58 protein-coding genes and 1 tRNA gene (2 of these 59 only partly in view) are annotated in these 55,550 nt (G+C 59.7%); 25 read left to right on the top strand and 34 right to left on the bottom strand.

All coding sequences use genetic code 11. The features are described 5' to 3' along the window. The 3 genes from AC0IYN_RS23035 to AC0IYN_RS23025 form a co-directional block, all read right to left on the bottom strand. A protein-coding gene (locus tag AC0IYN_RS23035; RefSeq protein ID WP_457248815.1) for a FecR family protein crosses the window boundary here: on the bottom strand, positions 1-140 show its 5' end (the start). The gene continues 793 nt to the left of window position 1, outside the view; 140 of the gene's 933 nt are visible here — the first part of the coding sequence; it begins with the start codon at positions 138-140; its stop codon lies off the left edge, out of view. Further along, a complete protein-coding gene (locus tag AC0IYN_RS23030; RefSeq protein WP_406599434.1) occupies positions 137-679 on the bottom strand; it encodes a sigma-70 family RNA polymerase sigma factor in 543 nt (180 codons plus the stop codon). The genes AC0IYN_RS23035 and AC0IYN_RS23030 overlap by 4 nt, the downstream gene beginning before the upstream one ends. Before the next feature lie 201 nt (positions 680-880). Next, positions 881-2,998 carry a TonB-dependent receptor family protein gene (locus AC0IYN_RS23025; protein WP_406599435.1) on the bottom strand — a complete coding sequence of 706 codons (2,118 nt, stop codon included), beginning with the start codon at positions 2,996-2,998 and terminating at the stop codon, positions 881-883. 223 nt (positions 2,999-3,221) lie between these two features. Here AC0IYN_RS23025 and AC0IYN_RS23020 point away from each other — a divergent pair, with 223 nt between their 5' ends. Beyond that, positions 3,222-3,380, top strand: coding sequence for a hypothetical protein (locus AC0IYN_RS23020; RefSeq protein WP_406599436.1), 159 nt, complete (start codon positions 3,222-3,224; stop codon positions 3,378-3,380). A 5-nt stretch (positions 3,381-3,385) separates the two neighbouring features. Further along, positions 3,386-4,012: a helix-turn-helix domain-containing protein gene (locus tag AC0IYN_RS23015; RefSeq protein WP_025858168.1), complete on the top strand. Its 627-nt coding sequence runs from the start codon at positions 3,386-3,388 to the stop codon at positions 4,010-4,012. Between the two features lie 50 nt (positions 4,013-4,062). On the opposite strand, the gene AC0IYN_RS23010 is transcribed toward AC0IYN_RS23015, so the two are convergent. The 4 genes from AC0IYN_RS23010 to AC0IYN_RS22995 form a co-directional block, all read right to left on the bottom strand. Further along, positions 4,063-4,560, bottom strand: a complete 498-nt coding sequence (locus tag AC0IYN_RS23010; protein ID WP_471843390.1) for a hypothetical protein — start codon at positions 4,558-4,560, stop codon at positions 4,063-4,065. A 270-nt stretch (positions 4,561-4,830) separates the two neighbouring features. Next, positions 4,831-5,100, bottom strand: a complete 270-nt coding sequence (locus tag AC0IYN_RS23005; protein WP_406599438.1) for a hypothetical protein — start codon at positions 5,098-5,100, stop codon at positions 4,831-4,833. A gap of 177 nt (positions 5,101-5,277) precedes the next feature. Next, on the bottom strand, positions 5,278-5,991 hold the full coding sequence (locus AC0IYN_RS23000) for a hypothetical protein (protein WP_099491802.1): 714 nt from the start codon (positions 5,989-5,991) through the stop codon (positions 5,278-5,280). Positions 5,992-6,505: 514 nt separating this feature from the next. Next, entirely contained in the window at positions 6,506-6,823 is a 318-nt protein-coding gene (locus AC0IYN_RS22995) for a hypothetical protein (RefSeq protein ID WP_457239877.1), read from the bottom strand. Positions 6,824-7,181: 358 nt separating this feature from the next. Between AC0IYN_RS22995 and AC0IYN_RS22990 the strand changes: the two genes are divergently transcribed. Further along, entirely contained in the window at positions 7,182-8,048 is an 867-nt protein-coding gene (locus AC0IYN_RS22990) for a diguanylate cyclase domain-containing protein (RefSeq protein ID WP_471843387.1), read from the top strand. Between the two features lie 56 nt (positions 8,049-8,104). On the opposite strand, the gene AC0IYN_RS22985 is transcribed toward AC0IYN_RS22990, so the two are convergent. From AC0IYN_RS22985 to AC0IYN_RS22970, 4 genes are all read right to left on the bottom strand, one after another. Next, entirely contained in the window at positions 8,105-10,114 is a 2,010-nt protein-coding gene (locus AC0IYN_RS22985; protein WP_471843385.1) for an acyltransferase family protein, read from the bottom strand. 664 nt (positions 10,115-10,778) lie between these two features. Beyond that, entirely contained in the window at positions 10,779-12,731 is a 1,953-nt protein-coding gene (locus AC0IYN_RS22980) for an acyltransferase family protein (RefSeq protein WP_471843383.1), read from the bottom strand. 560 nt (positions 12,732-13,291) lie between these two features. Next, positions 13,292-13,798, bottom strand: coding sequence for a hypothetical protein (locus AC0IYN_RS22975; protein WP_223204459.1), 507 nt, complete (start codon positions 13,796-13,798; stop codon positions 13,292-13,294). 385 nt (positions 13,799-14,183) lie between these two features. Further along, positions 14,184-14,274 (bottom strand) — tRNA-Ser (locus AC0IYN_RS22970). 152 nt (positions 14,275-14,426) lie between these two features. On the opposite strand from AC0IYN_RS22970, the gene AC0IYN_RS22965 reads away from it, so the two are divergent. Beyond that, positions 14,427-15,098: a Bax inhibitor-1/YccA family protein gene (locus AC0IYN_RS22965; RefSeq protein WP_078048997.1), complete on the top strand. Its 672-nt coding sequence runs from the start codon at positions 14,427-14,429 to the stop codon at positions 15,096-15,098. Between the two features lie 76 nt (positions 15,099-15,174). Here AC0IYN_RS22965 and murB read toward each other — a convergent pair whose 3' ends face one another. The 8 genes from murB to AC0IYN_RS22925 all read right to left on the bottom strand — a co-directional run bounded on the left by murB (position 15,175) and on the right by AC0IYN_RS22925 (position 22,005). Then, the gene (gene murB / locus AC0IYN_RS22960) at positions 15,175-16,194 is read right to left on the bottom strand and encodes a UDP-N-acetylmuramate dehydrogenase (protein WP_406599443.1); all 1,020 of its coding nucleotides are present in this window, start codon (positions 16,192-16,194) and stop codon (positions 15,175-15,177) included. Then, the gene (locus AC0IYN_RS22955; RefSeq protein WP_025858159.1) at positions 16,191-16,655 is read right to left on the bottom strand and encodes a low molecular weight protein-tyrosine-phosphatase; all 465 of its coding nucleotides are present in this window, start codon (positions 16,653-16,655) and stop codon (positions 16,191-16,193) included. Before AC0IYN_RS22955 ends, murB begins: the two co-directional genes overlap by 4 nt. Next, positions 16,655-17,419, bottom strand: a complete 765-nt coding sequence (gene kdsB, locus AC0IYN_RS22950; RefSeq protein ID WP_099491806.1) for a 3-deoxy-manno-octulosonate cytidylyltransferase — start codon at positions 17,417-17,419, stop codon at positions 16,655-16,657. Before kdsB ends, AC0IYN_RS22955 begins: the two co-directional genes overlap by 1 nt. Next, positions 17,416-17,601, bottom strand: coding sequence for a Trm112 family protein (locus AC0IYN_RS22945; RefSeq protein WP_003174668.1), 186 nt, complete (start codon positions 17,599-17,601; stop codon positions 17,416-17,418). The genes kdsB and AC0IYN_RS22945 overlap by 4 nt, the downstream gene beginning before the upstream one ends. Before the next feature lie 24 nt (positions 17,602-17,625). Beyond that, a complete protein-coding gene (lpxK, locus tag AC0IYN_RS22940) occupies positions 17,626-18,636 on the bottom strand; it encodes a tetraacyldisaccharide 4'-kinase (RefSeq protein WP_406599445.1) in 1,011 nt (336 codons plus the stop codon). Next, complete coding sequence (locus tag AC0IYN_RS22935) at positions 18,636-19,064, bottom strand: ExbD/TolR family protein (protein WP_457248820.1); 429 nt, start codon at positions 19,062-19,064, stop codon at positions 18,636-18,638. Before AC0IYN_RS22935 ends, lpxK begins: the two co-directional genes overlap by 1 nt. Next, positions 19,061-19,696 (bottom strand): MotA/TolQ/ExbB proton channel family protein, encoded by a 636-nt coding sequence (locus AC0IYN_RS22930; protein ID WP_012724911.1) that lies wholly within the window; start codon positions 19,694-19,696, stop codon positions 19,061-19,063. Before AC0IYN_RS22930 ends, AC0IYN_RS22935 begins: the two co-directional genes overlap by 4 nt. 83 nt (positions 19,697-19,779) lie before the next feature. Continuing rightward, on the bottom strand, positions 19,780-22,005 hold the full coding sequence (locus tag AC0IYN_RS22925) for a DNA internalization-related competence protein ComEC/Rec2 (protein ID WP_471843377.1): 2,226 nt from the start codon (positions 22,003-22,005) through the stop codon (positions 19,780-19,782). A gap of 135 nt (positions 22,006-22,140) precedes the next feature. Here AC0IYN_RS22925 and AC0IYN_RS22920 point away from each other — a divergent pair, with 135 nt between their 5' ends. Continuing rightward, on the top strand, positions 22,141-22,656 hold the full coding sequence (locus AC0IYN_RS22920; protein WP_012724913.1) for a DUF2062 domain-containing protein: 516 nt from the start codon (positions 22,141-22,143) through the stop codon (positions 22,654-22,656). On the opposite strand, the gene AC0IYN_RS22915 is transcribed toward AC0IYN_RS22920, so the two are convergent. Together AC0IYN_RS22915 and AC0IYN_RS22910 are read right to left on the bottom strand one after the other, a co-directional pair. Then, positions 22,653-24,023: a histidine kinase sensor domain-containing protein gene (locus AC0IYN_RS22915; RefSeq protein WP_406599448.1), complete on the bottom strand. Its 1,371-nt coding sequence runs from the start codon at positions 24,021-24,023 to the stop codon at positions 22,653-22,655. The two genes, AC0IYN_RS22920 and AC0IYN_RS22915, sit on opposite strands and share 4 nt — an antisense overlap. Further along, a complete protein-coding gene (locus AC0IYN_RS22910) occupies positions 24,010-24,738 on the bottom strand; it encodes a response regulator transcription factor (protein ID WP_471843375.1) in 729 nt (242 codons plus the stop codon). The genes AC0IYN_RS22915 and AC0IYN_RS22910 overlap by 14 nt, the downstream gene beginning before the upstream one ends. A gap of 206 nt (positions 24,739-24,944) precedes the next feature. Between AC0IYN_RS22910 and AC0IYN_RS22905 the strand changes: the two genes are divergently transcribed. The 4 genes from AC0IYN_RS22905 to AC0IYN_RS22890 all read left to right on the top strand — a co-directional run bounded on the left by AC0IYN_RS22905 (position 24,945) and on the right by AC0IYN_RS22890 (position 29,708). Further along, positions 24,945-27,698 carry a response regulator gene (locus AC0IYN_RS22905; RefSeq protein WP_406599450.1) on the top strand — a complete coding sequence of 918 codons (2,754 nt, stop codon included), beginning with the start codon at positions 24,945-24,947 and terminating at the stop codon, positions 27,696-27,698. Between the two features lie 107 nt (positions 27,699-27,805). Next, on the top strand, positions 27,806-28,795 hold the full coding sequence (locus tag AC0IYN_RS22900) for a 2-hydroxyacid dehydrogenase (protein ID WP_471843373.1): 990 nt from the start codon (positions 27,806-27,808) through the stop codon (positions 28,793-28,795). Positions 28,796-28,866: 71 nt separating this feature from the next. Then, positions 28,867-29,307 (top strand): hypothetical protein, encoded by a 441-nt coding sequence (locus AC0IYN_RS22895; RefSeq protein WP_406599452.1) that lies wholly within the window; start codon positions 28,867-28,869, stop codon positions 29,305-29,307. Then, a complete protein-coding gene (locus tag AC0IYN_RS22890) occupies positions 29,304-29,708 on the top strand; it encodes an META domain-containing protein (RefSeq protein WP_457248824.1) in 405 nt (134 codons plus the stop codon). The genes AC0IYN_RS22895 and AC0IYN_RS22890 overlap by 4 nt, the downstream gene beginning before the upstream one ends. A gap of 99 nt (positions 29,709-29,807) precedes the next feature. On the opposite strand, the gene AC0IYN_RS22885 is transcribed toward AC0IYN_RS22890, so the two are convergent. Then, positions 29,808-30,269 (bottom strand): TlpA disulfide reductase family protein, encoded by a 462-nt coding sequence (locus AC0IYN_RS22885; protein WP_078049009.1) that lies wholly within the window; start codon positions 30,267-30,269, stop codon positions 29,808-29,810. Between the two features lie 115 nt (positions 30,270-30,384). On the opposite strand from AC0IYN_RS22885, the gene arsC reads away from it, so the two are divergent. The 3 genes from arsC to AC0IYN_RS22870 are packed head-to-tail and all read left to right on the top strand — an operon-like array spanning position 30,385 to position 31,749. Further along, the gene (gene arsC, locus AC0IYN_RS22880; protein ID WP_406599454.1) at positions 30,385-30,738 is read left to right on the top strand and encodes an arsenate reductase (glutaredoxin); all 354 of its coding nucleotides are present in this window, start codon (positions 30,385-30,387) and stop codon (positions 30,736-30,738) included. Further along, positions 30,735-31,349, top strand: a complete 615-nt coding sequence (gene wrbA, locus AC0IYN_RS22875; protein WP_471843370.1) for an NAD(P)H:quinone oxidoreductase — start codon at positions 30,735-30,737, stop codon at positions 31,347-31,349. The genes arsC and wrbA overlap by 4 nt, the downstream gene beginning before the upstream one ends. After that, positions 31,333-31,749 (top strand): DUF2069 domain-containing protein, encoded by a 417-nt coding sequence (locus AC0IYN_RS22870; protein WP_471843368.1) that lies wholly within the window; start codon positions 31,333-31,335, stop codon positions 31,747-31,749. Before wrbA ends, AC0IYN_RS22870 begins: the two co-directional genes overlap by 17 nt. A 94-nt stretch (positions 31,750-31,843) precedes the next feature. On the opposite strand, the gene AC0IYN_RS22865 is transcribed toward AC0IYN_RS22870, so the two are convergent. Continuing rightward, positions 31,844-32,515, bottom strand: coding sequence for a DNA-3-methyladenine glycosylase I (locus AC0IYN_RS22865; RefSeq protein WP_471843366.1), 672 nt, complete (start codon positions 32,513-32,515; stop codon positions 31,844-31,846). Between the two features lie 67 nt (positions 32,516-32,582). Further along, positions 32,583-33,407 carry a tRNA 2-thiocytidine(32) synthetase TtcA gene (gene ttcA, locus AC0IYN_RS22860; protein ID WP_014718888.1) on the bottom strand — a complete coding sequence of 275 codons (825 nt, stop codon included), beginning with the start codon at positions 33,405-33,407 and terminating at the stop codon, positions 32,583-32,585. A gap of 262 nt (positions 33,408-33,669) precedes the next feature. Between ttcA and AC0IYN_RS22855 the strand changes: the two genes are divergently transcribed. Next, the gene (locus AC0IYN_RS22855) at positions 33,670-34,272 is read left to right on the top strand and encodes a Yip1 family protein (RefSeq protein WP_078049014.1); all 603 of its coding nucleotides are present in this window, start codon (positions 33,670-33,672) and stop codon (positions 34,270-34,272) included. A 128-nt stretch (positions 34,273-34,400) separates the two neighbouring features. After that, positions 34,401-34,895 carry a SprT family zinc-dependent metalloprotease gene (locus AC0IYN_RS22850; protein ID WP_034106983.1) on the top strand — a complete coding sequence of 165 codons (495 nt, stop codon included), beginning with the start codon at positions 34,401-34,403 and terminating at the stop codon, positions 34,893-34,895. Positions 34,896-34,959: 64 nt separating this feature from the next. On the opposite strand, the gene AC0IYN_RS22845 is transcribed toward AC0IYN_RS22850, so the two are convergent. Next, entirely contained in the window at positions 34,960-36,123 is a 1,164-nt protein-coding gene (locus AC0IYN_RS22845; protein WP_471843363.1) for a CaiB/BaiF CoA transferase family protein, read from the bottom strand. A gap of 157 nt (positions 36,124-36,280) precedes the next feature. On the opposite strand from AC0IYN_RS22845, the gene tusD reads away from it, so the two are divergent. The 6 genes from tusD to AC0IYN_RS22815 all read left to right on the top strand — a co-directional run bounded on the left by tusD (position 36,281) and on the right by AC0IYN_RS22815 (position 39,717). After that, positions 36,281-36,673 (top strand): sulfurtransferase complex subunit TusD, encoded by a 393-nt coding sequence (gene tusD, locus AC0IYN_RS22840; protein ID WP_033896872.1) that lies wholly within the window; start codon positions 36,281-36,283, stop codon positions 36,671-36,673. A gap of 1 nt (position 36,674) precedes the next feature. After that, positions 36,675-37,025 carry a sulfurtransferase complex subunit TusC gene (tusC, locus tag AC0IYN_RS22835; RefSeq protein ID WP_016977548.1) on the top strand — a complete coding sequence of 117 codons (351 nt, stop codon included), beginning with the start codon at positions 36,675-36,677 and terminating at the stop codon, positions 37,023-37,025. Then, a complete protein-coding gene (tusB, locus tag AC0IYN_RS22830; RefSeq protein WP_028616783.1) occupies positions 37,025-37,303 on the top strand; it encodes a sulfurtransferase complex subunit TusB in 279 nt (92 codons plus the stop codon). The genes tusC and tusB overlap by 1 nt, the downstream gene beginning before the upstream one ends. After that, positions 37,300-37,635 (top strand): TusE/DsrC/DsvC family sulfur relay protein, encoded by a 336-nt coding sequence (locus AC0IYN_RS22825; RefSeq protein WP_406597486.1) that lies wholly within the window; start codon positions 37,300-37,302, stop codon positions 37,633-37,635. The genes tusB and AC0IYN_RS22825 overlap by 4 nt, the downstream gene beginning before the upstream one ends. Further along, the gene (locus tag AC0IYN_RS22820) at positions 37,632-38,633 is read left to right on the top strand and encodes a glycosyl transferase family protein (RefSeq protein WP_406597487.1); all 1,002 of its coding nucleotides are present in this window, start codon (positions 37,632-37,634) and stop codon (positions 38,631-38,633) included. The genes AC0IYN_RS22825 and AC0IYN_RS22820 overlap by 4 nt, the downstream gene beginning before the upstream one ends. An 88-nt stretch (positions 38,634-38,721) precedes the next feature. Then, positions 38,722-39,717 (top strand): glutathione S-transferase family protein, encoded by a 996-nt coding sequence (locus AC0IYN_RS22815; RefSeq protein ID WP_406597488.1) that lies wholly within the window; start codon positions 38,722-38,724, stop codon positions 39,715-39,717. A gap of 83 nt (positions 39,718-39,800) precedes the next feature. Here AC0IYN_RS22815 and cysG read toward each other — a convergent pair whose 3' ends face one another. Genes cysG through AC0IYN_RS22785 form a run of 6 tightly spaced genes read right to left on the bottom strand, consistent with a single transcriptional unit; the run spans position 39,801 to position 47,299 of the window. Then, positions 39,801-41,195 (bottom strand): siroheme synthase CysG, encoded by a 1,395-nt coding sequence (cysG, locus tag AC0IYN_RS22810; protein WP_028616787.1) that lies wholly within the window; start codon positions 41,193-41,195, stop codon positions 39,801-39,803. Beyond that, positions 41,196-42,476 carry a serine--tRNA ligase gene (gene serS, locus AC0IYN_RS22805; protein WP_269131109.1) on the bottom strand — a complete coding sequence of 427 codons (1,281 nt, stop codon included), beginning with the start codon at positions 42,474-42,476 and terminating at the stop codon, positions 41,196-41,198. It lies immediately after the preceding gene. A 16-nt stretch (positions 42,477-42,492) separates the two neighbouring features. Next, positions 42,493-42,867 carry a fluoride efflux transporter CrcB gene (crcB, locus tag AC0IYN_RS22800; protein ID WP_048728518.1) on the bottom strand — a complete coding sequence of 125 codons (375 nt, stop codon included), beginning with the start codon at positions 42,865-42,867 and terminating at the stop codon, positions 42,493-42,495. After that, a complete protein-coding gene (locus AC0IYN_RS22795) occupies positions 42,867-44,189 on the bottom strand; it encodes a replication-associated recombination protein A (protein ID WP_078049025.1) in 1,323 nt (440 codons plus the stop codon). The genes crcB and AC0IYN_RS22795 overlap by 1 nt, the downstream gene beginning before the upstream one ends. A gap of 23 nt (positions 44,190-44,212) precedes the next feature. Beyond that, entirely contained in the window at positions 44,213-44,836 is a 624-nt protein-coding gene (lolA, locus tag AC0IYN_RS22790) for an outer membrane lipoprotein periplasmic chaperone LolA (RefSeq protein ID WP_406597489.1), read from the bottom strand. A gap of 54 nt (positions 44,837-44,890) precedes the next feature. After that, positions 44,891-47,299, bottom strand: coding sequence for a DNA translocase FtsK (locus AC0IYN_RS22785; RefSeq protein ID WP_406597490.1), 2,409 nt, complete (start codon positions 47,297-47,299; stop codon positions 44,891-44,893). 497 nt (positions 47,300-47,796) lie between these two features. On the opposite strand from AC0IYN_RS22785, the gene aat reads away from it, so the two are divergent. The 3 genes from aat (at position 47,797) to infA (ending at position 49,559) form a co-directional block, all read left to right on the top strand. Beyond that, positions 47,797-48,477 carry a leucyl/phenylalanyl-tRNA--protein transferase gene (gene aat, locus AC0IYN_RS22780; RefSeq protein WP_078049027.1) on the top strand — a complete coding sequence of 227 codons (681 nt, stop codon included), beginning with the start codon at positions 47,797-47,799 and terminating at the stop codon, positions 48,475-48,477. A gap of 55 nt (positions 48,478-48,532) precedes the next feature. Next, entirely contained in the window at positions 48,533-49,240 is a 708-nt protein-coding gene (locus AC0IYN_RS22775; protein ID WP_406597492.1) for an arginyltransferase, read from the top strand. Positions 49,241-49,340: 100 nt separating this feature from the next. After that, a complete protein-coding gene (gene infA, locus AC0IYN_RS22770) occupies positions 49,341-49,559 on the top strand; it encodes a translation initiation factor IF-1 (protein WP_002553999.1) in 219 nt (72 codons plus the stop codon). 172 nt (positions 49,560-49,731) lie between these two features. Here the strand turns inward: infA and clpA are convergent, their stop codons facing one another. Continuing rightward, positions 49,732-52,002, bottom strand: coding sequence for an ATP-dependent Clp protease ATP-binding subunit ClpA (gene clpA, locus AC0IYN_RS22765; RefSeq protein WP_025858957.1), 2,271 nt, complete (start codon positions 52,000-52,002; stop codon positions 49,732-49,734). Between the two features lie 29 nt (positions 52,003-52,031). Further along, positions 52,032-52,400, bottom strand: a complete 369-nt coding sequence (clpS, locus tag AC0IYN_RS22760) for an ATP-dependent Clp protease adapter ClpS (RefSeq protein ID WP_005789091.1) — start codon at positions 52,398-52,400, stop codon at positions 52,032-52,034. Positions 52,401-52,625: 225 nt separating this feature from the next. Between clpS and cspD the strand changes: the two genes are divergently transcribed. Further along, positions 52,626-52,901, top strand: coding sequence for a cold shock domain-containing protein CspD (gene cspD, locus AC0IYN_RS22755; RefSeq protein ID WP_457239992.1), 276 nt, complete (start codon positions 52,626-52,628; stop codon positions 52,899-52,901). An 81-nt stretch (positions 52,902-52,982) separates the two neighbouring features. Here the strand turns inward: cspD and icd are convergent, their stop codons facing one another. Further along, the gene (gene icd, locus AC0IYN_RS22750) at positions 52,983-54,239 is read right to left on the bottom strand and encodes an NADP-dependent isocitrate dehydrogenase (RefSeq protein ID WP_122729012.1); all 1,257 of its coding nucleotides are present in this window, start codon (positions 54,237-54,239) and stop codon (positions 52,983-52,985) included. Positions 54,240-54,732: 493 nt separating this feature from the next. On the opposite strand from icd, the gene AC0IYN_RS22745 reads away from it, so the two are divergent. Further along, positions 54,733-55,550, top strand: partial view of an NADP-dependent isocitrate dehydrogenase gene (locus AC0IYN_RS22745; protein WP_471843354.1) — the 5' end (the start) only. It continues 1,408 nt past the right edge of the window; the window shows 818 of its 2,226 coding nt (coding positions 1-818); the start codon lies at positions 54,733-54,735; the stop codon falls past the right edge of the window.

Raw genomic sequence — 55,550 nt, 5'->3', positions numbered from 1 at the left:
ATGCGCTCGATAGCCACTTCGTGGCGCGGGTCGGCCTGGCGCCAGGCGTTGAAAGCCTGGCGATCGGCGTCGGTGACAGCTTCGTCGTGCAGGCGCGTGAGCCACTGCGCGGCCTGCTGGATAATCTGTTCGGAACTCATGCCAGCGGGTCAGCCGGGTGCAAGCTGTGGTAGCAATGCACCAGGGCGCTGGAGATGTAGTTTTTGACGGTACTGGAAGACACGTCCAGGCGCGTGGCGATTTCGCTGTAGGTCAGGCCATCGAGACGACTCAGCAGGAACGCTTCGCGGGCCTTGGCCGGCAGGCCGGCGAGCATCTCGGCAATGCGTTCGAGCGCTTGCAGCGCCACGTGAATCGCGGCAGGGTCGGGCATACCGGCGTCTTCGCACTGGATCGCCAGGGCTTCCATGTAGGCTTTTTCGATACGGCGACGGCGGGCGCCGTCGATCAACAGCCGCCCTGCCGTGGTGGCCAGGAAAGCACGGGGTTCCTTGATCGCCTGTGGCTCGGCCAGCATCAGCACGCGGATGAACGCGTCATGGGCCAGGTCGGCGGCATGCTGGGAACACCCGAGCTTCTTGCGCAGCCAGCCGTGCAACCAGCCGTGGTGCTCGCTGTACATCGCCGTGAGGGTCTGCTGCCGGACGGAGTCGCCCAGCGCGGCCGGAATGTCATGCATGCGCAAAAAGATCTCAAATGGGAATAATTGCCAATTGCGCAAACAATGCCAGTAAAACGGTGTAGGAGCAAGTGCCGCTCCTATGTCGGATGCTGCCCACTGTAGGAGCCCGGCTTGCCGGCGATGGCGCCCTTGAGATCGCTATCGCCGGCAAGCCGGGCTCCTGCAGTGGAACGGAGGTGTTTTAAAAATTACGTGCCGTTAGCGCCAACTCCATGACACGCCGGTGTAGAGGCCACGGCCGTCCGCTGGTGTGGAGCGCGCCATGTCTACGCCCTTGTCGTCATACCCCGGCGTGACGGTATTGGCGTAGCGCCGGTTGGTCAGGTTGCGCAGGTCGACCCAAGCTTGCCAGTCCTGCTTGGGTGCGTCGTAGCCGAAGGTAGCGCCGAGAATGGTGTAGGACGCGGCGTAATAGGAATTGGCATAGTCCACCGCCACTCTTGATGAATGCTCGGTGTTGAAGCTGGTGTAGAAACCGGTCGGATGGCTGTAGCGCACTTGCGCCTGATAGTAATGCTTAGGAATGCCCGGCAAGGTGTTGTCGCCGAAGCGGTCATCGTCACGGTAGTGGAAGTCACTGAAGGTGTAGGCCTGGCGTAGGGCAACCTGGCCGTTGCGGCCGCCGTCCCACAACGGGCTGAGCAGGCTCAGCTCAACGCCTTGGTGCACAGTGGGGCTGGCATTGGACTCGGCGACGATGGCATTGCTGGTGGAGGTCTGTGCCTGGGTTTCCACGGTGAGCAGTTCGTGGCGCACTTCGGAGCGGTACAGCGCCAGGTCCCACTGGCCGAGCCAGGCTTCGCCACGGCCACCGATCTCCAGGGTGGTGGCGGTCTGGTTTTTCAGGCTCACGCCTTCGCGCTGCAAACCGGTGGCCGCTCCACTGCCTGCGGGGAAGTATTTGTTCGAACCCCAGATCATCGACCACGCATGCGGCGGCTCCACCGAGCGGCTCAGGTTGCCGTACACCTGCAATTGCGGGGTGAAGTCGTAACGCAGGCCGACGCGCGGGGCGTAGTCCCAGTCATGCTGGCTGAGCGGCGCCTGGCCCTCGGGATAAGTGACCTGGGTTTCGCGACGGGTATAGATCGCCGCCAGGCCGGTGGTCAGCCACAGGTCAGGCACCAGTTCCAGGTCGTTGCCGATATGCAGCACGGTGTCGGAGCCCAGGTAGCTGTAGTCACGGGTCTTGGTGCCGGGGGTGTAGCCGGCAGTGTTACCGGCAGGCGTGCGCACATACTCCGAAGCGCCGTTGTTGGGCATCGCCTGGGTGGTGCGCAGGCCGAGTGTGGTCTTGCTGTCGTGGCCGAACAGCGTGTCCTGGCGGATGTAGTTGAGGGTGCCACTGATGTCGGTGTAGGCGACTTTCAGACGGTTGGTGCCTTCGCGCAGGTCCATCGGGTAATCATGGTAGGCCAGGCCGACTTCGACCCGGGCATTGTCATCCAGCTGCAGGGTGGTCTTGTTGGCGATCCAGGTGGAACCCGGCTGCAGGCGCTTGGAGTCGCGGGCGGCGTTGAGGCTGTTGGCCGCGCGTGGGTCGTGGCTGATCTGGGCGCGGGTGAGCTTGCCGGGGGTGTCGTTGGTGGTTTCGCGGTAGCGAAAATAGAAGCGGGTTTCCAGGTCCGGATTGAAACGGTAGCCGAAGTTGGCGGCCATGCCCTGGCCGGTGCCGGCGCTCTGGCGCTGGTAGCCGTCGGACTCGGAGTCGGTGAGGCTGATGTAGTAGTCGGCGTCCCCCAGCACCTGGCCCGAACTGATCTCGCGCTGGGCATAGCCTTTGCTGCCCGCTTCGTAGCGCAATTGCAGCTTGGGAGCGTCGTAACCGGTGCGTGTCACGTAGTTGACTGCGCCACCCAGGGCCAACGCGCCCTGGTCAAAACCATTGGCGCCCCGCAGCACTTCGACCCGGCTTTGCCACAACGGGTCTTTGAGTTCATAGGGCGTACCGCCGGGGCCGGTGAGTGGCAGGCCGTCGAACATTTCGTACAGGCCGGAGGCATGGGAACCGGGGCTGCGATTCAGCCCCGAGCCGCGAATCGAGAGTTTTACCCCTTCATTATTCGCCGCCTTGGCGTACACCCCGGCCTGGTACTTGAACACGTCTTCGTTGGTGCTCACCCTGCCCTGCTGCACGTTGTCCATGTCGATGTAATTGGTTCCGCCGGGCACGCTCTTGAGCTGCGCCTGGGCCACTTCACCGGCGCTGACTTCGCTGCTGGTGACTTCGACCGGGGCCAATTGCAGGTCTTCGGCGTGCACCAGCGAGCTTAACGTCAGGGCGGCAAGAAGGAACGGAGGTTGGCGCAGCAGCATGGGGCGGGTCCTTGGAATTCGGGGGGCACGTGGTGGGAAGACAGGGACGCCCGCCAGGTCACTCCTTATTAACGGACCAGACCTTTCCCACAACAGCGTCGGACGTTGATTCTTTTCTAAGTCCGAAATCGAATTAACACATGCAAACTCAGTATTTAAAGAAATAACCCCCAAGCATTACTGTGGAGCCACTGAGTCAACCACGTACCACGAGACCGCCCCCATGCAGACATCCGCCACGATCATCGACTTCACGCTCCACCGTAAACGCCGCCAGGCGCGTGCAGCGGCCGAGTTGATGTGGGCGATGTACGCAGCGCGTGCCGGGCTGGCGGTGTTTACTGCCCAGGCTGCTCCGTCCAGCGATACTCGCCGGGCGTAAGGCTGATGAATTTCCTGCACGTGCTTCCCGAACCGCCTGAACCCCTGCCCAAACCCAGCACTGACGACGACGTGATCAGCCTGTGCGTCGCCCACAACCTGCAACGCCTGCGCAGCAAACGCCACTTGTCCCTGGATGGGTTGGCACGTGCCTGTGGCGTGAGCCGGGCAATGCTGGCGCAGATCGAATCCGGGCGCAGCGTGCCGTCGATCAAGGTGCTGTGCAAGATTGCCAAGGGCTTGAAGGTGTCCGTAGCGGCGTTCCTGGAGGACCGCGCCTTCGAGGGGGTGGAAGTGCTGCCGGCGCAACAGAGCAAGCGCCTGGTGAGTGCCGATGGCGCGTTTATCAGCCGGGCATTGTTCCCCTACGATACCGCGCGCCAGTCCGAGTTCTACGAGATCCGCCTGCGCGCGCTGGGCGAGGAAGTGTCCGAAGGCCATGGCCCAGGTATCCAGGAAAACCTGGTGGTGGCCCAAGGCGTGCTGGAAGTCAGCGTCAACGACGAGCGCTATTTGCTTTCAACCGGCGACTCGATCCTGTTCTATGCCGACCAGCCCCACCGCTACCGCAACCCGGCAGACAGCGAGGCCGTAGCGTTCCTGGTGATTACCTACCCCGAACGCCTGGATTGAAACGCAAAACGCCCCGAATAATCGGGGCGTTTTTTTGAGTACGGGACCTATCAGCAGGTGCAGCACATCATCGGCATGCCGTTGCAGCTCATCATCATCGGCATGGCGCAGTCGTTCATCATTTTGTTCATGAGCATGCAGCAGTTTTCCATCATGGCCATGCTCATGCCTGGCATCGGCATCATTTTGCACATCATGCTGTCGCCCATCAGGGTGCATTCCATCACGCACTTCATCATCGGCATTGGCATGCCCATCATCGGCATCATGTTCATGCCGGTCATCATGGCCATGGCGTCGGCCGACATGCACATCATCGACATGTTGGCGCACTGCATCATCATCGGCATGCCGCAGTTCATCATCATCGCCATCATTTCGGCGCTGGTCTTGAACTGAGCCATGTCCATACCGGCAGCCGGCTTCATGGTGCACATCATGGCGTCCGCAGCCATTTCGCACTGCATGGTGGCCATCATCATCGGCATGCCCATCATCGGCATCATGGGCATGGAGGTGTTCATCGGCATCTGCATGGCATTCATCATCTTCGAAACTCCGTAATCGACAGGAAATGAGTAAGTTCTGGGGCCGATTCTAGAGACGCCAGAGGGCGGCGCAAGACGGCAGCAGAGCAGCAGGAATGGATGTTCGGGGGGAAGCTTAGCTAAAGAAAACAGCTGTGCTGGATGTGATGATGAGGATTTCGTCGCTATGGCATTCATCCTGATTGTTGAACGATTTAAATCGACGCTATGGATATTCGATCCTGGAATCTCGACCAACCTTATGGAAATAAACGATCTAACAGGGCGCAACTAGTGCTCAGGTTTCCTTAACGTGTGCATCAACTCTTCCGCTTCCGACCCAGGCGGGAGCCGAAAACCATACATTTCATCAGCGTCCAGTATCCCACCCAGCGCCTCGAGCAACTGCGCCTCGGTCGGTGACTCGCGCAGCAGCTTGTGTGCCGGCAGTAACACGTCGGCGGAAACGCCCTGGACACTCGCCGCATCGATCACGGCAAAGAGGATAAAGCGCAAACGTATTTCGCGATCAGTAGGCCAAACCGTTTTTTGCTTACCCATGCTGGAGGCCTCTCTCTTTCGGAAAAATCCGAGGCTATTGAGGACCGCAGGGTGTTTCAAGCACGGGGAGACAAGATAGGCCGCTTCCTACAAAGGAAAGGGAAACACCGTACCCATCATTAGGGAGAAACAAGCGTTCAGGGGAATGACTGACGGTGTTACGTGCCAGTACACGGGTCACTGCACCGGCAGGAAATTCATCAGCAACAAGCTCTGCGCATAGTTCAGTCCAATGCGGCGGTAGCGCTCGTCGAGCATCTGGGTCAGCAGGTCGAGGCGCGCGACAATCTTGCCGAACTCCACCGCAAAACTCAGGTTGCTGCCCTCCTCCGATATCTCATTGGAAAACAGCAGCAGCACGCCATTCGCATCCTGGCGTTTGCTCAACAACCAGGTGGCTTTCTCGATATTGCGCGCGGCATTGCTGACGAACTGCGGGTTGATCGAGTCGGTGATGTAGAACTCGGTGCGCCCGCCGTGGGCGGTGACGATCATGCTGCCGATGGCGTAGATAAACGCGCCAACCCGATCGCCCTTGAATTCCGGGCTCAAGGAATAGCTCAGCGCCACCAAATCACGCCGCTCCCCAAGGGCGGGTAGCGCGCGCCGTTGCTCGATGGCCTGGCGAATCTCCCGCGCCGCCGTGACCGCATCCGGATAACCCGACTGGCGCCATTGGCTGGGATTGCGCAGGTAGAGTTTGTTCATCAGCAAATACAGGCTTTGCAGGTTGTCACGCATGCCCAGCGTCGCCATGCGATCCACACTGGTCTGGAAGAACTCATCGGGCTTGCCATTGCTGAACTGCTTGGCGATATCGCGCCCCTGCTGCTGGCTGCAACCGCTGGCACAGAGCATTAACACGGCCGCCAGCAACAAGGGCTGGCGCATCCGTCGAAGGTTGAAACAAGGAAACGTGCGATCCATCGGCACCCGATCTGGCTCATCTGCCCACGCGGGGATCGGCGGGGCTGGGACAAGGATAGAGCGGAGAAATCCAGAAAAGTGCAATGGCGGTGGGGAGATAGTTGTCAGCAGAGGCCGCCGGGGCGGTGAAAAGGCGCATCCGCGACGAATATTTTCCAGGGTCTATACTGTTTGTAACAGTTGCGTGTGTTGTCGGCGATCCAGGGTGGCATTTCAACCTTTGAAGGGGCTGACGCGGTTGTCTCCATCACCGACGGCATACCCACCAGCAGCTGTACTTGAGGGAGACGGCAATGAAACATCCAATTCGAGCACAAATGGTTGTTCAGGTGATTTGCCTGCTTTCGGTGGCGCAGCTTTTTTGCTGAGCTGAGTATCACTGCCTTAACACTCGACCGCAGGCGCGGTAGTGGAAGGTATTGCCCGTGATAAACCGGCAACCTGGCCCGACATAACAATGCCGGGCCAGAACGTGCAGCTACAGCAAGACCGTGGCGAGCATGCCCAACGCGCCCAGGCAAAAGCCGATCAACGCGCCTCGCCCGGGGACTTCATGGAACAATGCCCAAATCAATACAGGCTCCAGCAGCAATAACGATGTGATGGACACCACCGTGACCACCCAAATGTCACCGACCGCCAGATACCCCAGCCAGTAAGCCCCCAACAGACAAAGCCCGGCAAAGCACATCACCACCACCGGCATGATGAACCCTTGCCACGAACCATCGCCTGCCTGAGCCAGCCTGGCGGTAACTACCTCACTGTAGATCGCACAAAACTCACCGATTACCATCAACCCTAGAGCAGAAACTCCGAGTAGTTCTTTGGACATATCAAAAACCCCTTCGTATTCAACGCACTGTTTTTCAACTCCCAGCGGGCAATGCTGCTGCCGAGGGTTTCGTTGCAGAGATACGAAGCAGCCTTGAACAGGCCTGAATTACCGAAGTGCTTTTGCATGCTCATGTCCTTTTTGGGGGTGAGGCTTGGCGACCAGGCAGGTCGCTCGTTGCGATCATACGTTTCGTCAGCGGCCTTGCACAACCAAGGCCCGGCTGGCGTACACGCCATAAAAAATAGGCCGCCCCCTCGCCGCCGTCCCTCATGATCAGGCTATGATCGGCCCATACAAACCGGACGCCTGATGCCCCATGCCCGTCGACTTGCAAGCCCTTTATCCCAAACTGATCCACTTGATGCTGGATACGGTCTTCGTCGTCGACAGCGATAACGTAATTGTCTTCGTAAGCGATGCCTGTGAGGCACTGCTCGGCTACCGTGCCGAAGAGCTGACGGGCACGCTGATCACGCACTACATGCACCCGCAAGACCTGGCGCGCACCCGGGCCTCCATTGTCCGGGTGATGAATGGCCAACCCCACGTCGACTTTCGCAATCGCTACATCCGCAAGGATGGCAGCGTCGTGCACATCCTATGGGCGGCCTTCTGGTCCGAAGAGGTCGGTGCGCGAATCGGCGTCGCGCGGGACGTCACCGCGCTCACCCAGGCCGAGGAGGAACTGCGCTTCCTCGCCCACCATGACCCGCTGACGGCCCTCACCAACCGATCACTGTTCAACGATCGGTTGGACCAGGCCCTGCAAGCCGCACGCACCCACGGCCACACCCTCGCGTTACTGTTTCTGGACGTCAATGACTTCAAGGGCATCAACGACGTGCACGGCCATGCCATGGGTGATCGCGTGCTCTGCGTGATTGCACGACGACTGGAGCGTTGCGTGCGCGACACTGACCTGGTGGCCCGGATGGGCGGTGATGAGTTCACGGTACTGATCACCGATATCCAATTGCCGGACGCGGTTGCCGGCAAGGTGGCGCAGATACTCACGGCCATGGCCGAGCCGCTGGGCGCTGAATTTGGCGGGGTGAAGATGCCGTCCTGCAGTGTTGGCGTGGCGTTTTACCCGGGGGATGGGGAGGATGCGGATACGCTGTTGAGTCATGCGGATGGCGAGATGTATCGGGTGAAACGGTTGCGGGTTGCTAGCGAGCGATGAGACGCGCATAAAACGGCCACTTTCGCCAAGCGGCCACTTTATACAAAAAAGCAGTATCACTCTTTATTTTTAAATACCGTTGAAAACATTGGAGCCAACAATGCAGCACCTCGCAGATTCAAATGATCATCATCGTAATAGATGGGCAATCCCCCATTTGAACCATGACATGCACGCTCGTCGCACAGGTATGGCAGAGGGTCTAGCACCTTGACGCCACATGCGGCCACCGCTGCATCCTGCGCCTCCCAAACAAACGCATTACGCTTTTTGTATTCCTCCATGGAAACGGAAATATCTCTCTCTACCCCGAACAGTAACGCTCGGCCGGTGAATTTCGGCACATTGATACGTTGCTCTGGTATGGGCCTGACTAAATACACTTCCCGGTCTGCTTTGAATGCACACGCCGTGTTTATAATTCCAGCACGCATTTTTTCCAGATGCTCTGGCAGCCCATGGGAATCTGGCGATTCAAAATACATGGGCGCTAGCAGTCGCTTAAGGACGTCATCGGACTCGTTAGGTCCAAACGCATACAGTGAAGTCCTATTCACAATGATCAGGGGTACGTTTTTCGGTAATACTCTCTGTTGCTCTAACGCCCAAGCGACAAACTTACCACACTCGTCAAGCCCATCCGTCGTTTTACTCGACAGTACCGTAGGGCACGCATCCAGCGTCCATTGCAAGACATGATCGTTTTTACTCGGCAGCGCAAACTCCACCGCTTTTACCAGCGCCCCAGCATGGCTATCACCTATCGTGATAGCTGCCAAATGTTCGCCTCCAAAAGTGCAACCCGTGATGGAGGCCGCGTCGTATATTTTAGAATGATCGAAATGCTTACACAGCTCATGTCGGGCATCCACATTATTCGCTTGCTCGAACGCGGCATTCGCTCGAGGCGGAATCCTGCCTTGAACATTCGCACCGACAAAGCTGACAAAAAGACCTACACCCGCAAAAACGGCAGAAAGAATCACAAAGACGATCAACGCGACCAGGGACGAAAAACGGTTGAATAGGAACAGCTTGCTTTTCTCAATCATTGAATAGGACAGGCTGCCCAAAACGAATGTGCCTAATAAGCCTAAACCGATGGCGACTGCGGAACTCTGATATTCGGTATAGACCAGCGCTACTACGATGGGCCAGTGCCACAAATAGATAGAATAAGAGCGACTCCCCAACCATTGAGCGATTGCAGTCGATGTAAATATCGAACGTTCCCTGGAAGCAATCAAAATCATCATTGTTCCAAGCACAGGAATCAATGCGAGCGAACCGGGCCACACATCAGTGACGTCCAGCATCGCCACCGAAACGACTATCAGGCTAAACCCAATTAGCTCAATACATTGACGCATCCTCTGAGGGAGGTCGCATTTTTCCGCCGTTAGATAAACCAAGCCGCCTGCTGCCATCTCCCACCCTCTCGTGGGCAATAGATAAAACGCGGCTGACGGGTAGGAGATGGAAAAAATCACTGAAATACAGAGTGACATAACAAACAATGTAGCCAGACCGAACGTCATCAATGCTTTACTGGGCCTGAGCTTCCAGAGCACAGCCATGAATATTGGAAGTAAAATATAAAATTGCCACTCTACCGAAAGAGACCAGGTATGAAGCAACCATTTGTCGTAAGACTCAGCATCAAAATACCGGGCTTCACTCAAAAACTGAAAATTAGAATAAAAACCCAACGCACTCGCGACATGCTTGCCCAATACACCATAATCAACAGCGGGCAAATAAAACCATCCTGCAACCAGAAGCGCTATACACACCGCTAACAAGGCAGGAATTATTCTGCGCGCCCGGGCCAAATAAAAGTTGATAAATGAAAACTGAGAGCCTCCCGGAGCGCTCAACGCTCTGTATATAATCCCTGTCATCAAAAATCCCGAAATGACAAAAAATACATCAACGCCGATGAATCCACCTCTAAATCCGGAAACGGAAAAATGGTAGAGCACAACGGTAAGGACCGCCCAAGCGCGAAGCCCATTGATATCCTGTCTAAATGCTTGCTGCTTTTTTGGTAACATTCCAAGGCTCACGATTTAATATCAACTCAATACTTCTTTCACACTTGAGAAAGATCGACAACACAGAACAACGATGACTTAAAGCACTGGTTACCGAGACACGACGTGCACCCGCCAAAACAATTTTCATCTTTAGCAACGCCTAAAAATGACTTTAACTGTCTGCCCGTCACCTCAATAACTCACCCTTGCCGCGACCAAAATAGAGAATGCAATTACATGGCGGTCGAAAAGCTGCGAAGAATGAACCACCACCTGTACGCCTGTCAATTTGATACCAGAAAAATTGCGTGATTTACCGTATTTTTAGTAGCTGCACTGCACAGCCTTTCTCGACCCCTGCTTTTTTGGAAACCACGAAGCTGTCAACCTATTTCTTGGGCATCGGTCATTGCACTTATGGATCCCGGTCCTTCTTCCTTCGGGGCTACGTCGCTCACTTTTCTGCATGAAGCACAGCGTGCCCCTTGCAGGATTATTCGTGAGAAGTAGTTTCTGAAGGCATGATGCGTGATTCAATGAGTGAGCGCCTTGACTTAGGTGCGAACACTTCTTTCGCGTAACCCTGGCGGGCTGGCAAGGTATTCACTCCTTGGCTACCGGCATCGATTGGGCACCAAGGATTGATCGCACTGAGCACCTATAAACGTACGTGCCCGCCTATCCTCACTGATTGCTACCTAAGGTTGCTCATCTCTGAGAGAAGGCTATCGATGTAAAGCTTACTGCCATGTTTTGAAAGATGGTCAAAATCATTTAGCAGTAACTTTCCATCTTTAAATAGCGAGCATTTTCCGCTTGGGCAGAAGTAAGGTTCAGGGTCAAAAACCACAAGATCAGGATGGTTTCTCTTGAGCATTCCAATAAACTTAATGTACTCATCGTGCGGCTTCAAGTCAGAGCGCTCCAAGTCGCTGCAGAACGTCGGAGGCTTATTGAACGGTGCCCTCAGTAGCAGCGGCGTTGGGGCACAGCGTTCTGAACTTTCGCGAAGCGTATAGTTATCCATTGCGATGATGATATTTTTTCCTTGGCTGCGCAGTTCATTGATGGTGCGTTCATAACCGTCGTAGTATTTTTTTCTAGCATCAGCGTCTGAATAGGTAATGAAACCATGATAGGCGGACAGTATTACATATTTTACACTGCTGTTACTTTTAACCTTCTCTAGCCCGGCTTTCAATACACTATCGCAGCCCGGCCTCAACTCAGCATTCAATGCAGGGGGGCAGGAGCTACTACCAATGGCGAGAGGGCGGTCGAAATCGGCTTTTTGGCTGTTGGCAAGTCCATAAAAAAGCACGCGCGCGTGACTGTCACCCAAAATAGCTACGTTGGGACGCTCATAATAGACACAGTTCGAGCCTTTCAAGGACCTGACCAGTGCTTGGCAAGACACGTATTGACCTTTTCCATAAGTGTCATCACGTACGGTTAGATCATTCTCAGATACATCGTAGCGAAAGGAAAACCCATCCGCTCTATAGGTGACGTAGCCGAGAAGGCCGAGCGCGAGCATTGCGACGAGTAGGCCGATAGTTACCCCGTCGCCCTTGCGGTGCCGCATATGCTTCTCAACGAGTTCCACCGTCAGCCATGCCAGCCCTACTGATCCAAAGACTGCAATAAGCCGAACCCATCCAGGTGCTACGCCATCGGCGAGAATCCTAACGAACGTTAAAACTGGCCAATGCCAGAGATACAATGGAAAGCTCATCAACCCGATAAATATCAGGTATCGATTTGAGAGCACTTTCCGGTTAAACCAGGCGTAGGGCCCAGCGTAGATTATAAGCGCCGAACCTACGGTCGGAAGTAGCGCCTTCCATCCGGGAAAATCTTCACCTTTACTGATAGCGACGAGACTAATGACAATCAGGACTGCGCCAGTGGCTGCTTGCACGTTGCACAATACCTTCGGCGGTGGCGTCACAGACTTATTAGGATAAAGCATCAAGTAAGCGACCGCCGAGCCAATTAGCAATTCCCAACATCGCGTCTGCGGTGAGAAAAAAGTTGCAACGGAATCGCTTTTGATCCCGATTACATTTAGCGTGAATGAGACAGCTGAAATAAATAGAACGACTGAAAGAAGATTCAACCGCCTTCTGGCTGCGACCCATATGAGCACCGGCCATACAATATAGAACTGCTCTTCAATACCGAGCGACCAGAGATGCAGAAGCACTTTTGTTTCCGCGGCCGAGTCGAAATATCCACTTTCACTCCAAAGTAAAAAATTTGACACGAATCCTGCGCCGCCTGCGATATGTGCGCCAAGCTCCTTAAATTCGTGATTCTTCAAAGTAAACCAACCCAATGCATAACAGCACATTAGAACCAACAGCAGCGCAGGAAATATGCGTTTCACGCGCCGCCTGTAGAACTCGGAGACACTAAAGCTATGATTGTCTATATTTGAAAAAATAATGGTTGATATTAGAAATCCTGAAATAACAAAGAAAATATCGACTCCGATAAACCCACCCCTGAGCAGATTGGGGAAGGCATGAAATATCACGACAGACAAAACGGCAACGGCTCGGAGTCCATCTATGTCGGGTCGATATTTTGGGTGCTGAAGGTTGGACGATAGCGAAGAGTTGATCGTCTCGGCGAATGCTGTCACTGAAATTTTTGCTCCCTCTAAAACTCTGTCTGCGCAGAGATATCGTATGCTGACGCTTGCTTCGGCTACGCGCCGTCAAAGCGACATCATCGTTAAAAATTGCTCATTTTTGTCGGAGGAGGCAGCGCGTCACTGCGGGTCTCAACCTACGCAAGGCACTGCCTCGCGTTTCAACACCCAAGGTAAAGCCAGCGTTGACATGGTTATTAGGTGTACGTCGAGACATCGCGTCGCACATCCGTCGGTTGGCCGGATATTTCGCAAACCGTAGGCATAAATGTACGTACGCCCGCAGTTTTCGCCACGCGTCGATTCAACCCCAGAAACACCAAAGCCGCGCAGTTCTGGCTGTGTGAAAACGCAGTCCGCGCCGGCTTAAAGTAAAGGCCCCGACTAGTCGGGGCCTTTACTTTCGAGGTCTTGTGTAAATCAAGCGAGCTTTCCAGCCGAACGAGTGAAAACTATTTGCTGAATACCGCGTGAAACGAGCATTTCACCAGACATAGATTCCATGTTCAGCGCTTCGTTGACGCTTAAAGACGCACCCTGACGCGGAATGCTTACTTGGCCTGGCGAAGCACCAGTTCCGACAGACGAGTCTTGACGCGGAAGCAGAACTCACGAATTTGGAATTGATAGGCGGGCATAACCATGTAGTTCAGATCGGGACCCAACGAGTCTTTGACTTCCATGTATTTGGCAGTCTTGACAGCAATGGTTTGATATTCCGCTTCGTATTTAGCGTAAGACGCTTTGTTGTAGAGCCTCAAGACATCCAGCTCTTTACGGCATTGCTCAGCGCGATTCTGGTTCAGGCCCGTTTCTGATTCCGCCGGAGCGGCTTTGGGATAGGTAGCGATTGGGACGTCAGCACTGGCGTTAGCAGGTACGGCCTCATAGCCCTCAGGCGATTTTGCGGGTGTCGAAGGTGCGACTTCAGAGGGTGCTTGCTGGACGACGGCAGGAGGGGGAGCCACTTTAGGTTTTTCTGGAGTTTTAGTAACGCATCCCGAGAGAGCAAGGCCTACCACTACAACGACGCCACACATTTTATCCATCGGTTTCACCAAGAGGTCTTTATGGTTGGCTGAGTCGTTAGGTTCTGGGTAAAAGTCATGACACCGTCAATGATCAAGTGTGAATTTTCTACCAGCCTCAAGGCGCTCAGCCTCTCTTCCTTGAGTTCGCAGATGGACGATAATAGTAAAAAAACAAGAAGATGACGAGAAAAAGCTCGTCAGAAAAGTCACAAAATTGATGAGGTAATGACCGTGGGATCGCGCTGCGCATGCGCCCTGATTGTGTTGCGCTTGCGCCAGGACAAGGCATCAAGATAGGAAAGTTCTGGAACACCTCCACAAGCGTTATGGCCCCCCAATGGAAAGCCGTCGAACCCCACCCAAACCCCAGAAACACAAAAGCCCCGCATTCGCGGGGCTTTCGTTTGAATCTTGGCGGGAAACCAGGGATTCGAACCCTGGAGACGCTATTAACGTCCGCCGGTTTTCAAGACCGGTGCATTCAACCACTCTGCCAATTTCCCTTGTGCATCACAGGATTATAGTAGCCTATCCCGTCTCAGCGGGCGCCATAATACCCGAATGAAACACACTGTCAAACTCTCGGCATCGCTTGTTACAGAGCGTCTGTTATGATCTTTGCGACTGAACGTTTCAAAACCGAAGGAGTGTCGCCATGCGCGAACAGAATTACGCAGTGAATGGTAACGCGCAGGCTGAGCAGCTTGAAGTCAGCCGCGTGTTGCGCAACACCTATGGCTTGCTCGCCCTTACCCTCGCATTCAGCGGCGTGATGGCGTTCGTGGCCCAACAGATGCGCGTCGGCTACCCGAATATCTTTGTCGTGCTGATCGGCTTCTATGGCCTGTTCTTCCTGACCAACAAGTTGCGTGACTCGGCCTGGGGCCTAGTGTCGGCGTTTGCCTTGACCGGTTTCATGGGCTTTATCCTCGGCCCGATCCTCAACCGTTACCTCGGCATGGCCGGTGGTGCGGAAGTGGTCAGCTCGGCGTTTGCCATGACGGCCCTGGTGTTTGGTGGTCTGTCGGCCTACGTGCTGATCACCCGCAAGGACATGAGCTTCCTGGGTGGCTTCATCACCGCCGGCTTCTTCGTGCTGCTGGCAGCCGTGGTTGCAGGCATGTTCTTCCAGATCAGCGGGCTGCAACTGGCGATCAGCGCAGGTTTTGTGCTGTTCTCCTCGGTGTGTATCCTGTTCCAGACCAGCGCGATCATTCACGGTGGTGAGCGTAACTACATCATGGCGACCGTCAGCCTGTATGTGTCGATCTACAACCTGTTCGTCAGCCTGCTGCAGATCTTCGGCATCATGAGCCGCGACGACTGATCGCTGGTGCAATAAAAAATGCCCCGTATCGAAAGATACGGGGCATTTTTGTTTCTAATGCTCTGAGAGCAGCCGGTCAGTACTGGTTGGGTTCCATTTCCAGATCCACCTTGAAGCGTTGTGCAATGTCTTGCTGGATACGCCGGGCCAGGTTGGCAATGTCGTGCCCCGTGGCACCGCCATAGTTAACCAGCACCAACGCCTGCAGCTTGTGCACGCCGGCATCCCCGTCACGGAAGCCCTTCCAGCCGGCCTTGTCGATCAGCCAGCCGGCCGCAAGCTTCATCTGCCCATCGGCTTGCGGGTAGGCCACCAGGTCTGGGTACAGCGCTTGTAGTTCAGCCGCCAGCACCTGGGACACCAATGGGTTCTTGAAGAAGCTCCCAGCATTGCCCAGTTCTGCCGGGTCAGGCAGTTTTTCCCGGCGTATGCTGCAGATGGCACGGCTGACGTCGCTTGGCGTCGCGTCGGTGATCCCCTGCCCGGCAAGGCGCTGCTGCACCGGGCCGTAGTCGAGCTTGAGGTGGCTGGCGCGGCTCAAGGCAAAACGCACCCGCAGGATCAGCCAGCGTCCGGTCTCGTGCTTGAACAGGCTGTCGCGGTAGGCGAAGTTGCATTCTTCCAGGCTGAAGTCACGCAGTTCGCCAGTGTGGCGATCCAGGGCAGTGAGGCCGGCAAATACGTCCTTGATCTCCACCCCGTAGGCGCCGATGTTCTGCATCGGGGCTGCGCCAACGGTGCCAGGGATGAGGCTGAGGTTTTCCAGGCCGCAGAAGCCCTGCTCCAGTGTCCACAGCACGAAGGGGTGCCAGGCTTCGCCCGCCTCAGCCTCGACCACCACCTGCGTGCCGTCATCGTGCAGTACGCGGATACCTCGGGTAGCCATGCGCAGCACCAGCGCCGGGATGTCCTGGGTCAGTAGCAAGTTGCTGCCGCCGCCAATCACCAACAGCGGCACCGCGTGGGCGCTCGAATAGGCCAGGGCCTCACGGACGTCGTCGTCACTATGGGCCTCGGCGAACAGCTGGGCACGGACATCAATGCCAAAGCTGTTGAATGGCTTGAGCGATACCTGCGCAAGCACTTGCAAGGTCATAACCGCCCCTTCAATTCGATCACCAATAAATCACAGGCACGCTCGATCAGGTCCAGGACCCGTTCAAAGCCTTGTTCACCTTCGTAATACGGGTCTGGCACTTCGTCCACTTCAGCGTCGTAACGGCGCAGGAACAGGTCCAGCTCCGCCTTGCCCTGGCTTGGCTGCATGGCCTTGAGGTTGCGCAGGTTGCTGTGGTCCATAGCCAGGATCAGGTCATAGCGGGCAAAATCAGCACGGGACACCTGCTGGGCACGCTGGGCCGACAGATCGTAACCGCGCACCAGCGCCGCGCGTTGGCTGCGTTGGTCTGGCGGGTTGCCGATATGCCATTCACCTGTACCGGCGGACGCTACGTCGACCTGGCCCGCCAGCCCGGCTTCGCGCAATTTATGGCGCAGTACGCCTTCGGCGGTGGGCGAGCGACAGATATTGCCCAAGCAGACAAACAGGACCTCCATCAGGCCCCCAGCAGGCGACGGACGCGCTCAAGGTCTTCCAGGGTATCGACACCCGCCGGCGGGGCTTCCAGCGCATCGCCCACATGGATGCGCACGCCATGCCACAGCGCCCGCAGTTGCTCCAATGATTCGGTATTTTCCAGCCAGCACGGGCCCCAGCTGACGAAGTCGTGCAGGAAGCCCGCGCGGTAGGCGTAGATGCCGATATGGCGACGGTAAGGCACGCCTTCTGGCAACACGTCAGGTTGCTTGGCAAAGGCGTCGCGGGCCCATGGCAAGGTCGAGCGGCTGAACGTCAATGCCAGGCCGTTGATGTCGCTGACCACCTTCACCACGTTCGGGTTGAACAGGGTCTCGATGTCTTCGATCGGCTCGGCCAGGGTGGCCATGCGCGCTTCGCCATGGGCAGCCAGGTTGGCGGCGACTTGGTCGATCACGCTCGGCGGGATCAGCGGCTCGTCCCCTTGCACGTTGACCACGATGGCGTCGGGCGCCAAGCCCAGCTGGGTGGCGACTTCGGCCAGTCGGTCGGTGCCGGAATTGTGGTCTTCGCGCGTCAGCACGGCCTCAGCGCCGAAACCTTTGCATGCTTCGATGATGCGCGGGTCGTCGGTGGCCACCACCACGCGCTCGGCGCTGCTTTTGCAGGCCTGTTCCCACACCCGCTGGATCATTGGCTTGTCGCCGATCAGCTGCAGCGGCTTGCCCGGCAGGCGGGTCGATGCATAGCGGGAGGGGATGACTACGGTAAAGGCTGTGGTCATTTATCCAGGCGCTCATCGGTGGTCAGGGTGCGGGCTTCGCTTTCGAGCATCACCGGGATGCCATCACGGATCGGGTAGGCCAGGCCTGCGCCTTTGCTGATCAGCTCGGTCTTGTCGGCGCTGAGCTTGAGCGGGCCTTTGCAGATCGGGCAAGCGAGGATATCGAGCAGTTTGGTGTCCATGAGTGTTTCCTGGAAAAAAGCGGTTTAAGGCAAGAGACGGGCAGGCAGCAGGCGCATCAACTGCGTGTCGAACCAGGCGACGAACGCCGGCGACGGCAGCGCATCCACCGTAAGGTACCACCAGTCAGGCTGGGCAAAGGCGCGGCACTTCACCGCGTCCTTCTCGGTCATGACCAGCGGTAATGACGGCGTAAAATTCAAGACCTCGGCGCTGTAGGGCGCGTGGTCGGCAAACGCATGGGGTATCGGCTGCCAGTGTAGCGTTTCAAGGGTATTGAAGAAACGTTGCGGGTTACCGATGCCGGCAACCGCATGCACCTGCTGGCCCGGCGCAAAGTGGTTCACCGGCTGGCGCTCGCCGGTCTGCAGATTGACCAGCGCAGTGGGCTGCAAACGAAAGGCAAAGCCGTCCTCGCGGTCGCTGGTGGCGCCGTTATACAGCAGCGCATCGACACTCTGCAGGCGCTCCACCGGTTCACGCAACGGCCCCGCTGGCAGGCAACGGCGGTTGCCCAGGCCACGGGCCGCGTCGATCAGCACCAGTTCGAGGTCACGGGCCAGACGGTAATGTTGCAGACCGTCGTCGGAGAGGATCAGGTCCAGGGTGTCACTGGCCAGCAACGCCTTGACCGCGCGGCTGCGATCGGGGTCGATCATCAGCGGTACGCCGCAGCGCTGCACGATCAATAAAGGCTCGTCGCCTGCGACGTCGGCGCTGTGGCTGGCTTCGACCCGCCACGGCAACTGCGGGGGCTTGGCACCATAACCACGACTGACCACCCCCACGCGCAGCCCGCTGCGCCGGCAGTGTTCGATCAACCAGAGAATCAACGGCGTCTTGCCAGTGCCGCCCACGGTGATGTTACCGACGACTACCACCGGCACCGGCGATTGATAGATGTCGCCCTCACCGGCCAGGAAGCGTGCGCGCTTGCGCTGCACCACCCGGCGATACAGGGACTCCAGCGGCCGCAACAGCGTGAGTGCCGGATGGCCCTCGTACCAGGCCTTGAGCAAACGATCGGACATGGCCATCAGGGTTGGCTCGCCGCCTCGACGGTGGTCATGCGCAGATGGCTGAAGCCGAGCTTACCGGCGGCATCCATCGCGGTGATCACGGCCTGGTGCTGGGTCTTGCCATCGGCACTGATGGACAGCGGCAGCTTGGTGTCGCCGCCGGACTCTTTCTGCAAGGCATCCATCAGGCTGGCGAGGTCGTTTTTCTCGAGCAACTGGTTATTCACCGAAAACACCCCCTCGGCGCTGATGGCGATGTCCAGTTGCTTGACTTGCTGGTCTTCGGCCGGCGAACCGCTCACGGCTTCCGGCAGGTCGACGCGCAGCTCGGTTTGCCGGGTGAAGGTGGTGGTGACGACAAAAAACAGCAGCAGGATAAACACCACGTCGATCAGCGACGCGAGGTTGATATCGACATTTTCCCGTTGCTTGCGGCGAAATTTCACGCTTTGCCCCCAACCAGGTCGACGTCACGGTCGCCTTGTACCACTTCCACCAGCTTGATGGCTTCCTGTTCCATCCCGACCACCAGCTCATCAATGCGACGTTGCAGGAAACGGTGAAAGAACACCGAAGGAATACCCACCATCAGGCCCGCCGCCGTGGTGATCAACGCCTTGGAAATACCACCAGCCAGCACGGCCGCGTTGGTGGTCATGCCGGAGCCCATGAACGAGCTGAAAATATCGATCATGCCCAGCACGGTACCCAGCAAGCCAAGCAATGGCGCCATGGCGGCGATGGTGCCGAGGGCATTGATGTAGCGCTCCAGTTCATGGATGACGCGGGCGGCGGCCTCTTCGATGCACTCTTTCATGATCTCGCGACCATGCTTGGAGTTGGCCAGGCCCGCAGCAAGGATTTCACCCAATGGGGAGTTGGCGCGCAGTTCCTTGAGCTTGTCCTTGTCCAACTGCTTGTTCTTGATCCAGCTCCAGACCTGCCCCAACAGATGCTCGGGGGTAACGCGACTGGCACGCAGGGTCCACAGGCGTTCGGCGACGATGCCGAGTGCGGCGATAGAACTCATGATGATCGGCAACATCATCCAGCCGCCGGATTTGACCAATTCCCACACAGTGAATGTCCCCTCGAAAAAGTGCGCCACTTTACCATATAGGTTCGCAGGCCACAGACCCCATCGGCCGCAGCCATCCGCGCCTAAGGTAGCCGCTCGCGCCAGAACCTGCGTTGACTGCGCGCAACAACCGGTGGCGCGAAAGCGCCCAATTGCAGGCGCACCGCCCCTTGCTCGGCGCTGTCATACACCTGGCTGCCCAGCCGCTGGTAACGCGTCATCACCTGAGAATGAGGATGGCCGAACGCATTGCTACGCCCCCGCGAAATAAGCACGGAACGCGGCGCGAGGCGCTCCAGAAACGCCCAGGACGACGAACTGCGGCTGCCATGGTGCGGCGCTTGCAACCAATCGGTGGGCACCGCCAGGGGTGAGGCGAGCATGGCCTGTTCGGCGGCGCGGTCGATGTCGCCGGTCAGCAATAGACGCTCGCCGTTGGCCTGCACCTGCAATACACAAGACTTCGGGTTGCCGGCGATAGCATCAGGCCACTGCCAGAGTTCGAAGGTCACACCGTCCCAGGTCCAGCGCTCGCCACTGACACACGGCTGAGTGCCGAGAAAGGCCGGCAGCCCGTCGGTTTCTCCACCCACCACACGCTTGATCGGCAGGCCCTTGGCAATCGCTGCCGCACCGCCGGCATGATCAGCGTCGGCATGGCTGAGCAGCATCAGGTCCAAGGCCCCTACCCCCAGCTTTCGCAGCGATGGCAGCACCACCCGCGCGCCCAGGTCAAAGGTTCCAGAGCGCGGGCCAGCGTCATACAGCAAGGTATGGTGACGGGTGCGCAAGATCAGCGACTGCCCCTGCCCGACGTCCAATTGCACCACGTCAACCTGCCCATGAGGCACCCATTCACGTGGGGGGAACACGGCCAGCAACAGCATCGGCCAGCCCAGCACACGAAACGGCACGCCCTTGGGCAGCAGGAGCAGCACAGCTCCGAGCAGACTCACCAGCCAATAGCCCAACGGCACATCGCCCGGGATCCACGCTGGGACCTGCCCAGCCAACCACCCCAACCCCTTGAATAACCCATCCAGTGCACCGCCCGCCAGCCACAGCAAGCCTTCACCCACAAATGGCAGCGGCAGCAACGCCGTCCCGAGCAACGCCAGCGGCAGTACCACTAGGCTGATCCACGGCACCGCCACCAGGTTGGCGAACGGTGCACTCAGGCTGATGGGCAGCCCCAACACCAGCAGCACCGGGAACAACCCAATAGCAATCAGCCATTGCGGCCGGGTCCACGCCTGCCACACGCTCCAGGGGCCCAGACGCCCACCGAACGCCAGGATCAACACCGCCACCGCCGCAAACGACAGCCAGAAACCGGGTTGCAGGCTGGCCAACGGCTCCAGGACCAGCACCCCATTGAGTGCCAGCAGCAAAGGCCACCAAAGTCCCAGATGCCGGAAGCGCAACCGCCACATCAACACCAACCCCACCATCACGCAGGCGCGCTGCACCGGCACGCCAAAGCCTGCCAGCAAGCCGTAACCCAGCGCGGCGCCGAACGCCAGGCCACACGCCCAGGGCAGCCAAGGCCAGCTGCGGGGCCAGCAGCCGTAGCGCGCCAACCCGGCGATCAAGGCGTAGATCAAGCCCGCCAGCAAACCGATGTGTTGGCCGGAGATGACCAGCAGGTGCACAGTGCCCGTGTCCTGCAAGACCTGCCAATCGGCGGCCGCCAATCCAGAGCCATCACCCAGTACCAGCGCAATCAGGCCCGCCTCCCGGCCTTGGGCATCCACCGCCATCAGGCGCTGGCGCACACTGTCGCGCCAGGCACTGCGTGCGGGTGCCAGGCGCTCGCCATCCTTTACCGTGCCGGTGGCGCCGATACGCTGGGCCAGCAGCCAGGCCTCCTGATCAAAGCCATGGAAATTCAAGAGCCCGGCCGGTCGCTTGAGGGTGACCGCCAGGCGCCAGCGCTCACCACTGCGCACCGACGGCCCGCCACGCCACGAGACGCGAATGCGTGTGGGCAAGCGGGCGTTACGCGACCGACTGTCGGTCAGCACGAAACGCACGCCCTCTCCCGTCTGTTGCGGCAACCCGGTCACCCACCCTTCCACCCAGCGTGTCTGGCCGTCCAATGCTGGCCGTAGGCGATCATCCAGTGCCCACTGTGCGCTGATGCAGGCCCAGCTCAGCCCCAGCAGGAAAAACGCCAAGGGGTAACTGCGAAACGGCAACAGCATCAACGCCAGCACCAGCAAGGCGATCAGCCAGCCGCTAGCGGGCAACGCGGGTAAAAAACGCAGCGCCAGCAACCCCAGCGCAAATGCGAACATCCCTGTCCTCATGGATCATCCTTTTCAAGTGATCCACTCAGTCTTAGCCGAGCGGCGGCCACGGCCTATGATGTTTTGTCACAAAGTCTGAATTTTCTGTTTATAGAATGCGGGCATACTTGCCCCTCGAATTGACCTGGACCCCATATGCCCCGGCGCTTATTCAAACGGTACATGCCCGACCCCAGCAGTATCCGGGAACACAAGTCATTACAGTTTCTCGGCACGTTGCTGCATGACCCGAACCTCTGGCACCTCAACCGGCACTCGGTCGCACGCGCGATGGCCGTGGGTTTGTTCGCGGCGTTTATTCCGATCCCCTTGCAGATGCTGCTGGCGGCGGTCCTGGCGATCACGGTGCGCGGCAATATGCCGATCGCAGTCAGCCTGGTGTGGCTGACCAACCCGATTACCATGCCGGTGGTGTTTATCTGCACCTACATGACCGGCGCCTGGCTGATGAATGTGCCGCCCCGCAGCCTGCCCGACGATTTGACCTGGGAATGGATCAGCGGCCAATTGAGCACATTGTGGCAGCCGTTCCTGCTGGGTTCAGTGGTGCTGGGGCTGGTGCTGGGCGCCCTCGCCTATTGCCTGACCATGGGTTATTGGCGCTGGTGGGTGGCCCACCAATGGAAAAAACGCAAACAGCGACGCGCTTAACAGGCCCGCAAGCGCACATGCACTCGCAGCCCTTGCCCGGTATTTTCCGCCCACAGGCTACCGTCCTGGCGCTGCACGGCATTGCGCGCGATGCTCAAGCCCAGGCCGAAGCCACCATCGCCGGGGCGTGAACCGTCCAGGCGGGTAAAGGGCGCAAAGATCCGTTCCAGGTCGCCTTCATCTATTCCGCCGCCCTGGTCCTCAAGCCACAGGTGCCAGTAATCCCCCTCACGACGCCCATCCAGGCTGACCATGCCGCCCACCGGCGAATGGCGGATGGCATTGCGCAGGATGTTTTCCAGCGCCTGGGCCAACGCATTCAGGTTGCCGCGCACCCAGCACTCCGCGCCCAACAGGCATGGCAGGCGCGACGGCGGCCAGTCGCTCTCGAAACAGGCGTTTTCGCGCAGCATGTCCCACAGCGCCTGAACCTGGAGATCTTCCCGGGGCAGCGGCGCCCGCTCAGTGTCCAGCCAGGCCAGTTGCAGGCTGTCTTCCACCAGGCGCTGCATGGCGTCGATCTCACGGCTGAGCCGCTCGCGCAGTTGCGCCAGGTCTTGCTCGCTGTCACAGGCCACCCGCAAGCGGCTCAAGGGCGTGCGCAGTTCATGGGACATGTCCCGCAACAACTGCTGTTGCAATACCACGGTGCCCTGCAGACGCTCGGACATGTGATCGAATGCGCGGCCCAGCTCGCCCAGTTCATCCTGGCGGCTGGTGGCATCGTGGGACAGGCGTGTATTCAACTGATCGGCACGCCAGGCATTGGCCTGCTCGCGCAGTTGATTGAGGGGCATGATCAGCAATCGATACAGCCCCACGCAGAGCAGCAGGGTAAACAGGCCAGGGATCACGCCGTTGGTCACCACCCGCCAGAACAGTTGGTAACGCCCCGGCATGAAGCGCTGGGGCAATTCAATCACCAGCGAACCCGCGCTGGGGTCGACGGGAAACGGGATTTTCAGCCACGGCAGGCCTTTGACATGCCGGCTCACCGGCCAGTCCAGGCCCCGCAGAAAGGTCAGGCGCTGGCTTTCCTTATCGGTCAGCGGGTAGCTGCTCAGCGACTGCAGGTCATTGCCGATCACGCCTATCCAGGTGCTTTCACGCTTGCCCATCGCCTGCAACCAGGCGTCCACGCCAGCATGGCCGCCGCGATTCCACGCCTGCTCAGCACCGACCGCGTACCCACTCAAGGTGATCCGCGCCTCGTCGGACAAATAGGCGTTCTTCTGCTCCATGTACCGGCCCCATGACCAACTGAGCCAGATCATCAGCAAACAAAAGGCGATCAGCAGGCAGGCCAGTTTCCAGAACAACGAGTGCTTGCCCGGCAGCCGTTTCAAGGGGCGTTCAAAGGCTGTCATCGAGACCGCTCAGCACATAGCCCTTGCCCCACACCGTGCGCACTTCGCGCTCGGTGTAGCCGATGGCCTTGAGCTTGCGGCGGATCTGGCTGATATGCATGTCGAGGCTGCGGTCGTGGGGGGCATAACCGCGTTGCAGCACGTGCTGGTAAAGGAAGGCCTTGCTAAGGACTTCTTCGCTGTTGCGGTGCAGGGTTTCGAGCAGGCGGTATTCGCTGCGGGTCAGGCCGGCCCAGTGCTCCTGGTAGAAGACATCGCACAGTTCATCGTCAAATCGCAGGGTGCGGGCGTCGTCGCGCACCGCTGCCAGGGTCGGCAGCGGGCGGCGGTCGAGGGCCACCCGGCGCAGGATCGCCTCAATGCGCACACGCAACTCGACCATGCTGAACGGCTTGGGCAGGTAGTCATCGGCGCCCAGGCGAAAACCACTGAAGCGATCGGCTTCGGCGCCCAGCGCGGACATCAGGATCACCGGGATCGAATGGCTCTGGCGCAAATGGGTGAGGATCGACAGGCCGTCCATCCCCGGCAGCAAGATATCCATCAACACCACATCGAACACCTGGTCGCGCGCCATCTGCAGGCCTTGCTGGCCGTTCTGGCACCAAGTGACATGGAAACCACAGCGGCCCAGGTGCTCATGGACATAGGCGCCCAGCACGGGGTCATCTTCGATGGTCAGGATACTGGGTAGGCCGATTGCTGCGGGATTCATTAGTATTTGCAAGTCATTCTCAATCGCTGATTATTCAAGATTACCCCGCCGCAGGCAATCGCCACCGGGCGCCAAATGGCTTGATGATTGCCGTATGTCATTAATTTGCAAGATTACTCCCCGCGCAAATGGCTACACTGCGCAGGTGGCGCGGGCCGGATGCCCGCGCAATTCCGTAGATATCAATGTGGTAGCAGGAGAGTGGCGTGCTGACAAGAATGGGGATAAAAGGCCGCGTACTGTTGCTGACCTTATTACCGACCAGCCTGATGGCCTCGCTGTTGGGGGGCTATTTCACCTGGATGCAGCTCTCCGAACTGCAGTCGCAATTGCTGCAACGCGGCGAAATGATCGCCGAACAACTGGCGCCCCTGGTGGCGCCTGCCTTGAGTGCGCGCAACACCGACCTGCTGGAGCGCATTGCCACGCAGTCCCTGGAGCAGCCGGACGTGCGCGCCGTGTCCTTCCTCAGCCCGGACCGCGCGCCCCTCGCCCATGCCGGCCCGACCATGCTCAACCAGCCGCCCATCGGCAACAGCTCGCACCTGCTGCAGCGCACCGGCAATGACGCCACCCGCTACTTGCTGCCGGTGTTTGGACGCCATCGCAACCTCGCCGGCGACCTGATCCCGGACGAAGCCGATCGCCTGCTGGGTTGGGTCGAGGTGGAACTGTCCCACAACGGCATGTTGCTGCGTGGCTACCGCAGCCTGTTCGCCAGCCTGCTGCTGATTGCCATCGGCCTGATCTGCACCGCGGCCCTGGCCCTGCGCATCAGCCGTACGATCAATTCGCCGATCGGCCAGATCAAGCAAGCCGTGGCCCAGCTCAAGGACGGCAACCTGGAAACCCGCTTGCCACCGCTGGGCAGCCAGGAACTGGATCAGCTCGCCTCGGGCATCAACCGCATGGCCGAAACCCTGCAGAACGCCCAGGAAGAATTGCAGCACAGCATCGACCAGGCCACGGAAGACGTGCGCCAGAACCTGGAAACCATCGAGATCCAGAACATCGAGCTCGACCTGGCGCGCAAGGAGGCCCTGGAGGCAAGCCGCATCAAGTCGGAGTTCCTGGCCAACATGAGCCACGAGATCCGCACGCCGCTCAACGGCATCCTGGGCTTCACCCATTTGCTCCAAAAGAGCGAGCTGACCCCACGCCAGCTCGACTACTTGGGCACCATCGAGAAGTCCGCCGACAACCTGCTGGGCATCATCAACGAGATCCTCGACTTCTCGAAAATCGAAGCCGGCAAGCTGGTCCTCGACAGTATCCCGTTCAACCTGCGGGACTTGCTGCAAGACACGTTGACCATCCTCGCGCCCGCTGCCCATGCCAAGCAGCTCGAACTGGTGAGCCTGGTCTACCGCGACACGCCCCTGGCGCTGGTGGGCGACCCGCTGCGCCTCAAGCAGATCCTCACCAACCTGATCAGCAACGCGATCAAGTTCACCCGCGAAGGCACCATCGTGGCCCGTGCGATGATCGAGGACGAACAGGAAGACAGCGTGCAATTGCGCATCAGCGTGCAGGACACCGGCATCGGCCTGTCCAGCCAGGACGTGCGCGCGCTGTTCCAGGCCTTCAGCCAGGCCGACAACTCACTGTCGCGCCAACCTGGCGGTACCGGGTTAGGGCTGGTGATTTCCAAGCGCCTGATCGAGCAAATGGGCGGTGAAATCGGCGTCGACAGTACACCGGGCGAAGGCTCGGAGTTCTGGATCAGCCTGAACCTGCCCAAGACCCGCGACGACGTCGAAGACCTGCCGTCCGCGCCTTTGCTGGGCCATCGCGTGGCCGTGCTGGAAAACCACGAATTGGCGCGCCAGGCCCTGCAACATCAATTGGAAGACTGCGGCCTCGAAGTCACGCCGTTCAACAGCCTGGAGAGCCTGACCAACGGCATCACCAGCGCGCACCAGACCGACCAGGCCATCGACCTCGCGGTGCTCGGCGTGACCGCCAATGACATCCCGCCCGAGCGCCTCAACCAACACCTGTGGGACCTCGAACACCTGGGCTGCAAGGTGCTGGTGCTGTGCCCCACCACCGAGCAGATGCTGTTCAACCAGTCGGTGCCCAACCCCAACAGCCAGTTGCAGGCCAAGCCGGCGTGCACGCGCAAACTGCGCCGTGCGCTGTCCGACCTGATCAGCCCGCGCCCGGCGCGCAGCGAACCGGGCGAGCCGTTGTCCAGCCGTGCGCCACGCGTGCTGTGCGTGGACGATAACCCGGCCAACCTGTTGCTGGTCCAGACCCTGCTGGAAGACATGGGCGCACGAGTGCGCGCGGTGGAAAGCGGGTATGCGGCCATCGACGCGGTGAAACAGGACACCTTCGACCTGGTATTGATGGACGTGCAGATGCCTGGCATGGACGGCCGCCAGAGCACCGAGGCGATCCGCCAGTGGGAAAGCGAACGCAGCGGCACGCCACTGCCGGTGGTCGCGCTGACCGCCCACGCCATGGCCAATGAAAAACGCGCCTTACTGCAAAGCGGCATGGACGACTACCTGACCAAACCCATCAGCGAGCGGCAACTGGCCCAGGTGGTGCTGAAATGGACCGGCCTGGCCCTGCGCAATCAAGGCCCGGAACGTGCCAGCGACGGCCTCGGCCCCGGCGTGCAATTTCCGGTGCTCGATCACGAAGAAGGACTGCGCCTGGCCGCCGGCAAGGCTGACCTGGCGGCGGATATGCTGGCGATGCTACTGGCATCGCTTGAGGCCGATCGCCTGGCAATCACCCTCGCCCGTGACGCCAATGACAACAACGCGCTGATCGAACGTGTGCACCGCCTGCACGGCGCAACCCGTTACTGTGGCGTGCCACAACTGCGGGCGGCCTGCCACCGCGCCGAAACCCTGCTCAAGCAGGACGACGCCAAGGCCCAGCACGCGCTGGATGAACTGGACATGGCCATTGCCCGGCTTGCCAGTGAAGCGCGGGTAAACGCCTGACTGTGCACAGAAACAGGCTTGTGTGGTGAACGAGCTTGCCTCGCGCGGCACAAGCCCGCTCACCACAGAAGCCTGATTCTTCATTTGTAATTGCAGGGAGCATTTCCATGCGTGTCATTCTTTTCAGCAGCCAGACCTACGACCGCGACAGCTTTCTCGGCGAGCCGCTGCCGCCAGGCCTGGAGCTGCAGTTCCAGCCCGCCCGCCTCAACCTCGACACCGTGGCCCTGGCCGAACATCACGAGGTGGTCTGCGCCTTTATCAATGACGACCTCAGCGCCCCGGTGCTGGAACAGTTGGCCAAGGGCGGCACGCGGCTGATTGCCTTGCGTTCGGCGGGCTACAACCATGTGGACCTGCCTGCCGCCACGCGCCTGGGCCTGACCATCGTGCGCGTGCCGGCGTATTCGCCCCATGCGGTGGCCGAACACGCGGTCGCGCTGATCCTTGCCCTCAACCGTCGCCTGCACCGCGCCTATAACCGCACCCGCGATGGCGATTTCAGCCTGCATGGCCTCACCGGTTTCGACCTGGTGGGCAAGACGGTCGGCGTAGTCGGCACCGGCCAGATCGGCGCGACCTTCGCCAAGATCATGGCCGGCTTCGGTTGCCAGTTGCTCGCCTACGACCCCTTCCCCAACCCGCAGGTCCAGGCCCTCGGCGCGCGCTATGTGAGCCTGCCTGAATTGCTCGCCCAGGCGCAGATCATCAGCCTGCACTGCCCGCTCACCGCCGACAGCAAACACCTGATCAACGCCCGCTCCCTGGCGCAGATGCAGCCTGGCGCGATGCTGATCAACACCGGTCGCGGGGGGCTGGTCGACACCCCGGCGCTGATCGAGGCGCTCAAGGACGGCCAGCTCGGCTACCTCGGGCTGGATGTGTATGAGGAAGAAGCACAGCTGTTCTTCGAAGACCGCTCCGACCTGCCGCTGCAGGACGACGTGCTCGCGCGCCTGCTGACGTTCCCCAATGTGATCATCACCGCCCACCAGGCGTTTCTGACCCGTGAAGCCCTGGCGGCCATCGCCGGCACCACCTTGGCCAACATCGCGGCTTGGGCCAACGGCCAGGTGCAGAACCTTGTCGAAGGATGATCAGTGGTCACATACCAGGCTCATGATGAGCCAGCACCCGTGATAGGATGCCGCGCCTATTTGGAGGATCCATGGCCGAACACGATTTCCGCTTCAGTTTGCTGAGCCCGCAACACACCCTGATCGAATGCCGCGCCCTGGTGCCGGGCCGTTACCAGGTCACTGGCAACGGTGGTTCAATCAAGCACGGCGACGTTTTGATCGTCTCCCTGCGCGGCAGTAAAACCCTGTCGATGCGCCTCACCGTCGAAGGTGATGCGCGCTACTCCATCCGCCCGGCGGGCCAGTGGGTCGCCATGGCCCAGGGGCCGAAATTCGGCGAGTTGGAGATTCATACCTGGAAGGTCAACTGCGACAGCTGCGAGGCGGTGTTGGAGTTCGAGTTTGCGGTGGAAACCAAGCTGAGCAAAGAGCCGCTGCAACCAGCCGCCAATGCTCGCATTGCCGAGTTGGGCTGGGCCAGCGAGGGCGACAAGCACCGCTGCCCTAAATGCCAGAAGGCCGCGCAATGAGGGGCCTGCTTCTGCTCGCCGCCTTCGGGGCGGCCTTGGCGGGCTGCGCCGGGGACTCGGCCAAGCTCAAGCAGGATCACAGCTACGTGGTGGAATGGATCGGTGAACGGCCGCTGATGGATTACGCGCACCTGACCGTCACCCTCGGCGCCGATGGCCGCGCCTACGGCAATGGCGGTTGCAACCATTGGTTCGCACCGTACACCGTCGAGGGCGACAAGCTCAGCTTCGGCAAGATCGGCAGCACCCGCAAACTCTGCGCCGAGGCCTTGATGGAGCAGGAACACCGCTTCTTCCAGGCCCTGCAAGGGGTACAGCGCTGGGACATCTCGCCGATCGAACAGACGCGCTTCTGGCCGGCCGAGGGCCTGCCGATTCGCCTATGGCTCGAAGAAGGCTAACCCGATTTCTGTAGGAGCCGGCTTGCCGGCGATCGCATCACCTCGGGTTTACAGACACACCGAGTCGCCTGCATCGCCGGCAAGCCGGCCCCTACAGAGTCAGCCGCGCAAGGCCTTGAGTTTTGCCAATACGCCTTCCGCCGTTTGCTCACCCATCAACTGCTCGCGCACCTTGCCCTTGTCATCAATGATGTAGGTCACTGGCAACGCTTCACTGCGCGGGATATCGAAAATCTCTTCCGGGTTCTGCGCCAGCACCGTGAACTTAATGCCCAGCTTGTCGCTGGCAGCCTTCAGTTCTTCACCCTGCACATTGTCAAAGTTGACCCCGAACACACCGACGTTCTGCGCCTTCAACTGTTCGGCCAAAGCATTGAGCTCGGGGATTTCCGTGCGGCACGGGCCGCACCACTCAGCCCAGTAATTGACCACCAGCCACTGCTTGTCCAAGCGTTCGGAAGCCACTTTCTGGCCATATTGGTCAACGCCGTAATCGTTACCGCAGCCGCTGAGCAGCAGGGTTGTGATGATCGCCAATGCACCGATCAGTCGCCTTGTCATGGGGTAATCCTTCGCAAAAATGAACGTTGGCTGCGACCTATCGCCTCTTACGGTTTAAGGACAGGTCGCTGCGCGGGTAGAATACCCGCCACCTTACGCAAGATGCGACCCGCACATGACCGATCTGACGCTTTATCACAACCCGCGCTGCTCGAAATCCCGCGGTGCGCTGGAACTGCTCGAAGCCCGCGGCCTCACGCCCACCGTGGTGCGCTACCTGGAATCCCCACTGGACGCCGCGCAATTGAAGGCGTTGCTGGGCAAACTGGGCATCAGCGCACGCCAATTGCTGCGCAGCGGTGAAGACGAATACAAAACCCTCAACCTTGCTGACGCCAGTCTCAGCGAAGCCCAGTTGATCGCTGCCATCGCCACGCACCCGAAGCTGATGGAACGCCCGATCCTGGAAACTGCCGACAAAGCCATCATTGGCCGTCCGCCGGAAAACGTATTGGAGATCCTGCCGTGACGTCGCCCTATGTGCTGGTGCTGTATTACAGCCGCAACGGCTCGGTGAGCGAAATGGCCCGGCAGATCGCCCGGGGCATCGAGCAAGGGGGTATGGAAGCGCGACTGCGCACCGTGCCGGCGATCTCCACCGAGTGCGAAGCCATGGCGCCGAGCATTCCGGACGAAGGCGCGCTGTATGCCAGCCTGGATGACCTGAAGCACTGCTCGGGGCTGGCCCTCGGCAGCCCGACCCGTTTCGGCAACATGGCAGCGCCGCTCAAGTATTTCATCGACGGCACCAGCAACCTATGGCTCACCGGCGCCCTCGTCGGCAAGCCGGCCGGGGTGTTCACCTCCACCGCCAGCCTGCATGGCGGCCAGGAAACCACGCTGATGTCGATGCTGTTGCCGTTGCTGCACCACGGCATGCTGATCACCGGCCTGCCCTACAGCGAACAGGCGTTGCTCGACACCCAGGGCGGCGGCACGCCGTATGGCGCCAGCCACCATGCCGGGCCTGACGGCAAGCGCCTGCTCGATCAACATGAAATCGCCCTGTGCCGCGCCCTCGGCCTGCGCCTGGCCACCACCGCCACGCTGCTGGAGAACGGCCGTGGCCAGAAAGCCTAAGGTCCTGCCGCCCCAGGCGTGGCTGGAGCCACGGGTCAGAATTGCCCGCGCGCTGAGCCTGCTGGCGTTTTTCGCCTTGGTGGGGTTGCTGTGCGTGTACTACCTGTTCGTTGCTGATCTGCATGGCGCACGGCCGTGGGTGATCCTGCTGATCGAACTGGTGCCCTTGCTGGTGCTGGCGCCAGGCATGCTGCTGGGCAGCGCGCGCGGGCATTCGTGGATGTGCTTTATGGTGAACCTGTATTTCATCAAGGGCGCGCTGGCGGCGTACGACCCGAACCGGCAGTGGTTCGGGGTGCTGGAGATGTTGGCGAGTTTGGCGGTGTTTTGTACGGCGTTGTTGTATGTGCGGTGGCGGCATCAGCTAAACCGCCGGTTGGCGGAGCCTGTGGCGGCCTGAAGACCGCCATCGCAGGCAAGCCAGCTCCCACATTTGATCGGCGGCACGGTCAAAATGTGGGAGCTGGCTTGCCTGCGATAAGGCCGCCTCGGTCTCAATGATTCACGGTGTAAGCCAGCATCATCGACAACTGGCACATCGGCCGCCCACTCTCGGCATGCCACTGGTTGAACGCCCCCTGCACCGTCGCCAGGTCACGCAGGCTGGTCGGCACCTTGTCGACGATCTTCTGCGCGTTCAGCGCGGCCACCACGTCATAACTTGGCACAAAGGTGTCCTTGCCGACCATGCGCAAGAAGCGTGGCGCGGACAGCCCGCCAAGTTGATGACCGTGCTTGCTCAGGTATTTCCATAGCCCGACGATATCGGTCACCGGCCAATCGGCGACGAACGCACCAAAGCTGCCCTTTTCCTGCTCGATGTCGAGGATCATCTGCGCATTGCGCGGCACGCTCTTGAGCTTGCCCAGGTGACGGATGATGCTGGTGTCCTGCATCAAGCGCTCCAGGTGCTCAGCGCCCATCAGCACGACTTTTTCCGGGTCGAAGCCGAAAAACACCTTTTCGAACGCCGGCCACTTGGCGTCCACCACACTGTGCTTCAAGCCGGCACGGAACACGCGCAATGCCAGGGTCGACAGGTAGCGATCATCGCTGATCTTGCGCAACTGCGCCGGGGTCTTGGGTACAGGCAGATGGGCTTCCAGCTCGGCCGCCGAACCGAAGCGGTTCAGACAATATTCGTGCAGCCACTTGTAATCGCGCATGCCCTCTCCTGGGAATTGAATTGAAAACGGCGCTCGCGAGCGCCGTGTGTCAGAGCGTTGAATCGGCTCAGAGGTTCACAACATTGACGAAGCGCGAGGCCGCGGTTTCATCAATCTTCAAGCTGGTGAAGTCGAATAGGTTGCGGTCGGCCAGCTGCGACGGGATCACGTTCTGCAGGCTGCGGAAGATACTTTCGGTGCGGCCTGGGGTCTTGCGCTCCCAGTCCACCAGCATTTCCTTGACCACCTGGCGCTGCAGGTTTTCCTGGGAGCCGCACAGGTTGCAGGGGATGATCGGGAATTGCTTGAAGTCGGAGTAGGCCTGGATGTCCTTCTCGTTGCAATACGCCAGCGGGCGGATCACCACGTTACGCCCGTCATCGGCGCGCAGCTTGGGCGGCATGGCCTTGAGCGAGCCGTTGAAAAACATATTGAGGAAGAAGGTCTCAACGATATCGTCGCGGTGGTGACCCAGGGCCATCTTGGTCGCGCCGATTTCATCCGCGAAGGTGTACAGCGTCCCACGGCGCAGGCGCGAGCACAGCGAGCAGGTGGTCTTGCCTTCCGGAATCAGCTCCTTGACCACCGAATAGGTGTCTTTTTCGACGATGTGGTACTCGACACCCAACTCTTTGAGGTAGGCCGGCAGCACGTGCTCGGGGAAACCCGGTTGTTTCTGGTCCATGTTGACGGCCACGATCTCGAACTTGATCGGTGCGACCTTTTGCAGGTGCAGCAGCACGTCGAGCATGGTGTAGCTGTCTTTGCCGCCGGAGAGGCAGACCATGACCTTGTCGCCGTCCTCGATCATATTGAAATCGGCGACCGCTTCACCGGCCAGGCGACGCAGGCGTTTTTGCAGTTTGTTCTGGTTGACCGTAAGAGTGCCCATGGCGCTTGGATCCGCTAGAGGTGTGTGACGAAAAGCCGGGTATTTTACGCAAAAAAACCATTAAAAGGGCTAGCGGTAAAAGACCCCAGCGCGATTAAGCCCAATGTTTACAGCGCAATTTGCTCTAAAGGCCCTACAGTTATTCCGGTCATCACTTCCTATACTGCGACTAGAGGTCGCACATCTATCCAGACCTTTGAGGCCATTTGGCCCGTGGGCGCTCCGATGGGGGGCGATGGTAATAACGACAGGAGTGACTGGCATGATCCATCACGTCGTGGGGCTTTTTACCCATCCCGACCAGGAATGGCGGGAAATCCGTGGCGATAAAGAAGAAAGCATCGGCCACATGTACCTCACCCATACCTTGATTCTTGCGGCGATCCCCGCCGTTTCCGCCTTTATCGGCACCACCCAGGTCGGCTGGGTCATTGGCAACCGCGCGCCGGTGATGCTGACCCAGGAAAGCGCCTTGTGGATGACCATCATGTCCTACGCCGCCATGCTCGGCGGTGTGGCAGTGATGGGTGCGTTCATTCATTGGATGGCCCGCACCTACGATGCCAACCCCAGCATGGCGCGCTGCGTTGCGTTTGCCACCTACACCGCCACACCGCTGTTCATCGGCGGGCTGGCCGCGCTGTACCCACATATGTGGCTGGGCATGGTCGTGGGCACGGCGGCCATCTGTTACACGGTGTACCTGCTGTATGTGGGGCTGCCGACCTTTATGGGCATCGATCCGGATGAGGGCTTCCTGTTTTCCAGCTCGGTCCTGGCCGTGGGCTTGGTGGTGCTGGTGGCGATCATGGCGTTTACCGTGATTGTCTGGGGCCTGGGCGTGGGCCCGATCTACACCAACTGAGCGGATAAAATCGTGGGCAAGGCCACCGCAAGGTGGCTTTGTGCGTTATGCATGACCATTCGGCGCCTGACAGATTCGGAAACACCCAGCTTTGCGGCATACTGGACGTCTCTGGAGATATGTACAGCATGCCCGAGCAACTCAATACCCGCGTCGAAGATTGTTTCCTACAAGCCGAATCCTTTTTCAAACGAAGCTTCAAACGCCCCCAGGTCAGTCTCAAGCTGCGGGGCCAGAAGGCCGGTGTCGCGCATTTGCACGAGAACCTGCTGCGTTTCAACCCACAGTTGTACCGTGAAAACAGCCAACACTTCCTCAAGCAGACCGTGGCCCATGAAGTGGCGCATCTGATTGCCCACCAGTTGTTCGGCGAGCGCATCCAGCCCCATGGCGAGGAATGGCAATTGATCATGCGCGGGGTCTACGAACTGCCGCCGGACCGTTGCCATACCTATGAAGTGAAGCGTCGCCAGGTGACTCGCTATATCTACCGATGCCCGTGTGCGGACAGTGACTTTCCGTTCTCGCCCCAGCGCCATGGCATGGTGGCTCAGGGGCGGCGGTATTTGTGCAGGCGGTGCCGGCAGACCTTGGTGTTTACCGGCGAAACCCGCGTGGAGTGACCTTGTAGGAGCTGGCTTGCCGGCGATGGCGCCCTCAAGATCGCCATCGCCGGCAAGCCGGCTCCTACAGAATTGTGCCGTTTTTTCGCCAGGCGACTATCCGCTGAGCACTGAATCCCAACTCCGCCAGCACTTCGTCACTGTGCGCCCCCACCTCGGCACCGATATGTCGGGGCGGCGGCAAACCCTCGGAAAACTTCAAAGGACAGGCCAGTTGCGCCTGAGTCGACCCATCGCCCCGTGGCACCTGGCTGACCAATTGCCGCGCCTTGAGCTGTGGATGTTCCACCGCCTCACTCAGGCTCAACACCGGTTCCACGCACGCATCCACCCCCGCGAACAACGCGCACAGCTCATCAAAGCTGCGCTTTTCAAATTCAACTTGCAGCGCCACCTTCAGCTTGGGTGACAAACCCAGCGCCGCCAACTCCGGCCGCCCCAGCGCCTCGCAGAGCTGCTGCATAAACCCGGGCTCCAGGCTGCCCACCGACATCCAGCGGCCATCCCGCGAGCGGTAGTAATCGTAAAAGCTGCCACCATTGAGCACATGACTTTCCCGCCCCGGCTCCACCCCGCACGCTAGGTAACCCGCGCCGGCCATGGCGTTCAGGCTGAACGAGCAGTCGGTCATGCTCACATCCAGGTATTGACCAACACCGCTCCGCTGCCGCGCGATGACCGCCGCGAGCAACCCCACCACCGCATGCAGCGAACCACCGCCCACATCCGCCACTTGCACGCCCAATGGCAGCGGCCCGCTGTCCTGGCGCCCGGTGTAGCTGGCCACGCCGGCTAACGCCAGGTAGTTGATATCGTGCCCGGCGCGGTTTTTATAGGGCCCTGTCTGGCCATAACCGGTGATCGACACATAAATCAGCCGGGGATTGATCGACTTTAATGCCTCATACCCCAGTCCCAACCGCTCCATTACCCCAGGCCGGAATTGTTCGAGCACAATGTCGTAGTCTTTCACCAGCGCCCGCACGATCTCCAGCGCCTCGGCCTGCTTGAGGTCCAGCGCCAGGCTGCGTTTATTGCGGTTGAGGTAGGCGTGGCTGGCCGATGTACCCTGATCATGGGGCGGCAGCACCCGCAGCAGGTCCAGGCGCGTGGGCGACTCGATACGCAGCACCTCGGCGCCCATGTCCGCCAGCATCAGGGAGGCAAACGGGCCGGGCAGCAGGGTGGAAAAATCCAGCACTTTGAGGGACGCCAAGGGACCTGACATGGGCACTCCATTTCCGTTTCGACTGCCCACAGACTAGGCAGCCCTGCGCTTGCCGGCAATCGCCGAAACAGTCAGCAAAGGTGACCGTTTTGATCACGGCGGGCTTTTTCGTGGCGGCGGCTTTATCATTGGCCCACGTTTGCTTGCAGAGTGTTCCATGAAGTTTGCGATTGCCCTGTTTTCCGCCGCCCACGCGCCCTCCTCGCGCCGCGCCCTGCTGTTCGCCCAGGCGGCGCTGGCCGGCGGGCATGAGATTGTGCGGCTGTTTTTCTATCAGGACGGCGTGCACAGCGCGTCCAACAACATCGTTGCGCCCCAGGATGAGCAAGACATCGCCCGCCAATGGCGTGAGTTTGTCAGCCAGCACCAGCTTGATGGCGTGGTGTGCATTGCCGCTGCGTTACGCCGTGGCGTTCTCAACCAGGAGGAAGCCACGCGGTATCAGCGTACAGCGGTGAATCTGGATGCGCCCTGGGCGCTGTCTGGCCTGGGACAATTACATGATGCGATCCAGGATGCCGACCGCCTGATCTGTTTTGGAGGGCCGTGAGATGTCTAAATCCTTATTGGTGATCAGCCGTCAGGCACCGTGGTCCGGGCCGAGCGCACGGGAAGCGCTGGACATCGTGCTGGCCGGTGGCGCGTTCGATCTGCCCATCGGCTTGCTGTTCATGGATGACGGCGTGTTCCAGCTCGCTGCGCACCAGAACGCCAAGGCCGTGCAACAAAAGGACCTCAGTGCCAACCTGCAGGCACTAGGGCTGTTCGGCATCGACGATGTATTTGTCTGCCGCCACAGCATGGCCGTGCGTGGCTTGACGCCGCCCACCGAGGCGCAACCGTTGAGCAACGATGCTATTTCCCAATTGATTGACCGTTACGACCAGGTGATTACCCTCTGATGTCGACTTTACACGTGGTGTCGCACTCCCCGTTTTCCGATAGTCGCCTCGACAGCTGCCTGCGTATCTGCGGCGCCGAGGACGCGATCCTGCTGTGCGGCGACGGCGCCTATGGGCTCCACGCCCCCGCCCTGCACACCAAGGGCGTGAAGGTGTTTGTGCTGGCCGAAGACATGCAGGCGCGCAATCTGCCGCTGCCAGACTGGGCCGACAGTGTGGACTACCCAGGTTTCGTGCAACTGTCGATCGACTACGACAAGGTCAACACCTGGCTATGAACACCCTGACCGTAGGCACACGTACCCTGGAGCTGGACAAGGACGGTTATTTGGCCGACCTGAACGACTGGTCCGCAGAGGTCGCCCATGCCCTGGCTGCCGCCGAGGCGCTGGAGCTCACCCCGGCCCACTGGGAAATCCTCGAACTGCTGCGCCAGTTCTATGCCGAATTCCAGTTGTCCCCGGCTACGCGTCCGCTGATCAAGTACACCGCCTTGAAGCTCGGCCCGGAAAAGGGCAACAGCCTGCACCTCAACAAATTGTTCAACGGCACTCCCGCCAAACTCGCCGCCAAGCTGGCGGGCCTGCCCAGGCCGACGAATTGCTTATGACCGACTTTGCCCCGCTGACCCTTGAAACCCCTGCCGAACATCCGTTTGCGCAGTTCGTGCGCATCCTGGGCAAAGGCAAGCGCGGCGCACGCAACCTCACCCGCGAGGAAGCCCGCGAAGCCATGGGCATGCTGCTCGACGAAAAAGTCGAAGACACCCAGCTCGGCGCCTTCCTGATGCTGCTGCGCCACAAGGAAGAAAGCCCGGACGAACTCGCCGGCTTCACCGAAGCCGTGCGCGAACGCCTGGATGCCCCGGCGCTGAACGTGGATGTCGACTGGCCGACCTATGCCGGCAAGAAGCGTCATCTACCGTGGTATCTGCTGGCGGCCAAATGCCTGGCGCAGAACGGTGTGCGCATCCTTATGCACGGTGGCGGCGCGCATACAGCCGGACGGCTGTACACCGAGCAATTGCTCGAAGGCTTGCAGATCCCACTGTGTCGCAACTGGCAGCAGGTCGAGGCGGCTTATGCACAAGGCAACCTGGCGTTTATCCCGCTGGGCGACTGGGCGCCGCAGTTGCAGCGCATGATTGACCTGCGCAATACGCTGGGCCTGCGCTCGCCGATCCATTCCCTGGCGCGTTTGCTCAATCCCTTGAATGCGCGCCTGGGCCTGCAGAGTATTTTCCATCCGGGTTACCAGGGCGTGCACCGCGATGCCAGCGGCTTGCTCGGCGACAACGTGATCGTGGTGAAGGGCGACGGCGGCGAGATCGAGATCAACCCCGACTCGGCCAGCCATCTGTACGGCACCACGGGCGGCGAAAGCTGGGACGAAGAGTGGCCCGCCCTTTCCGCCCAGCGCCACGTCAAGCCAGCCACGCTCGAACCTGAGCATCTGAAAGCGTTGTGGCGCGGCGATGTCGAAGACAGCTATCCGCAACTGGCCTTGATCGCGACCATGGCCCTGGCCTTGCGTGGCCTTGGCCATTCACGGGAACAGGCGTTCGTCCTGGCCCAGCAATACTGGGATGCGCGAGACAAATCAATTTAATCGATAATTAACCCCCGGTCTTTGCGCTTTTAAATCGAACTCAGCCCTTTAGACTGGCCTCCAACGCTTATTAGCCAAGGAGCCAGTCATGGGTTTGCTGATCGAAGGACACTGGAAAGACCAGTGGTACGAAAGTAGCGCAGACGGCGCATTCCAACGGGAACAGGCGCAACGCCGCCACTGGGTGACCGCCGACGGCGCGCCAGGCCCGAGTGGCGAAGGCGGATTCAAGGCCGAGGCCGGTCGCTACCACCTCTATGTCTCTCTCGCCTGCCCGTGGGCCCATCGCACCCTGATTCTGCGCAAGCTCAAAGGACTGGAAAGCCTGATCGATGTGTCCGTGGTCAGTTGGCTGATGCTGGAAAATGGCTGGACCTTCGACAAGGCTCACGGCTCCACCGGCGACAAGCTGGATGATTTCGACTTCATGCACCAGCGCTACACGGCTGACACGGCCGACTACACTGGGCGCGTCACCGTGCCGGTACTGTGGGACAAGAAGCTCAAGCGCATCGTCAGCAATGAATCGGCGGAGATCATCCGCATGTTCAACAGCGCGTTTAATGAATTGACCGGCAATACCCTGGACTTCTACCCCGAGCCGCTGCGCGCAACCATCGACGCGCTGAACGAGCGCATCTACCCTGCCGTGAATAACGGCGTGTACCGCGCGGGGTTCGCCACGTCACAGCAGGCGTATGAAAGCGCATTTGGTGATGTATTCGCGGAGTTGGATCACCTGGAACAGCATCTTGGTGATCATCGCTACTTGGCCGGTGAGTACCTGACCGAGGCGGATGTGCGGCTGTTCACTACGCTGATTCGCTTTGATGCGGTGTATTACAGCCACTTCAAATGCAACCTGCGCAGGATTGCGGATTATCCGAACTTGTCGAATTGGCTACGGGAGATTTATCAGTGGCCGGGCGTGGCCGAGACGGTGGATTTTGCGCACATCAAGGGGCATTACTATGCCAGCCACCGTACGATCAACCCGACGGGGATTGTGCCGAAGGGGCCGTTGCAGCGATTTGATACCCGCCATGATCGGGCACAACTGAACGGTAAAAGTGTCTGGAGCTGATCAGTCACTGTGGTGAGCGGGCAAGCCCGCTCACCACAGAAAGCCTGCTCTCCACTGCAGGCTTACCGGCCACCATAGCGTTCTCAGACCTGGGACTGCGCGCCTTCAAACCACTTGAGCTTCTCGCGCAACACCACCACCTCACCGACGATCACCAGTGTCGGCGCATGCACTTCATGCTCCGCCACCATGCGCGGCAGGTCCGCCAGGGTGCCGGTAAACACGCGCTGGTTGGACGTGGTGCCTTGCTGGATCAATGCAGCCGGGGTATCCGATGCACGGCCATGCTTGATCAGCTGCTCGCAGATGATCGGCAAGCCAATCAAACCCATGTAGAACACCAGGGTCTGCGAAGGCCCCACCAGGTCATCCCAAGGCAGGTCCGACGTCCCGTCCTTTAAATGCCCGGTAATGAAACGTACGGACTGCGCATAGTCACGGTGAGTCAGCGGAATCCCGGCATACGCCGCGCAACCGCTGGCCGCCGTGATCCCTGGCACCACCTGGAACGGAATGCCGTGGGCCGCCAATTCCTCGATCTCTTCGCCACCACGGCCAAAGATGAACGGATCGCCACCCTTGAGACGCAGCACACGCTTGCCTTGCTTGGCCAGGTCCACCAATTGCTGGTTGATCTGGTCTTGCGGCACGGCGTGATCGGCGCGACGTTTGCCGACGTAGACACGCTCGGCGTCACGGCGGCACAGCTCGAGAATCGCAGGAGCTACGAGGCGGTCATACAGCACCACATCGGCTTGCTGCATCAGGCGCAGGGCGCGGAAGGTCAGCAGGTCGGGATCACCCGGGCCTGCACCCACCAAGTAGACTTCGCCCGGTGCATTCGGCGGTGCGCCGTTGACCTTTTCGATCAACAGTCGCTCAGCTTCATCGCCCTGTCCAGCCAATTGGCGGTCGGCAATCGGGCCTTGGAAGACCTCTTCCCAGAATGCGCGGCGCTGCTGTACATCCGGGTACAAACCTTTGACCTGAGCACGAAACCGCGCCGCCAACCCGGCCAGTTGGCCATAGGTGGACGGAATCCAGGTTTCCAGCTTGGCGCGGATCAGGCGCGCCAGCACCGGCGCATCGCCGCCGCTGGACACCGCGATTACCAAGGGTGAACGGTCGACAATCGCCGGGAAGATCACGCTGCACAAGGCCGGCGCATCCACCACATTGACCGGCACACAACGGCGCTTGGCATCGCTGGACACTTGCGCGTTCAACGGCTCGTCGTCTGTGGCCGCGATGATCAGGGTGCAACCGTCGAGGTCCGCCTCCTGATAACCGCGCAAAATCAGTTCCCCGCCACTGCCCAGCACCAGCTCTTTGAGCTGGTCTTCGATCTGGGGAGCAACCACCCGCAGCAACGCACCGGCATCGGCCAGCAGCCGGGATTTGCGCAAGGCAATCTCCCCGCCACCGACGACCAACACACGACTGCCGCGCAGGTTATGAAACAGCGGCAGAAATTCCATTTAGCGGATGACCTCAACGCCCGCCATGTAAGGCTTGAGCACTTCCGGTACACGGATCGAGCCGTCAGCCTGCTGGTAGTTTTCCAGCACCGCCACCAGGGTACGGCCTACGGCCAAACCGGAACCGTTGAGAGTGTGGACCAGCTCCGGCTTGCCGGTTTCCGGGTTACGGAAACGCGCCTGCATGCGACGGGCCTGGAAATCACCGCAGTTGGAGCACGACGAAATCTCGCGGTACTTGTCCTGGCTCGGCACCCACACTTCGAGGTCGTAGGTCTTCACGGCGCTGAAACCCATGTCGCCGGTGCACAATGCCAGCACGCGGTACGGCAGCTCCAGCAGTTGCAGGACGCGCTCGGCGTTGGCGGTCAGGCCTTCGAGGGCTTCCATCGACGTCGACGGCTCGACCACTTGCACCATCTCGACCTTGTCGAACTGGTGCTGGCGGATCATGCCGCGAGTGTCACGGCCCGACGCACCGGCTTCGCTGCGGAAGCACGGGCTGTGGGCCACGAACTTGATCGGCAGTTGCTTGGCATCAAGAATTTCGCCGGCGACGATGTTGGTCAGCGACACTTCGGCGGTCGGGATCAGGTACAGGTCGGCTTCGCCGTCGCGGCTGATCTTGAACAGGTCTTCTTCGAACTTCGGCAACTGGCTGGTGCCCATCAGCGCCGGCGCCTGCACCAGGTAGGGGGTGTAGGCTTCTTCGTAACCGTGTTCGCCGGTGTGCAGGTTGATCATGAACTGCGCCAGGGCACGGTGCATGCGCGCGATCGGCCCGCGCAGCAAGGCAAAGCGCGCGCCGGACATCTTGGCAGCGGTTTCGAAATCCAGCCCACCGGTCAATTCGCCCAGGGCAACGTGGTCCTTGATCTCGAAATCAAAGGCGGTTGGCGTGCCCCAGCGACGCACTTCGACGTTGCCGTCTTCGTCTTCGCCAATCGGCACGGACTCGTGCGGGATGTTGGGAATGCCGAGCAGGATCGAATCCAGCTCGGTCTGGATCTTGTCCAGCTCGACCTTGCCGTCGGACAGCTCGGTGCCCATGCGCTCGACATCCGCCATCAGCGGCGCAATGTCTTCGCCGCGCTGCTTGGCCTGACCGATGGATTTGGAACGCGCATTCCGCTCAGCCTGCAGTGCTTCGGTGCGGGTCTGGACGGTCTTGCGCTGTTCTTCCAGCGCTTCGATGCGCGCAACATCCAAGGCAAAGCCACGGGATGCCAGGCGGTCCGCTACGTCCTGAAGGTTGCTACGTAACAGTTTGGAATCGAGCATGTCGGTCTCTCGTTTATCAAAGTTTGGTCAAGGACAGGCCAGCCCAGGTGGCGAGCAGCCCGCCGAACACGCTGATGCCCAGGTACCCGAAGGCGACCAGGGCCTGCCCGCTTTCCAGCAAGCGCAGCGTATCCAGTGAAAAGGATGAAAAGGTCGTCAGACCGCCTACAAAGCCGACAATCAAGCCGGCACGAATTTCAATCGGTACTTCCGGGCGCAACAGGAACCAGCCGTACAACAGCCCGATGATCAGGCAGCCGACCAGGTTGACCGCCAGGGTCGCCGCATAAAAATGCTTCGGCCAGTTGGCGCTGACCCAGGTGCCAGCGGCGAAACGCAATAATGTACCAGCGATGCCGGCTGCCGACACGGCAAGAATCGTCTTGAACACTACTTTCTCCGCTGTTTGGGGCTGAGCCGGTCGAGTTGCGCGAGGTGATTGAGCTTTTCACCGATTTTCAACTCCAGGCCACGGGGCACCGGCTGATAGAGCGGCAAGGGCTCAAGGTCATCGGGGAAATAGTCTTCACCGGCAGCGTAGGCGTCCGGCTCATCGTGGGCGTAACGGTATTCGTCGCCATAACCCAGCTGTTTCATCAGCTTGGTCGGCGCATTGCGCAAGTGCATCGGCACTTCGAGGGAGCCGTATTCGGCGGCGGCGCGCAGTGCGGACTTGAAGCCCATGTACACCGCATTGCTCTTGGGCGCACAGGCCAGGTAGGTGATGGCCTGGGCCACGGCCAATTCGCCTTCCGGGCTGCCGAGGCGCTCCTGCACATCCCACGCTGCCAGGCACAGGCTCAGTGCACGCGGGTCGGCGTTGCCGATGTCTTCGCTGGCCATGCGTACCACGCGGCGGGCGAGGTACAGCGGGTCGCAACCGCCGTCGATCATCCGCGCGAACCAGTACAGCGCGCCGTCCGGGTTGGAGCCGCGCACGGATTTGTGCAGCGCCGATATCTGGTCGTAGAAGGCTTCGCCGCCCTTGTCGAAGCGTCGACGCGTATCGCCGAGCAGGCTTTGCAAGAGGTCGACGCCAATCTCGCCGCCGTCTTCGGCCAGGTCAGAAGCGTTCTCCAGCAGGTTGAGAAAGCGACGACCGTCACCGTCGGCGGCGGTCAGCAGGATCTTGAAGCCCTCTTCGCTCACGCTGAGTTGCCGCTTGCCCAGGCCCTTGTCTTCATTCAGTGCCCGCTGCAACAGCTTCTGCATAGCGGCCTCGTCCAGGCTTTTCAGCACATAGACTCGCGCCCGCGACAGCAAGGCATTGTTCAGTTCGAACGATGGGTTTTCGGTGGTGGCGCCGATAAAGATCAGCGTGCCATCTTCGACATAAGGCAGGAACGCATCCTGCTGGGACTTGTTGAAGCGGTGCACTTCATCGACAAACAGGATGGTGCGCTTGCCGTACTGCCCGGCCTGTTGCTTGGCGACTTCCACCGCCTGGCGGATCTCCTTGACCCCGGCGAGTACCGCCGAGACCGTTTCGAAGTGCGCATCCGAGACCTTTGCCAGCAGGCGCGCCAGGGTGGTCTTGCCCACCCCCGGCGGCCCCCAGAAAATCATCGAGTGCAGCGCACCCTGCTCCAGGGCTTCGCGCAACGGCTTGCCGCGAGCGAGCAGGTGTTCCTGACCGACGTACTCATCCAGGTTGGTCGAACGCAAGCGCGCGGCCAACGGCTGGGCAATCGGGTCACTTCGAAACAGATCCATGGGCAGCGTTTGAAACCTCTAGATTATTCCTGGATCACGTCGGCACCCTTGGGGATGTCGAACTTGAACTTGGATGCCGGTACCGGCTGGTTGGCCTTGACCCCGGAGAACAGGATATCGGTGCGCTGGCCGACGCTGTCGACCAGTCGCATGTTATTGATCACGCCGTTGCCAAACGACAGGGACAGCGTGTCGAACAGCGTGTCCTTGGATTTGGGCTTGAGGGTGAACTCGATCACGTTGCTGGCCTGCTTGGAGGTGATGTCGAAACTGTCGTTGATTTTCGACACATCACCCGACAGCAGCAGGGCCGGGGTCTGGTTCAGGCGCGGGTCGAGCTTCTTGATGGTCGCCTGTTCCAGGTCCGGGTCCCACAGGGTGACCTTCTGGCCGTCGGACACAATGGTCTGCTCGGCCTTGCCCTCGGTGTGCCAGTAGAACAGGCCAGGACGCTGCACGGCCATTTCGCCGGCGGTTTCCTGCAACTGGGTGCCGCCGGCATCCAGGGTCAACTGGGAGAAGCGCGCGGTCAGGGTCTGGGATTTGTCGAGCAGATTCTTCAGGCTGGCGACGGAGGCCGGGTCAGCGTGAGCCGAAACAGCGGTAAGGGCCAGTGCCGGCAACAACAGCATGCGGATAAGACGCATGGGAGTCCTCATTGAGTGGTCAGGGCGCGCCGCGTGCTGCCACGCGGCGCGGGATCAGTCGCGCATCTGCCCGGGGGCAATGACTTCGCGCGAGCCGTTGGTGTTCATTGCGGTGACGACGCCAGCGTTTTCCATGGCTTCGATCATACGAGCGGCACGGTTGTAGCCGATCTTCAGCTTGCGCTGCACCGCCGAGATGGAGGCGCGACGGCTTTCCAGTACAAAGGCCACGGCCTCGTCGTACAGCGCGTCGGTTTCGGCATCATCGTCGCCACCGCTGCTGCCGCCGTCGAAGCCACTGCCGGCTTCTTCCACGCCGGCCAGAATGTCGTCGTTGTATTCCGGCGCGCCGCGCAGCTTCCAGGCTTCCACCACACGGTGGACTTCATCGTCGGAAACAAAGGCGCCGTGCACCCGGATCGGCAGGCTGGTGCCCGGCGGCATGTAGAGCATGTCGCCGTGGCCCAGCAGCTGTTCGGCGCCCCCCTGGTCGATGATGGTCCGCGAGTCGATCTTGCTCGACACCTGGAACGCCATGCGGGTCGGGATGTTGGCCTTGATCAGGCCGGTGATCACGTCCACCGACGGACGCTGGGTGGCGAGGATCAAGTGAATACCTGCGGCACGGGCCTTCTGGGCGATACGGGCAATCAGTTCTTCGACCTTCTTGCCGACGATCATCATCATGTCGGCGAATTCGTCGACCACCACCACGATGGTCGGCAGCTTGCTCAGCAGCGGCGCTTCGTCGTGAATGCTTTCGCGCTTGTACAACGGGTCGGTCAGCGGTGTGCCGGCGTCCTGGGCTTCCTTGACCTTGGCGTTGAAGCCCGACAGGTTACGCACGCCCATCTTCGCCATCAGCTTGTAGCGGCGCTCCATCTCGGCGACGCTCCAGCGCAGGGCGTTGGCGGCGTCCTTCATGTCGGTGACCACCGGGCACAGCAAGTGCGGAATGCCCTCGTAGATCGACAGTTCGAGCATCTTCGGGTCGATCATGATCAGCTTGGCGTCTTCCGGGCCGGACTTGAACAGGATCGACAGGATCATCGCGTTCACACCCACCGACTTACCGGAACCGGTGGTACCGGCCACCAGCAAGTGGGGCATCTTCGCCAGGTCGGTGATCACCGGCTTGCCACCGATGTCGTGACCCAGGGCCAGGGTGACCGGCGACTTGAAGTTGTCGTACTCAGGGGTCGACAGCACTTCGGAGAAGCGCACGATCTGGCGGTCTTCGTTGGGAATCTCGATGCCCACCGTGGTCTTGCCGGGAATCACTTCCACGACACGCACACTGGTCACGGCCAGGGAACGGGCCAAATCCTTCGCCAGGTTGGCGATACGGCTGACCTTCACGCCGGCAGCCGGCTGGATTTCGTATCGGGTGATCACCGGGCCGGGGTGGATGGAATCCACCGAGACTTCGACGCCGAATTCCTTGAGCTTGATTTCCAGCAGGTGGCCGACGGCCGCCAGGGATTCAGGCGAGTAGTTGAGTTGTTTCTTTTCGGCCGGGTCGAGGATCGAGATCGGCGGCAAGGTGCCTTCGACGGCGCTGTCGACGAACAGCGGCGCCTGTTTCTCTTTCTGTACGCGATGGCTCGGCTCAGGGGCCTTGGGCGGTGCCGGGGCAATCACCGGCGGCACCTGCTTCTCGCGGTCCGACATGTGCTTGCTCAGGGCCTGCTCGCGCTCGATCAGGCGCTCCTTGACCTTGGCCTGCTCGCGCCGGTCCGGTGTGCTCGGGGCCACCACTTCGTTGACGCGGGTATCGACTTCACGCAACTGGGCGACCATGCGCTTGCGGTCGACGCGGGCAGCCCACCAGCGGTTGGCGGCGCCCTGGAACAGTTCCAGCAGGTCGAGGGTGATCTTGCCGGTCACGTCCATCACCTTGAACCAGGACAGGTCGGTGAACACGGTGAGGCCGAACAGGAACAGCGCGATGAACATCAAGGTGCTGCCCTGGATATTCAGGGTCTTGCGCGCCAGGTCGCCGAGGCTTTCGCCCAGCGCCCCGCCCGCGCCCGCCGGCAGGCCGGTGGGCGCATGGAAATGAATATGGGCCAGGGCCGCGCCGGACAGCACCAGGAACACCAGGCCGATCAGGCGCCAGGAAAACAGCCAGCCGCTCCACTGCCACGGCTCGTGGCGCTGGCGGAAGATCTGCCAGGTCTTGATCGCCAGCAGCAACGGGAAGATATAGGCGAAGTAACCCAGCACCATGAACAGGATATCGGCGCTGTAGGAGCCGGCAGGCCCGCCGAAGTTCTGCACGTCTTCGATCTTGCTGTTGTGGCTCCAGCCCGGATCGTCCTTGCCGTAGGTCAGCAAGGCCATCATCAGGAACAGGCACAAGGCGCCGATCGCGATCAGCGCACCTTCCTTGAGACGATAATGCAGGTGCTGGCGCCAGGCCGGCACGACTGCTGCTTTAGGTGTTGCGGCGGATTTCTTCAAAACGGGTCTTTTCCTGCGCCTTTAGCGCGTCCATCTGTTGAATGACTGCAAATACTGCCCAATCCGAGCAGCTGAAAAATGAACGAGCGTCGTTGAATCTACTTTTAACACTGGGCGATTGCTGGATGAAATGGCGATAACGCCACAATGGCCGCATTGTACGGGTTTGTGCCCCTGATGCCACGCCACTTGGCGTTCTTCAAGCAGCATCGCCAATGGTGTGTCACAAGATGTTCAATTTGAGCATGCATTGTCTTTGCTGACAAAGGCTTATGAGCTGTTTTTACTCATCCAGGCAAGCTTGGCAAAAGGCCTGCATGGCCTAGCCCCGATTACGACCACGCCTGATGCACAGAGTTGCAGAAACACCTGCTCACGCTAATCCACTCCAACGGCCGATTCGGGCTGGCCCCATGGCGCCATGTCGACAATAATCAGCACTGCGCACGCAGGTGTCATACCTGCCACTCCCCTCCCCTTCCGTAAGCCTGGATGCCATGCTGACCTGGTTACAACGCGATTCACTCACATTCCCTCCATTGGCCAAGGCCATGCGCGAACCCAATGGCTTGCTGGCCGCCGGTGGCGATCTTTCGGCCGAGCGGCTGATCCAGGCCTACCGCCATGGCTGCTTTCCCTGGTTCTCCGAGGGTCAGCCTATCCTCTGGTGGTCGCCCGACCCGCGCACCGTGATATTCCCCGACGAACTGCACGTATCGCGCAGCCTGGCCAAACTGTTGCGCCAGCAGCGCTACAGTGTGACCTTCGACAGGGACTTTGCCGCCGTCATCCAGGCCTGCGCAGCACCGCGCGCCTATGCCGATGGCACCTGGATCACCGAGAGCATCCAGGGCGCCTATCTGGAGCTGCACCAGCGCGGTTATGCGCACTCGGTAGAGGTCTGGGACGACGGCGAACTGGTCGGTGGCCTGTATGGCCTGGCGATGGGCCAGCTGTTTTTTGGCGAATCCATGTTCAGCCGCGCCGACAACGCCTCGAAATTCGGCTTCGCCACATTGACTCGTCAATTGCAGGCCTGGGGTTTTGTACTGATCGACTGCCAGATGCCCAACGATCACCTGCACAGCCTGGGTGCCCGCGCCATATCCCGCAGCGACTTCGCAGGTTTCCTGCGCGACCATCTGGACCAGCCCAACGCTGGACCGTGGGTTTCCTAGGCGACTTCTGCGCTCCTGGCTTACACTTATTTCAAAGCTTACCCGAGGGTTGATCATGACCGAGTTGGCGCGTTTGAAGTTTTATGCCACTCAACCCCACTCTTGCAGCTATCTGCCCGACGAGCAGGCCACCACGCTGTTCCTCGACCCCAGCCAGCCGATGGACGTGCATGTGTATGCCGACCTGTCGGAGATGGGCTTTCGGCGCAGCGGCGATCACCTTTACCGGCCTCACTGCCAGAACTGCAATGCCTGCGTACCGGCACGCATCCCCGTGGCGCAGTTTCTGCCGGACCGCAACCAGAAGCGCATCCTCAAGCGCAACGCCGACCTGACGGTGACGCCAGCCAAGCCGCGCTTCACCGAAGAATACTTCGACCTTTACCAGCGCTATATCGAGGAGCGGCACGCCGACGGCGATATGTTCCCGCCCAGTCGCGACCAATTTTCCACGTTCCTGGTGCGCGACCTGCCGTTCTCGCGCTTCTACGAGTTTCGTGCGGACGGTCGATTGGTGGCCGTCGCCGTGACCGACCTGCTGCCTAACGGGCTGTCGGCGGTCTACACCTTCTATGAGCCCACCGAAGAACGTCGCAGCCTGGGACGCTTCGCGATCCTCTGGCAGATTGGCGAGGCACTGCGCCTGGAACTGGAGGCGGTGTACCTCGGATACTGGATAAAGAACTGCAAAAAGATGAATTACAAGACCCAATATCGGCCCATCGAACTGCTGATTAATCAAAGATGGGTCGTGCTTAACTAGAACCCCTTGGCTTAAACACCCTTTTTCGGGCACAATGCACGCCGCTTTTGCCTGGCGCAGTTGCACCGGGCCATTCACTGGATACCGAGGGCTTTACTGCATGTCGAAAGAAGACAGCTTCGAAATGGAAGGCACTGTCGTCGACACCCTGCCCAACACCATGTTTCGTGTGGAGTTGGAAAATGGGCACGTCGTAACCGCGCATATCTCCGGCAAGATGCGCAAGAACTACATTCGTATTCTTACCGGTGACAAAGTGCGCGTCGAGCTGACGCCCTATGACTTGAGCAAAGGGCGCATCACTTACCGCGCTCGCTAAGCAAGTCAATACAAAACGCCCGGTTATGCCGGGCGTTTTTGTGTGTGCGCCATTTAACAGTCGCCACTTGACCCACAGTTGATCTTCACCGGTCGACAGATAGCGACCCACCCATTTATCCACGCAGCAAAAAGGCGCCTTTCGGCGCCTTTTGCTTTGTTGCGGTCAGCGATCAGGCCATTTCAGCCGTGGTTTCGAACTCGAAGGTCAGCTCGCCGTCCTTCAGGTCGATGTGCACCACGCCACCATGGTCGGAGAGTTCGCCGAACAGGATCTCTTCGGCCAATGGCCGCTTGATCTTGTCCTGGATCAGACGCGCCATTGGGCGAGCGCCCATCGCTGCGTCGTAGCCACCCTCTGCCAGCCAGTTGCGCGCCGCGTCCGTTACGTCGAGCTGCACGCGCTTGTCTTCCAACTGCGCCTGAAGCTCGGTAAGGAACTTGTCCACCACGCTTTTGATGACCTCATGGCTGAGGCGACCAAACTGGATAATGGTATCCAGGCGGTTACGGAACTCCGGCGTAAAGCTCTTCTTGATCACTTCCATGGCATCAGACGAGTGATCCTGATGCGTGAAGCCGATAGAAGCCCGCGCGGCCGTTTCGGCACCGGCGTTGGTGGTCATGATCACGATCACGTTGCGGAAATCCGCCTTGCGCCCGTTGTTGTCGGTCAGGGTGCCGTGATCCATCACCTGCAGCAGCAGGTTGAAGACTTCAGGGTGGGCCTTCTCGATTTCATCGAGCAGCAACACGCAATGTGGCTGCTTGGTGATCGCCTCGGTCAACAGGCCGCCCTGGTCGAAACCGACATAGCCCGGAGGCGCACCGATCAGGCGCGACACGGTGTGGCGCTCCATGTACTCGGACATGTCGAACCGCACCAGCTCAATGCCCATAGCCTTGGCCAACTGCCGCGCCGCTTCGGTCTTGCCGACGCCGGTCGGGCCGGCGAACAGGAACGAACCAACAGGCTTGTCCGGCGACTTGAGGCCCGCACGCGACAGCTTGATCGCGGTGGACAGCGAGTCGATGGCAGCATCCTGGCCGAACACGGTGAGCTTGAGGTCGCGTTCCAGGTTACGCAGCAGCTCCTTATCGGAACTGGTGACGTGTTTTGGCGGAATCCGCGCAATCTTGGCCACGATGTCCTCGACCTGAGGCACGTCGATGCGTTTGACCCGCTTCTCGACCGGCTGCAGGCGCTGATAGGCGCCCGCCTCGTCGATCACGTCGATGGCTTTGTCAGGCATATGGCGGTCATTGATGTAGCGTGACGCCAGCTCGGCGGCTGAACGCAAGGCCTCATCGGTGTACTCGATGCCGTGGTGCGCTTCGAAGCGCCCCTTGAGCCCGCGCAGGATGCCGATGGTGTCTTCAACCGAAGGCTCGGACACATCGACCTTCTGGAAGCGCCGCGCCAAGGCACGGTCTTTCTCGAAGATGCCTCGGAATTCCTGGAACGTTGTGGAACCGATGCAGCGGATATCACCCGACGACAGCAGCGGCTTGAGCAGGTTGGAGGCGTCCATCACCCCACCGGATGCCGCACCGGCACCAATGATGGTGTGGATTTCGTCGATGAACAGGATCGCCTGCGGGCGTTTTTTCAGCTCGCCAAGCAACGCCTTGAAGCGCTTCTCGAAATCGCCACGGTACTTGGTCCCGGCGAGCAAGGCGCCCAGGTCCAAGGAGTAGACGACACTGTTGGCCAGCAGGTCCGGGACTTGGTTATCGACGATGCGCTTGGCCAGGCCTTCGGCAATCGCGGTTTTACCCACGCCCGCCTCACCCACCAGCAACGGGTTGTTCTTGCGACGGCGTGCAAGGATCTGCGCTACACGCTCAACTTCAAGCTCACGCCCCACCAGCGGATCGATCCGCCCCTGGCGCGCCAGTTCATTGAGGTTGCTGGCGTAGGCATCCAGTGGATTGCCCGAAGAAGAAGACTCACCGCCCTCGTCGTCCTGCATATCCTGCTCACCCTCGGAATGATCGCCGTGCCCAGGCACCTTGGAGATACCGTGGGCGATGTAGTTGACGACATCGATACGGGCAACGCTCTGCTGTTTAAGCAAGAACACTGCCTGGCTTTCCTGTTCGCTGAAAATCGCCACGAGCACATTGGCGCCCGTGACTTCACGCTTACCGGAGCTCTGAACGTGGAAAACAGCACGCTGCAATACCCGCTGGAAGCCCAGGGTTGGCTGGGTCTCACGGTCCTCGTCATGCACGGGGATCAGTGGCGTGGTGGAGTCGATAAACTCCTGCAGGTCGTGCTTGAGTTTGTCGAGGTTGGCGCCGCACGCACGTAGAACGGTGGCGGCAGCTTCGTTATCCAAAAGTGCCAGCAGCAGGTGCTCGACGGTCATGAATTCATGACGCTTCGAACGGGCCTCCTTGAAGGCAAGATTGAGGGTGACTTCGAGCTCGCGGTTTAACATAGCTTCACCTCATACCCAAGTGGTCGGCGTTAACCGTCCTTCTCGATTTCACAGAGTAGCGGATGCTGGCTTTCCCTGGCGTACTGGTTGACCTGCATGGCCTTTGTCTCGGCGATGTCGCGGGTAAACACTCCACATACTGCCCGTCCTTCTGTGTGAACGGCCAGCATTACCTTGGTCGCCAACTCGCGGTTCAGGTTAAAAAACACCTCGAGTACTTCGACCACGAAATCCATCGGTGTGTAGTCATCATTGAACAAAACCACCTTGTACATCGGCGGCGCCTGGAGAGCAGGCTTGGCCTCCTGAACAGCAATGCCTGCAGAACCGTCGTCATCATGTTCCTGATCCGGTCGATCCTGATTGAATGTTAGTCGAATCTGGCTGTTTGCATGCATGGAAAGAAAGGTTCGTCAGTGGTTCAAATACAGTGGTGGGGGCGACCTGTCAGAATTTCAACTACTGACCGATCGGTCGCCTTGACTATCGGCGAAACGGTGTTACAACCAATAGAACCCACAGTGGGTAAAAAAGGTCCGCGCAGTCAACCTTATTTATTCGGGTTAGGACGGATAAACTGGATGATACTCCAGTGATGGAGTCTGGTGCAGAGGGATATGGGTATGTCTGGCGTCAAGATCAATGGCAAGGTCAAATGGTTCAACAATGCCAAAGGATATGGTTTTGTTAACGAAGAAGGGAAAACCGAGGACCTTTTTGCGCACTATTCAGCGATCATCATGGACGGATACAAAACGCTGAAAGCGGGACAACCGGTGAGCTTTGAGATTATTCAAGGCCCTAAAGGACTGCACGCCGTGAATATCGACACAGCGAAAGAAGTCATTGCTACCCCGGCAGCGCGTACGAGCGAAATAGAAAATAAACAAACGGCCTGAACCGCCGCCGAACGTGCAGCTTGCGATAAAAAAACGGCCACCCCAATCAAGTCGGGATGGCCGTTTTTTATGCCCGCATCATTACATATGCGAAATCAGCGCATCACCAAAGCCCGACGACGACACCAGCTTCGCACCGTCCATCAGACGCTCGAAGTCATAGGTCACGGTCTTGGCCGAAATCGCACCGTTGGTGCCCTTGATGATCAAGTCCGCCGCCTCGGTCCAACCCATGTGGCGCAACATCATCTCGGCTGACAGAATCAACGAACCCGGGTTGACCTGGTCCTTGCCCGCATACTTGGGCGCAGTACCGTGGGTCGCTTCGAACATCGCCACGGTGTCCGACAGGTTGGCGCCCGGCGCAATACCAATACCGCCCACCTCCGCCGCCAAGGCGTCAGACAGGTAATCACCATTCAGGTTAAGCGTGGCGATCACGTCATACTCGGCCGGACGCAGCAGGATCTGCTGGAGCATGGCGTCGGCAATGGCGTCCTTGACCACCACATTCTTGCCGGTCTTCGGGTTCTTGAACTGCATCCACGGGCCGCCGTCGAGCAGTGTGGCGCCAAATTCTTCGGCCGCCACTTCGTAGGCCCATTCCTTGAAGGCACCTTCGGTGAACTTCATGATGTTGCCCTTGTGCACGATGGTCAGCGAATCGCGGTCGTTATCCACTACATATTGCAGGGCTTTACGCGCCAGGCGCTTGGTCCCTTCCTTGGAGACCGGCTTCACGCCAATCCCGCAATCCTGGTCGAAACGGATCTTGGTGACGCCCATTTCTTCCTTGAGAAACTTGATCACCTTGATCGCTTCGGGGGAGCCGGCCTTCCATTCGATCCCGGCGTAAATGTCTTCTGAGTTTTCACGGAAGATGGTCATGTCCACATCGCCAGGCTTCTTGACCGGGCTGGGCACGCCTTCGAACCAGCGCACTGGGCGCAGGCATACATACAGGTCGAGTTGTTGACGCAGGGCCACGTTCAACGAACGGATGCCGCCACCGACCGGCGTGGTCAGCGGGCCCTTGATGGACACCACGTAATCCTTGACCGCGTCCAGGGTTTCCTGGGGCAGCCAGGTGTCCTGGTCGTAGACTTGAGTCGCTTTCTCGCCGGCATAAACCTCCATCCACGAGATTTTGCGCTTGCCGCCGTAGGCCTTTTCAACAGCTGCGTCGACCACCTTGATCATCACCGGGCTGATGTCGACGCCGATACCGTCACCTTCGATGTAAGGGATGATCGGTTGGTCAGGAACATTGAGAGAATGGTCTGCATTGACGGTGATTTTGTCGCCGACTGCCGGAACCTGAATCTTCTTGTATCCCATGCTGAACTCCATCTATGGATTGAACATCTGGCTGCGTTCGAGCCTACTCCAGATAAATGGCGACTGAAACCTCACGCCATGCTCATTTGCATCGAAAACAGCATAATTTGTCGCCTACAAGCCTGAAAGCAAAGGCAAAATCGCCAATCTTGAGCACATCGTGCGACTTTGGTCGCAACTTGGGCCCTGCGACCTTTAGACCAATGGACGACACACCTTTTGTATGAAGGCTCGGCGTAAGCATAGCGACCTATGTATAATGCCGCCGCTGACCAAAGAGTCACGACGGCCGACCGCTCTATAACAGTGCCCTCCGCCAGAAAAGCCGGACTAAACAATAGTCCACCCGCTTGACGCTCGACTGATGCAACCCAACATCACCGCGAAGAAACCTCGACATTTCGCTCATGGATGACTTTGAACGAACGCGCTCCACCCGGCGCATCTCGAGTTTCTGCGCACGCTTTCAGCAAAGAAGAGAGTTAATCCGAATATGCCCACCCGCTCGAAGATCATCTACACCTTCACCGACGAAGCCCCAGCCCTCGCCACCTATTCATTGCTGCCTATCGTAGAGGCCTTCACCGCTTCCGCTGATATTGCCGTGGAAACCCGCGACATCTCCCTCGCCGCGCGCATCCTCGCAAGCTTCCCCGAGCAACTGGGCACCAAGGCTATCCCGGACCACCTCGCCGAACTGGGCGACCTGGCCGTTACGCCTGAAGCCAACATCATCAAACTGCCTAACATCAGTGCCTCGACCCCGCAGCTGCAAGCCGCGATCAAGGAACTGCAGGCCCAGGGCTACGCCCTGCCGGACTACCCGGAAACCGTAACCACCGACGCGGAAAAAGAAACCCGTGCACGTTACGACAAGGTCAAGGGCAGCGCCGTGAACCCGGTACTGCGCGAAGGCAACTCCGACCGCCGCGCACCGCTGTCGGTCAAGAACTATGCACGCAAGCACCCGCACAAGATGGGCGCCTGGGCTGCCGACTCCAAGTCGCACATCGCCCACATGAGCAACGGCGACTTCTACGGCAGCGAAAAAGCCGTGCAGATCGAAGCCGCTGATGCTGTCAAAATCGAGCTGATTGCTCAGGATGGCACCGCCACCGTCCTGAAGGAAAAGACCTCGGTACAGGCCGGCGAAATCATCGACACCGCCGTACTGAGCAAGAAAGCCCTGCGCGCGTTCATCGCCGCTGAAATCGAAGACGCCAAGAAGCAAGGCGTGTTGCTGTCGGTTCACCTGAAAGCCACCATGATGAAGGTTTCCGACCCGATCATGTTCGGCCAGATCGTAGCCGA

The organism is Pseudomonas sp. AC112, assembly GCF_979253545.1.
This window is presented reverse-complemented; position numbering and strand designations above follow the sequence as displayed.

Bases quoted from the DNA above. Each gene is read 5' to 3' on its own strand.
- AC0IYN_RS22890 (WP_457248824.1), top strand. From the start codon at position 29,304: ATGAGGGGCCTGCTTCTGCTCGCCGCCTTCGGGGCGGCCTTGGCGGGC.
- AC0IYN_RS23030 (WP_406599434.1), bottom strand. From the start codon at position 679: ATGCATGACATTCCGGCCGCGCTGGGCGACTCCGTCCGGCAGCAGACC.
- AC0IYN_RS23015 (WP_025858168.1), top strand. From the start codon at position 3,386: ATGAATTTCCTGCACGTGCTTCCCGAACCGCCTGAACCCCTGCCCAAA.
- clpA (WP_025858957.1), bottom strand. From the start codon at position 52,002: ATGTTAAACCGCGAGCTCGAAGTCACCCTCAATCTTGCCTTCAAGGAG.
- AC0IYN_RS22825 (WP_406597486.1), top strand. From the start codon at position 37,300: ATGAACACCCTGACCGTAGGCACACGTACCCTGGAGCTGGACAAGGAC.
- aat (WP_078049027.1), top strand. From the start codon at position 47,797: ATGCTGACCTGGTTACAACGCGATTCACTCACATTCCCTCCATTGGCC.
- lpxK (WP_406599445.1), bottom strand. From the start codon at position 18,636: ATGGCCATGTCCGATCGTTTGCTCAAGGCCTGGTACGAGGGCCATCCG.
- AC0IYN_RS22955 (WP_025858159.1), bottom strand. From the start codon at position 16,655: ATGGAGGTCCTGTTTGTCTGCTTGGGCAATATCTGTCGCTCGCCCACC.
- AC0IYN_RS23000 (WP_099491802.1), bottom strand. From the start codon at position 5,991: ATGCGCCAGCCCTTGTTGCTGGCGGCCGTGTTAATGCTCTGTGCCAGC.
- AC0IYN_RS22820 (WP_406597487.1), top strand. From the start codon at position 37,632: ATGACCGACTTTGCCCCGCTGACCCTTGAAACCCCTGCCGAACATCCG.
- murB (WP_406599443.1), bottom strand. From the start codon at position 16,194: ATGACCTTGCAAGTGCTTGCGCAGGTATCGCTCAAGCCATTCAACAGC.
- cspD (WP_457239992.1), top strand. From the start codon at position 52,626: ATGTCTGGCGTCAAGATCAATGGCAAGGTCAAATGGTTCAACAATGCC.
- AC0IYN_RS22795 (WP_078049025.1), bottom strand. From the start codon at position 44,189: ATGGATCTGTTTCGAAGTGACCCGATTGCCCAGCCGTTGGCCGCGCGC.
- AC0IYN_RS22850 (WP_034106983.1), top strand. From the start codon at position 34,401: ATGCCCGAGCAACTCAATACCCGCGTCGAAGATTGTTTCCTACAAGCC.
- AC0IYN_RS22915 (WP_406599448.1), bottom strand. From the start codon at position 24,023: ATGACAGCCTTTGAACGCCCCTTGAAACGGCTGCCGGGCAAGCACTCG.
- lolA (WP_406597489.1), bottom strand. From the start codon at position 44,836: ATGCGTCTTATCCGCATGCTGTTGTTGCCGGCACTGGCCCTTACCGCT.
- AC0IYN_RS22920 (WP_012724913.1), top strand. From the start codon at position 22,141: ATGCCCCGGCGCTTATTCAAACGGTACATGCCCGACCCCAGCAGTATC.
- AC0IYN_RS23010 (WP_471843390.1), bottom strand. From the start codon at position 4,560: ATGATGAATGCCATGCAGATGCCGATGAACACCTCCATGCCCATGATG.
- cysG (WP_028616787.1), bottom strand. From the start codon at position 41,195: ATGGAATTTCTGCCGCTGTTTCATAACCTGCGCGGCAGTCGTGTGTTG.
- infA (WP_002553999.1), top strand. From the start codon at position 49,341: ATGTCGAAAGAAGACAGCTTCGAAATGGAAGGCACTGTCGTCGACACC.
- clpS (WP_005789091.1), bottom strand. From the start codon at position 52,400: ATGCATGCAAACAGCCAGATTCGACTAACATTCAATCAGGATCGACCG.
- serS (WP_269131109.1), bottom strand. From the start codon at position 42,476: ATGCTCGATTCCAAACTGTTACGTAGCAACCTTCAGGACGTAGCGGAC.
- AC0IYN_RS22815 (WP_406597488.1), top strand. From the start codon at position 38,722: ATGGGTTTGCTGATCGAAGGACACTGGAAAGACCAGTGGTACGAAAGT.
- AC0IYN_RS22845 (WP_471843363.1), bottom strand. From the start codon at position 36,123: ATGTCAGGTCCCTTGGCGTCCCTCAAAGTGCTGGATTTTTCCACCCTG.
- AC0IYN_RS22990 (WP_471843387.1), top strand. From the start codon at position 7,182: ATGCCCGTCGACTTGCAAGCCCTTTATCCCAAACTGATCCACTTGATG.
- AC0IYN_RS22885 (WP_078049009.1), bottom strand. From the start codon at position 30,269: ATGACAAGGCGACTGATCGGTGCATTGGCGATCATCACAACCCTGCTG.
- tusB (WP_028616783.1), top strand. From the start codon at position 37,025: ATGTCGACTTTACACGTGGTGTCGCACTCCCCGTTTTCCGATAGTCGC.
- AC0IYN_RS22865 (WP_471843366.1), bottom strand. From the start codon at position 32,515: ATGCGCGATTACAAGTGGCTGCACGAATATTGTCTGAACCGCTTCGGT.
- AC0IYN_RS22900 (WP_471843373.1), top strand. From the start codon at position 27,806: ATGCGTGTCATTCTTTTCAGCAGCCAGACCTACGACCGCGACAGCTTT.
- AC0IYN_RS23020 (WP_406599436.1), top strand. From the start codon at position 3,222: ATGCAGACATCCGCCACGATCATCGACTTCACGCTCCACCGTAAACGC.
- icd (WP_122729012.1), bottom strand. From the start codon at position 54,239: ATGGGATACAAGAAGATTCAGGTTCCGGCAGTCGGCGACAAAATCACC.
- ttcA (WP_014718888.1), bottom strand. From the start codon at position 33,407: ATGGGCACTCTTACGGTCAACCAGAACAAACTGCAAAAACGCCTGCGT.
- tusD (WP_033896872.1), top strand. From the start codon at position 36,281: ATGAAGTTTGCGATTGCCCTGTTTTCCGCCGCCCACGCGCCCTCCTCG.
- AC0IYN_RS22995 (WP_457239877.1), bottom strand. From the start codon at position 6,823: ATGGTAATCGGTGAGTTTTGTGCGATCTACAGTGAGGTAGTTACCGCC.
- AC0IYN_RS22945 (WP_003174668.1), bottom strand. From the start codon at position 17,601: ATGGACACCAAACTGCTCGATATCCTCGCTTGCCCGATCTGCAAAGGC.
- AC0IYN_RS22925 (WP_471843377.1), bottom strand. From the start codon at position 22,005: ATGAGGACAGGGATGTTCGCATTTGCGCTGGGGTTGCTGGCGCTGCGT.
- kdsB (WP_099491806.1), bottom strand. From the start codon at position 17,419: ATGACCACAGCCTTTACCGTAGTCATCCCCTCCCGCTATGCATCGACC.
- AC0IYN_RS22910 (WP_471843375.1), bottom strand. From the start codon at position 24,738: ATGAATCCCGCAGCAATCGGCCTACCCAGTATCCTGACCATCGAAGAT.
- AC0IYN_RS22895 (WP_406599452.1), top strand. From the start codon at position 28,867: ATGGCCGAACACGATTTCCGCTTCAGTTTGCTGAGCCCGCAACACACC.
- AC0IYN_RS22965 (WP_078048997.1), top strand. From the start codon at position 14,427: ATGCGCGAACAGAATTACGCAGTGAATGGTAACGCGCAGGCTGAGCAG.
- AC0IYN_RS22855 (WP_078049014.1), top strand. From the start codon at position 33,670: ATGATCCATCACGTCGTGGGGCTTTTTACCCATCCCGACCAGGAATGG.
- AC0IYN_RS22775 (WP_406597492.1), top strand. From the start codon at position 48,533: ATGACCGAGTTGGCGCGTTTGAAGTTTTATGCCACTCAACCCCACTCT.
- arsC (WP_406599454.1), top strand. From the start codon at position 30,385: ATGACCGATCTGACGCTTTATCACAACCCGCGCTGCTCGAAATCCCGC.
- AC0IYN_RS23005 (WP_406599438.1), bottom strand. From the start codon at position 5,100: ATGGGTAAGCAAAAAACGGTTTGGCCTACTGATCGCGAAATACGTTTG.
- tusC (WP_016977548.1), top strand. From the start codon at position 36,675: ATGTCTAAATCCTTATTGGTGATCAGCCGTCAGGCACCGTGGTCCGGG.
- AC0IYN_RS23025 (WP_406599435.1), bottom strand. From the start codon at position 2,998: ATGCTGCTGCGCCAACCTCCGTTCCTTCTTGCCGCCCTGACGTTAAGC.